This is a genomic window from Micromonospora sp. NPDC004336 (assembly GCF_053602615.1).
In genome coordinates this window covers 1-43340 of the sequence record NZ_JBSGDY010000040.1, presented here as the reverse complement: position 1 = coordinate 43340, position 43340 = coordinate 1, and the positions used below count along the sequence as shown (strand labels likewise).

General features: G+C 74.2%; 45 protein-coding genes and 1 pseudogene. 23 read left to right on the top strand and 23 right to left on the bottom strand.

Annotated features, from left to right (window positions below):
- Positions 1-199, top strand: a 199-nt coding sequence (locus ACWENR_RS11705; RefSeq protein WP_452276957.1) for a hypothetical protein, incomplete at its 5' end; no start/stop codon positions are given.
- Positions 200-221: 22 nt separating this feature from the next.
- Positions 222-629 carry a CoA-binding protein gene (locus ACWENR_RS11700; protein WP_452276956.1) on the top strand — a complete coding sequence of 136 codons (408 nt, stop codon included), beginning with the start codon at positions 222-224 and terminating at the stop codon, positions 627-629.
- A 109-nt stretch (positions 630-738) separates the two neighbouring features.
- On the opposite strand, the gene ACWENR_RS11695 is transcribed toward ACWENR_RS11700, so the two are convergent.
- Positions 739-1935, bottom strand: a complete 1197-nt coding sequence (locus ACWENR_RS11695; RefSeq protein ID WP_452276955.1) for an acyl-CoA dehydrogenase family protein — start codon at positions 1933-1935, stop codon at positions 739-741.
- Positions 1936-2108: 173 nt separating this feature from the next.
- On the opposite strand from ACWENR_RS11695, the gene ACWENR_RS11690 reads away from it, so the two are divergent.
- Positions 2109-2624: a DUF4190 domain-containing protein gene (locus ACWENR_RS11690; protein WP_452276954.1), complete on the top strand. Its 516-nt coding sequence runs from the start codon at positions 2109-2111 to the stop codon at positions 2622-2624.
- Between the two features lie 10 nt (positions 2625-2634).
- Here ACWENR_RS11690 and ACWENR_RS11685 read toward each other — a convergent pair whose 3' ends face one another.
- A complete protein-coding gene (locus ACWENR_RS11685; RefSeq protein WP_452276958.1) occupies positions 2635-3471 on the bottom strand; it encodes an SDR family NAD(P)-dependent oxidoreductase in 837 nt (278 codons plus the stop codon).
- A 189-nt stretch (positions 3472-3660) separates the two neighbouring features.
- Here ACWENR_RS11685 and ACWENR_RS11680 point away from each other — a divergent pair, with 189 nt between their 5' ends.
- Complete coding sequence (locus tag ACWENR_RS11680) at positions 3661-4173, top strand: DUF4190 domain-containing protein (RefSeq protein ID WP_452276953.1); 513 nt, start codon at positions 3661-3663, stop codon at positions 4171-4173.
- 57 nt (positions 4174-4230) lie between these two features.
- Here the strand turns inward: ACWENR_RS11680 and ACWENR_RS11675 are convergent, their stop codons facing one another.
- Positions 4231-5187 (bottom strand): HpcH/HpaI aldolase/citrate lyase family protein, encoded by a 957-nt coding sequence (locus ACWENR_RS11675; protein WP_452276952.1) that lies wholly within the window; start codon positions 5185-5187, stop codon positions 4231-4233.
- Between the two features lie 128 nt (positions 5188-5315).
- Here ACWENR_RS11675 and ACWENR_RS11670 point away from each other — a divergent pair, with 128 nt between their 5' ends.
- Positions 5316-6140 (top strand): SDR family NAD(P)-dependent oxidoreductase, encoded by an 825-nt coding sequence (locus tag ACWENR_RS11670; RefSeq protein ID WP_452276951.1) that lies wholly within the window; start codon positions 5316-5318, stop codon positions 6138-6140.
- Between the two features lie 101 nt (positions 6141-6241).
- Positions 6242-7021 (top strand): GNAT family N-acetyltransferase, encoded by a 780-nt coding sequence (locus tag ACWENR_RS11665; RefSeq protein ID WP_452276950.1) that lies wholly within the window; start codon positions 6242-6244, stop codon positions 7019-7021.
- Positions 7022-7254: 233 nt separating this feature from the next.
- On the opposite strand, the gene ACWENR_RS11660 is transcribed toward ACWENR_RS11665, so the two are convergent.
- Genes ACWENR_RS11660 through ACWENR_RS11650 form a run of 3 tightly spaced genes read right to left on the bottom strand, consistent with a single transcriptional unit; the run spans position 7255 to position 10157 of the window.
- Entirely contained in the window at positions 7255-8637 is a 1383-nt protein-coding gene (locus ACWENR_RS11660) for a hypothetical protein (protein WP_452276949.1), read from the bottom strand.
- Positions 8634-9158, bottom strand: coding sequence for a SigE family RNA polymerase sigma factor (locus tag ACWENR_RS11655; RefSeq protein ID WP_452276948.1), 525 nt, complete (start codon positions 9156-9158; stop codon positions 8634-8636). Before ACWENR_RS11655 ends, ACWENR_RS11660 begins: the two co-directional genes overlap by 4 nt.
- Positions 9159-9212: 54 nt before the next feature.
- A complete protein-coding gene (locus ACWENR_RS11650) occupies positions 9213-10157 on the bottom strand; it encodes a DMT family transporter (protein WP_452276947.1) in 945 nt (314 codons plus the stop codon).
- 106 nt (positions 10158-10263) lie between these two features.
- Here ACWENR_RS11650 and ACWENR_RS11645 point away from each other — a divergent pair, with 106 nt between their 5' ends.
- Complete coding sequence (locus ACWENR_RS11645; RefSeq protein ID WP_452276946.1) at positions 10264-10983, top strand: HAD family hydrolase; 720 nt, start codon at positions 10264-10266, stop codon at positions 10981-10983.
- Between the two features lie 131 nt (positions 10984-11114).
- On the opposite strand, the gene ACWENR_RS11640 is transcribed toward ACWENR_RS11645, so the two are convergent.
- On the bottom strand, positions 11115-11624 hold the full coding sequence (locus ACWENR_RS11640; RefSeq protein WP_452276945.1) for a hypothetical protein: 510 nt from the start codon (positions 11622-11624) through the stop codon (positions 11115-11117).
- Positions 11625-11704: 80 nt separating this feature from the next.
- Positions 11705-12574 carry a PhzF family phenazine biosynthesis protein gene (locus ACWENR_RS11635; RefSeq protein ID WP_452276944.1) on the bottom strand — a complete coding sequence of 290 codons (870 nt, stop codon included), beginning with the start codon at positions 12572-12574 and terminating at the stop codon, positions 11705-11707.
- Between the two features lie 33 nt (positions 12575-12607).
- Here ACWENR_RS11635 and ACWENR_RS11630 point away from each other — a divergent pair, with 33 nt between their 5' ends.
- The 3 genes from ACWENR_RS11630 to ACWENR_RS11620 all read left to right on the top strand — a co-directional run bounded on the left by ACWENR_RS11630 (position 12608) and on the right by ACWENR_RS11620 (position 15806).
- Positions 12608-13891 (top strand): magnesium transporter MgtE N-terminal domain-containing protein, encoded by a 1284-nt coding sequence (locus tag ACWENR_RS11630; protein WP_452276943.1) that lies wholly within the window; start codon positions 12608-12610, stop codon positions 13889-13891.
- Positions 13884-14501, top strand: coding sequence for a DUF1003 domain-containing protein (locus tag ACWENR_RS11625; protein WP_452276942.1), 618 nt, complete (start codon positions 13884-13886; stop codon positions 14499-14501). Before ACWENR_RS11630 ends, ACWENR_RS11625 begins: the two co-directional genes overlap by 8 nt.
- A 156-nt stretch (positions 14502-14657) precedes the next feature.
- Positions 14658-15806, top strand: a complete 1149-nt coding sequence (locus tag ACWENR_RS11620) for an Mrp/NBP35 family ATP-binding protein (protein ID WP_452276941.1) — start codon at positions 14658-14660, stop codon at positions 15804-15806.
- Between the two features lie 150 nt (positions 15807-15956).
- On the opposite strand, the gene ACWENR_RS11615 is transcribed toward ACWENR_RS11620, so the two are convergent.
- Both ACWENR_RS11615 and ACWENR_RS11610 read right to left on the bottom strand, forming a co-directional pair.
- Complete coding sequence (locus tag ACWENR_RS11615; RefSeq protein ID WP_452276940.1) at positions 15957-16379, bottom strand: preprotein translocase subunit TatB; 423 nt, start codon at positions 16377-16379, stop codon at positions 15957-15959.
- A 74-nt stretch (positions 16380-16453) separates the two neighbouring features.
- Positions 16454-17794: a S1C family serine protease gene (locus ACWENR_RS11610; RefSeq protein WP_452276939.1), complete on the bottom strand. Its 1341-nt coding sequence runs from the start codon at positions 17792-17794 to the stop codon at positions 16454-16456.
- A 284-nt stretch (positions 17795-18078) separates the two neighbouring features.
- On the opposite strand from ACWENR_RS11610, the gene ACWENR_RS11605 reads away from it, so the two are divergent.
- Entirely contained in the window at positions 18079-18666 is a 588-nt protein-coding gene (locus tag ACWENR_RS11605; protein ID WP_091107661.1) for an O-methyltransferase, read from the top strand.
- Positions 18667-18705: 39 nt separating this feature from the next.
- Here the strand turns inward: ACWENR_RS11605 and ACWENR_RS11600 are convergent, their stop codons facing one another.
- Positions 18706-20178 (bottom strand): leucyl aminopeptidase family protein, encoded by a 1473-nt coding sequence (locus ACWENR_RS11600; RefSeq protein ID WP_452276938.1) that lies wholly within the window; start codon positions 20176-20178, stop codon positions 18706-18708.
- A gap of 130 nt (positions 20179-20308) precedes the next feature.
- Entirely contained in the window at positions 20309-20476 is a 168-nt protein-coding gene (locus ACWENR_RS11595; RefSeq protein ID WP_007455245.1) for a DUF3117 domain-containing protein, read from the bottom strand.
- Positions 20477-20666: 190 nt separating this feature from the next.
- Between ACWENR_RS11595 and ACWENR_RS11590 the strand changes: the two genes are divergently transcribed.
- Both ACWENR_RS11590 and ACWENR_RS11585 read left to right on the top strand, forming a co-directional pair.
- The gene (locus tag ACWENR_RS11590) at positions 20667-21485 is read left to right on the top strand and encodes a PaaX family transcriptional regulator (protein ID WP_452276937.1); all 819 of its coding nucleotides are present in this window, start codon (positions 20667-20669) and stop codon (positions 21483-21485) included.
- A gap of 2 nt (positions 21486-21487) precedes the next feature.
- Positions 21488-22279: an enoyl-CoA hydratase/isomerase family protein gene (locus ACWENR_RS11585; RefSeq protein ID WP_452276936.1), complete on the top strand. Its 792-nt coding sequence runs from the start codon at positions 21488-21490 to the stop codon at positions 22277-22279.
- A gap of 70 nt (positions 22280-22349) precedes the next feature.
- Here ACWENR_RS11585 and ACWENR_RS11580 read toward each other — a convergent pair whose 3' ends face one another.
- The 4 genes and pseudogenes from ACWENR_RS11580 to ACWENR_RS11565 form a co-directional block, all read right to left on the bottom strand.
- Complete coding sequence (locus ACWENR_RS11580) at positions 22350-22973, bottom strand: hypothetical protein (RefSeq protein ID WP_452276935.1); 624 nt, start codon at positions 22971-22973, stop codon at positions 22350-22352.
- 13 nt (positions 22974-22986) lie between these two features.
- Positions 22987-23568, bottom strand: a complete 582-nt coding sequence (locus ACWENR_RS11575) for a DNA-3-methyladenine glycosylase I (protein ID WP_452276934.1) — start codon at positions 23566-23568, stop codon at positions 22987-22989.
- A 263-nt stretch (positions 23569-23831) separates the two neighbouring features.
- Complete coding sequence (locus tag ACWENR_RS11570) at positions 23832-24329, bottom strand: SRPBCC family protein (RefSeq protein WP_452276933.1); 498 nt, start codon at positions 24327-24329, stop codon at positions 23832-23834.
- A gap of 580 nt (positions 24330-24909) precedes the next feature.
- Positions 24910-25276 (bottom strand): annotated as a pseudogene (locus ACWENR_RS11565) (DivIVA domain-containing protein); the annotation flags it as partial.
- A 440-nt stretch (positions 25277-25716) separates the two neighbouring features.
- On the opposite strand from ACWENR_RS11565, the gene folP reads away from it, so the two are divergent.
- Positions 25717-26586: a dihydropteroate synthase gene (gene folP / locus ACWENR_RS11560; protein WP_350701528.1), complete on the top strand. Its 870-nt coding sequence runs from the start codon at positions 25717-25719 to the stop codon at positions 26584-26586.
- Positions 26587-26601: 15 nt separating this feature from the next.
- Here the strand turns inward: folP and ndhC are convergent, their stop codons facing one another.
- A complete protein-coding gene (ndhC, locus tag ACWENR_RS11555) occupies positions 26602-26979 on the bottom strand; it encodes an NADH-quinone oxidoreductase subunit A (RefSeq protein WP_452276932.1) in 378 nt (125 codons plus the stop codon).
- Between the two features lie 124 nt (positions 26980-27103).
- On the opposite strand from ndhC, the gene ACWENR_RS11550 reads away from it, so the two are divergent.
- From ACWENR_RS11550 to ACWENR_RS11540, 3 genes are all read left to right on the top strand, one after another.
- Positions 27104-28516: a hypothetical protein gene (locus ACWENR_RS11550; RefSeq protein ID WP_452276931.1), complete on the top strand. Its 1413-nt coding sequence runs from the start codon at positions 27104-27106 to the stop codon at positions 28514-28516.
- 284 nt (positions 28517-28800) lie between these two features.
- Entirely contained in the window at positions 28801-30648 is a 1848-nt protein-coding gene (locus ACWENR_RS11545) for a 2-oxoacid:acceptor oxidoreductase subunit alpha (RefSeq protein WP_452276930.1), read from the top strand.
- Positions 30641-31675 (top strand): 2-oxoacid:ferredoxin oxidoreductase subunit beta, encoded by a 1035-nt coding sequence (locus ACWENR_RS11540; RefSeq protein WP_452276929.1) that lies wholly within the window; start codon positions 30641-30643, stop codon positions 31673-31675. Before ACWENR_RS11545 ends, ACWENR_RS11540 begins: the two co-directional genes overlap by 8 nt.
- 94 nt (positions 31676-31769) lie before the next feature.
- On the opposite strand, the gene ACWENR_RS11535 is transcribed toward ACWENR_RS11540, so the two are convergent.
- Positions 31770-33401: a trypsin-like serine protease gene (locus tag ACWENR_RS11535; RefSeq protein WP_452276928.1), complete on the bottom strand. Its 1632-nt coding sequence runs from the start codon at positions 33399-33401 to the stop codon at positions 31770-31772.
- A gap of 469 nt (positions 33402-33870) precedes the next feature.
- Positions 33871-34884: a potassium channel family protein gene (locus ACWENR_RS11530; RefSeq protein WP_452276927.1), complete on the bottom strand. Its 1014-nt coding sequence runs from the start codon at positions 34882-34884 to the stop codon at positions 33871-33873.
- 178 nt (positions 34885-35062) lie between these two features.
- Here ACWENR_RS11530 and ACWENR_RS11525 point away from each other — a divergent pair, with 178 nt between their 5' ends.
- The 4 genes from ACWENR_RS11525 to ACWENR_RS11510 all read left to right on the top strand — a co-directional run bounded on the left by ACWENR_RS11525 (position 35063) and on the right by ACWENR_RS11510 (position 38065).
- Entirely contained in the window at positions 35063-35572 is a 510-nt protein-coding gene (locus ACWENR_RS11525) for a SigE family RNA polymerase sigma factor (RefSeq protein ID WP_452276926.1), read from the top strand.
- Between the two features lie 12 nt (positions 35573-35584).
- Positions 35585-36688: a hypothetical protein gene (locus ACWENR_RS11520; protein WP_452276925.1), complete on the top strand. Its 1104-nt coding sequence runs from the start codon at positions 35585-35587 to the stop codon at positions 36686-36688.
- Between the two features lie 120 nt (positions 36689-36808).
- Positions 36809-37330 (top strand): helix-turn-helix domain-containing protein, encoded by a 522-nt coding sequence (locus ACWENR_RS11515; RefSeq protein WP_452276924.1) that lies wholly within the window; start codon positions 36809-36811, stop codon positions 37328-37330.
- Between the two features lie 135 nt (positions 37331-37465).
- Positions 37466-38065 (top strand): ATP-dependent Clp protease proteolytic subunit, encoded by a 600-nt coding sequence (locus tag ACWENR_RS11510; protein ID WP_452276923.1) that lies wholly within the window; start codon positions 37466-37468, stop codon positions 38063-38065.
- A 342-nt stretch (positions 38066-38407) separates the two neighbouring features.
- Here ACWENR_RS11510 and ACWENR_RS11505 read toward each other — a convergent pair whose 3' ends face one another.
- Together ACWENR_RS11505 and ACWENR_RS11500 are read right to left on the bottom strand one after the other, a co-directional pair.
- Complete coding sequence (locus ACWENR_RS11505; RefSeq protein WP_452276922.1) at positions 38408-39385, bottom strand: zinc-binding dehydrogenase; 978 nt, start codon at positions 39383-39385, stop codon at positions 38408-38410.
- 87 nt (positions 39386-39472) lie between these two features.
- Entirely contained in the window at positions 39473-40210 is a 738-nt protein-coding gene (locus ACWENR_RS11500; protein ID WP_452276921.1) for an RNA polymerase sigma factor, read from the bottom strand.
- A gap of 239 nt (positions 40211-40449) precedes the next feature.
- On the opposite strand from ACWENR_RS11500, the gene ACWENR_RS11495 reads away from it, so the two are divergent.
- Positions 40450-40986: an alpha/beta hydrolase gene (locus tag ACWENR_RS11495; protein ID WP_452276920.1), complete on the top strand. Its 537-nt coding sequence runs from the start codon at positions 40450-40452 to the stop codon at positions 40984-40986.
- Positions 40987-41067: 81 nt separating this feature from the next.
- Here the strand turns inward: ACWENR_RS11495 and ACWENR_RS11490 are convergent, their stop codons facing one another.
- Positions 41068-41634 (bottom strand): hypothetical protein, encoded by a 567-nt coding sequence (locus ACWENR_RS11490; RefSeq protein ID WP_452276919.1) that lies wholly within the window; start codon positions 41632-41634, stop codon positions 41068-41070.
- Between the two features lie 353 nt (positions 41635-41987).
- On the opposite strand from ACWENR_RS11490, the gene ACWENR_RS11485 reads away from it, so the two are divergent.
- Entirely contained in the window at positions 41988-42482 is a 495-nt protein-coding gene (locus tag ACWENR_RS11485; protein WP_452276918.1) for a hypothetical protein, read from the top strand.
- Positions 42483-42530: 48 nt separating this feature from the next.
- Here the strand turns inward: ACWENR_RS11485 and ACWENR_RS11480 are convergent, their stop codons facing one another.
- Positions 42531-42890 (bottom strand): hypothetical protein, encoded by a 360-nt coding sequence (locus ACWENR_RS11480; RefSeq protein WP_452276917.1) that lies wholly within the window; start codon positions 42888-42890, stop codon positions 42531-42533.
- Positions 42891-43340 lie beyond the last annotated feature (450 nt).

The window sequence follows — 43340 nt, the reverse complement described above, 5'->3', positions numbered from 1 at the left end:
GCTAACCGATCTACCGGAGACCTCAACCTTTAGCGATCACCGCCACGCCGGGCCCACCTCACCGCCCAACACGGCCCTTACGAAACACGGGCTAGCCGGGGCCATCCAGCACTACGCAGCGCATCCCGAGCACCGCGCGGCGATCGGCACGTCCGAGGAGCACGCCCGGCTGAGCGGCGCGCTCGCGGGCGGCGGCTGAGCGGCGGGGTTAGAGTCGGCGGGTGCGCTCCGCTCAGCAGATCCTCGCCGACTCCGCCGTGATCGCCGTCGTCGGCGCGTCCCGCGACCCGCGCAAGGCCGCGCACAGCGTGCCGGCGCAGATGCAGCGGTACGGCTGGCGGATCATCCCGGTCAACCCGACGGCCGACGAACTCTTCGGTGAGCGGGTCTACCGGTCCCTGGCCGACATCCCGCACCCGGTCGACCTGGTCGACGTGTTCCGGCCCGCGCAGGACGCCGTCGACGTGGTCCGCGAGGCGGTCGCGATCGGCGCGCCGGCGGTCTGGTTGCAGCTCGGCATCGTCTCGCCGGAGGCGCGCCGCATCGCCACGAAGGCGGGCATCGACTACGTCGAGGACCGCTGCCTGATCGTGGAGCGCGCCGCCGCCGGCCTGACCCGGCTCGGCTGAGCGGGCGCCCGCCGACGCCAGGACGGGCACCCGCGCGAGGGCGCCCCGCCGACGCGAGGGCGCCCCGCCTACGCGAGGACGCCCCGCCTACGCGACGGTGCCCTCAGCCTCAGAGCTTGTATTCCTTGAGCAGGCCGCGGGAGATGATCGTCTTCTGGATCTCCGAGGTGCCCTCGCCGATGAGCAGGAAGGGGGCCTCCCGCATGAGCCGCTCGATCTCGTACTCCTTGGAGTAGCCGTAGCCGCCGTGGATGCGGAACGCCTCCTGGACGACCTCGGCGCAGTATTCCGAGGCAAGCAGCTTGGCCATGCCGGCCTCGACGTCGTTGCGCTGGCCGGCGTCCTTGAGGCGGGCGGCGTTGACCATGAGGGCGTGCGCGGCCTCGATCTTGGTGCCCATCTCGGCGAGCTTGAAGGCGACGGCCTGGTGCCGGGCGAGGGGCTGGCCGAAGGTCTGGCGCTGCTGGGCGTAGGCGACGGCGAGCTCGAAGGCGCGGATGGAGATGCCGCAGGCGCGGGCGGCCACGTTGACCCGGCCGACCTCGATGCCGTCCATCATCTGGTAGAAGCCGCGGCCGACCTTCTCCGCGCCGCCGAGGACGGCGGACTCGTCGACGGTCACGCCGTCGAGCACCATCTCGGTGGTCTCGACGCCCTTGTAGCCCATCTTGTCGATCTTGCCGGGGATGGTGAGGCCGGGGGCGGTCTCGCCGAAGCCGGGCTCCTTCTCCAGCAGGAAGGTGCTCATGTTGCCGTAGACCGAGTCGGCGCCGGTGTCGGTCTTGACCAGGGTCGCCACCACCGAGGAGTACGCCCCGTTGGTCAGCCACATCTTCTGGCCGTTGATGACGAACCGGTCGCCCTCCCGGACGGCCCTGGACTTGATCGCGGAGACGTCGGAGCCGCACTCGGGCTCGGACATCGAGAACGCGCCGCGCACCTCGCCGGTGGCCATCTTCGGCAGCAGCCGGGCCTTCTGCTCGGCGGAGCCGTGCTGGGAGATCAGGTACGCGACGATGAAGTGGGTGTTGACGATGCCCGAGATCGACATCCAGCCCCGGGACAGCTCCTCCACCACGAGGGCGTACGTCAGCAGGGACTCGCCGAGGCCGCCGTACTCCTCGTCGATGGTGAGGCCGAAGAGGCCCATCTCGCGCATCCCGTCGAGGATGTCGGTCGGGTACTCGTCGGCGTGCTCCAGCCGCTGCGCGTGCGGGATGATCTCCTTGTCGGCGAACTCCCGGACGGTTTCCAGGATCGACCGCTGCACATCGGTCAGGCCGGGCGTCTGGGCGAGTCGGGCCATCTCAGCCTCCGGGGGTCGGCGCCTTACTCATGGGTAACTGAACGCTCGGTCAGTATCAGCCGCCCGGCCGGCGAGGCCAAGGTGACCAGTCCACACAACCGCTGTGAAAAGGTTCACCGCTGCGGGTAGCGTCCGGCAAGAGGGACGCGATCCGCCACCGGCAGGAGGAGACCGTGAGCCAGCCACCGCCGCCGGGCCCGCCCGATCCGGACCGGCCGCCGTCGCCGTGGGAGCCCCCGCCGGGCCACGACCCGTCGCGGTCCGAGCCGCCGCCGTCGTGGTCCGAACCGCCGTCGTACGGCCCGCCGTCCCAGGAGCAGCCGGCGTACGGGCAGCCCTCCTACGAGCGGCCCGGCGAACCGCCGCACGGGCAGCAGTGGGGGCACCAGCCCCCGTACACCCCGCAGGTGCCCTACGGGCAGTACGGCCCGCCGGCCGGTCCCCGGCCGGGCGGGGGCACGAACGTGCTGGCCATCCTCTCGCTGGTGCTCGCGTTCGTCTTCGCCCCGGCCGGCATCGTCCTCGGGCACCTGGCCAAGCGGCAGATCCGCACCACGGGCGAGGAGGGCGACCAGCTCGCCACCTGGGGTCTCGTCCTGAGCTACGCCTTCACCGGCCTGGGCCTGCTCGCCTGCTGCGGGTGGATCGCCCTGATCGTCGTCGCCGGCGACGGCGGCACCAACTACTGACGCCGCCGGGTCACCGGTACTGCGCCTCGCGGACGCTGTTGCCGCCGTCCACCACCAGCATCTGCCCGGTGATGTACGACGCGGCCGGCGAGCAGAGGAAGGTGATCGCCGCCGCCACCTCGTCCGGCGTGCCGGGGCGGCCGACCGGCGTGCCGAGGCCCTGCCTGATCTCCGCGACCGTGGAGGCCGCGGTGTGGATGGTGCCCGGCGCGACGGCGTTGACGGTCACCCCGTCGGCGATCATCTCCATCGCCAGCGCCCGGGTCAGCCCCACCACGCCCGCCTTGGCCGCCGCGTACGCCGCCTCGGTCGGCAGCGCGTTGACCGGCCCGGCGGTGGCCGCGAGGTTGACGATCCGGCCCCAGCCCCGCTCGGCCATCCCGCCGATGAAGGCGCGGCTGCACAGGAACGCGGTGGTCAGGTTCCGGTCGATCTCGCCGCGCCACTCGTCGTAGCTGAGCTGGGCGACCGGGCGCAGCACCTCGGGGCTCGCCCGGCTGGCCAGGCCGGCGTTGTTGACCAGCACCTCCACGTCGCCGAGCTGCTCGGTGACCGCGTCGGCGAGCGCCCCGACCTCCGACTCGTCGGTGAGGTCCGCGACGAAGCCGGTCACGCCCAGCTCGCTGGCCCGCTCGTGGATGCGCCGGGTGGTGGAGACGATGGCCACCCGGGCGCCGAGATCGGTGAGCCGGCGGGCCGTCGCGTACCCGATGCCATCCGCGCTGCCCGCGCCCGTGACCAGGGCGACCTTCCCGTCGAGCCGCATCGTCACCGGGTCCGGCAGCGGCGCCGGCTCGTCGACGCCGGCGGGGCCCGCCGGGGCGACGGCGCGGCTGCGCCGGGCCAGCCCGGGACGGCTCGCGTCCCGTCTCGGTCGACTTCCGGAGCGGTCCGCGGCTCGCGCGTCAATCACCATGCCAGGATCCTGCCCGCTCGCCGGGGCCCGGGCAACGCGGCACACCCGGTGGCGAGCCCCCTGCGTGTGGGCCGGCGTGACTACCCTGACGGGCGCACCCGACCCCAACGGAGTAGACGAATGACATACCCCCCGCCCTCCGGCGGCTGGAACGACCCGGCGTGGTCGGGCCAGCAGTCGAGCCCGCCCGCCGACCCGGTGAGCGGTCAACCCATCCCCGCCCAGCCCACCGGCCCGGACCCGTACGCCCCGCCGGACCCGTACGCGGCCGGCGACCCGTACGCCGGCGTGAAGCAGACCTCGGGCCAGCCCGCGGCGGCCGGATATCCGCCGCCGGCCTACCCGATGTACGGCTACGCCGCGCCGCAGCGGACCAACGGCATCGCGATCGCCGCCCTGGTGCTCGCCCTCGTCGGTTTCGCGTCCTGCATCACCGCGCCGGTCGGCGCGATCCTCGGTCACGTCGCGCAGAAGCAGATCCAGCAGACCGGCGAGAGCGGCGAGGGGATGGCGAAGGCCGCCATCATCATCGGCTGGATCCTCACCGGCCTGATCGTGCTGGCCATCCTCTTCTACGTGGCGCTCATCATCTTCGCGATCAGCCAGGCCGACACCAGCGGCAGCAGCTACTGAACGACCGCGCCGCCCCGGCGTGGGCCGGGGCGGCACGGATCGACGGTGCCGGCGGGACTACTGCGCCGGCGGGGTGAAGGACGAGGTCCGGGTCATGCCCGCGGCCCGCCCCTTGGCCGCGACCACGAGGGCCATCTTGCGGGACGCCTCGTCGATCATCTCGTCGCCGAGCATCACGGCGCCGAGCCGGCCGCCCGCCTCGGAGGTGTAGTGCTCGTACGCGTCGAGGATCAGCTCGGCGTGGTCGTAGTCGTCCTGGGCCGGCGAGTAGACCTCGTTCGCGGCGTCGATCTGGCCCGGGTGCAGCACCCACTTGCCGTCGAAGCCGAGCGCCGCCGAGCGCTTGGCCACCTCGCGGAACCCGTCCACGTCGCGGATCTGCAGGAACGGGCCGTCGATGGCCTGCTTGTCGTGCATCCGGGCGGCCATCAGGATCCGCATCAGGATGTAGTGGTAGGGGTCGCCCGGGTAGTCCGGGATGAGGGCGCCCACCACCAGGGACTTCATGTTGATCGAGGCCATGAAGTCGGCCGGACCGAAGATGATCGTCTCGACCCGGGGCGAGGCTGCGGCGATGGAGTCGATGTTGACCAGCCCGGCGGCGTTCTCGATCTGCGCCTCGATGCCGATCCGGCCCACCTCCAGCCCCAGGGTCTTCTCCAGCTGGGTGAGCGTCATGTCGAGCCACTGCACCTGGGCCGCGTTCTGCACCTTCGGCAGCATGACGCAGTCCAGGTTGGCGCCGGCGCCCTCGACCACGTCGATGACGTCCCGGTAGGTCCACGGGGTGGTCAGGTCGTTGACGCGTACGACCCGGGTCTTGCCCGACCAGTCGCCCTCGTTGAGCGCCGCGACGATGTTCTTGCGGGCGTCGGGCTTGGCCAGCGGGGCGACCGCGTCCTCCAGGTCGAGGAAGACCTGGTCGGCGGGGAGACCCTGGGCCTTGCCGAGCATCTTGACGCTGGAGCCGGGTACCGCGAGGCAGGACCGGCGGGGGCGACCTACTGCGGCCATGGATGCGCTCCTTCCAGCGTGCGGCGGGCACGCCGACGCCACCTGACGAGAAATGCGAAGACCTGACGAACCCGGAGGGCTTTGTGACGCCACGGTAACCTCGTGCCGTGACCGGGGTGAATGGACCTGTGGAAGATCTCACTGGGCGCCGGCTGGTGGTGGTGACCGGGGCCAGTTCGGGTATCGGGCTGGCGGCCGCCGTCGACCTGGCGCGCCGCAACGACCAGGTGGTACTCGTCGGCCGGGACCCGGCCCGGCTCCAGGCCGCGGCGGAACAGGTCCGGGAGGCGTCCGGCGAACGGCCCGAGCTGTTCCGGGCCGACTTCGCCGTGCTCGACGACGTGCGCCGGCTGGCCGAGAAGCTGCGGGCCGCGTACGACCGGATCGACGTGCTGGCCAACAACGCCGGCGCGATCGTCCTCCAGCCGCTCACCACCGTCGACGGTTTCGAGCTGTCGATCCAGGCCAACCACCTGGCCCCGTTCCTGCTCAGCAACCTGCTGCGGGACCGGATCGGCCGGATGGTGGTGACCGCCTCCGGCGCGCATCGCAGTGGCGTGCTCGACCCCGACGACCTGAACGCCCCGCTGCGCCGCTACCGCCCGATGCGCGCGTACGGCACCAGCAAGCAGGCGAACATCCTGTTCACCGCCGAGGCGGCCCGGCGCTGGCCGGACGTCCCGGCGTACTGCTTCCATCCGGGGGTGGTGCGCACCCGGTTCGGCAACGACAGCCGGCTGGTCGCCGTGGGCATGCGGATGCTGCCGTTCCGCAGCCCCGAGAAGGGGGCCGAGACGCTGGTGTGGCTCGCCAACCAGGACCCGTCGCGGCTGCGCACCGGCGGCTACTACGCCGACCGGCGGCCCCGCCGACCGCTGCGCAAGGCGGCCGACGCGCAGCTCGCCGCGCGGCTCTGGGGGGCCAGCGCCGAGGCGGTAGGCGTCCCCGCGTAGCCGGCGTCCCGGCTTCCCTGGCGGAGGCGACGTCCCGGCGGAGGTGGCGTCCCGGCTTTGGCGGTGTCGCTCGTGCTCGCCCCGCTGCGATACTTCGCGGCATGACGACGGGGAACGACACCGCCACCGCGTACGAGAACCGGGACGCGGCCGACGCGACGGATGCCGCGCCCGGCCCGGCCGGCGACACGTTGCGCGTGCTCGGCGCGGACCGGGAGCTGGCGGCCCGGATCGACGCCGAGCTGACGGCCTTCAACAACCGGGCGACCGGCGCGGACGACGAGGCCGACCTCTCCGTCCGGGTCACCGGCGCCGACGGCGAGATCGTCGCCGGGCTGACCGGCTGGACGTGGGGCGGTTGCGCCGGGATCAACACGGTCTGGGTCCGCGAGGACCGCCGCTCCGAGGGCTGGGGCGGCCGGCTGCTGCGGGCCGCCGAGGAGGAGGCCCGCCGGCGCGGCTGCACCCAGGTCTCGGTCGCGTCGTTCTCGTTCCAGGCGCCGGAGTTCTACCGCCGCAACGGCTACCAGGACACCGGGCGGCGGGAGGGCATCCCCGGCGGCCACGTCGACCACCAGTTCTGGAAGTCCCTCGTCACCGACCCGGCCGCCGCGGTGCGCGTGGTCGCCGTGGTCGACCTGCCCGAGGCCGAGGCCGGCCGGCGGTACGAGGACGCGGTGCTGGGCCTGCTCGGGCGGCACGGCGGGCGGCTGGAGCGCCGGCTGCGCACCGGCGACGGGCACGCCGAGGTGCACGTGATCCGGTTCGACACCCGCGACGGCTACGACGCCTTCCTGGCGGATCCGGAGCGGCTGGCGCTGCGGGACGCGCTGGGCGACGCCGTGCCCACGGCCCGGGTGCTGGAGGTCCACGAGGTCTGAGGGCGCGGCGGCCGTGCGAGCCGCGGGCGGCGCGCGGGGCCGGACGCGGCCTCATCGGCCCGGCCCGCGCGACGCCGCGCTCATGCCCGCCGTGGGGACCACCTCGTCTCGTCCCAGGTGGACGCCCACCGCACCGGCCCCGGCGCGGACGCCCACCTCACCCGCCCGGCGCGGACGCCCACCTCACCCGCCCGGCGCGGACGCCACCTCACCCACCCGGCGCGGACGCCACCTCACCCGCCCGGCGCGGACGTCACCTCAGCGGCCCGGCGCGCACGTCGCCGCCGCCGTCGGGCGCGCACCAGCCCGACCCCGGCCCCGAAGAGCAGGGTCACGCCGGCCAGCCCGAGGGCGACCAGCCAGGAGGGCGGCGGGCCGAAGTCGGGCTCGCCGGCCGCCCGGACCGCGCCGTCGACCGCGAGGTCGGCGGCGACCGAGAGCTCGGTGACGCCGTCCGGGGTGCGCCACAGCACCTCGGGCGCGGCGGCGCCCCGGCGCAGCAGCACCACCTGCACGGCCGCCGTGCCCGGCTCGTGGTAGGGGCTGACCGCGATGTCGTGCTCTTCCGGGCGATTGACCGCGTCCGGCCCGGGCACGCCCACCAGCGCCACCGCCTCGTCCGCCGACCGCCAGCCGAGCACCTGCAGGAAGGTGGCGGAATCCACCGTCGGGAAGGCGGCGGCGGGCAGCCGGGTCGGGACCACCAGGCGCCAGCTGCGCCGGTAGGTCGGCACCGGGCCCGGGCAGCGCCCGCAGACCGTCCGCAGGAGCACGGCCACCGACTGCCCGTCGGGCAGCCACGCGCCCGGCCCGGCCAGCCCTCCCGGCAGCTTCAGGTAGGGCTCGGCGGTGCCGTCGGCGCCCGCGTCGGCGACCCGGGTCAGCCACACCTCGTTGCGGACCTGGACGGCGAGGGCAGCTCCGTCCCGGGTGACGGCCGCCCGCCCGGGACGCACCCACGCGGTGCCGACGCGGACCCGCAACACGTCGGCCCGGCGCTCCCGGTCGTACAGGCCGACGTGCGGGGTGGCGTAGGTGTTCGGCTCGGTGAAGGTGTCCTCCGCCGCGTAGGCGAGCCGCTTGCCGTCGGGAGCGAAGGCCAGCGGGTGTCCCCGCACGTCGGCGCCGGTGTGCTCGCCGGTGGTCAGGTCGAACAGCCGCCCACCCGCCCAGACGTACCGGCCGTCCGGGGAGAGCAGCGCGTCGAACCCGGGCGAGGCCGGGCCGGCGTCCAACCGGCGGTAGCGGTCGGTCCCGGCGGCCACCACCGCCAGCCGGGTCTCGTGCCAGTCGCTGCGCACCGCCGGGCCGCCGAACAGCGCCGCCGCCGGGCCGGGCGGCGACCCGTCGACCGACGCGGTCAACAGTCCCGGCGCGACCAGGCGGGACGGCAGGCCGGGCGCGTCGACGCGGGAACCCGCGGGAGCCGGCGGGGCGACCGGGCGCAGCGCGTACCCGACGCTGAGGACCAGCACCAGGACGGCGAGCGCGCCGGCCGCGGCGGCCCGCCGCCCCCGGTGCCGGCGCCGCGCGGTGTCGAAGAGGTCCTCCGGCACGGCGGCGGCCGGCACGCCGTCGGCCAGGCCGTGCAACGCCGCGGTGAGTCGATCGGTCATCGGTACACCTCCTGCGGTTTCCGGCCGACCAGCTCGGCCAGTTCGGGGGCGAGGGCGCGCAGCCTGCCGAGGGCGTGCCGCGTCTGGCTCTTGACGGTGCCGAGCCGGCAGCCGAGCAGTTCCGCGGTCTCGGCCTCGCTGCGGTCCTCGTAGTAGCGCAGCACCAGCACGGCCCGCTGCCGGACCGTCAGCCGGTCCAGCGCCGCCCGCAGCGCCAGCCGCAGGTCGACGTCGTCGGGCGCGGCGGCCCGCTCGGGCAGCGCCACGCCCAGGTGCTCGGGTGGGCGGGCCCGCCGCCATCGCCACCAGCTCGCCGCCTGCGTGTAGAGCACCCGGCGCAGGTACGCCCCCGGGTCGTCGAGCCGCTCCCAACGCACGGCCACCCGGGCGAACGCCACCTGCACCAGATCCTCGGCGTGGTGCCGGTCGCCGGTGAGCAGGTAGGCGAACCGGGTCAGCCCGGTCGTCTCTTCGCGGACGAACTCGGCGAAGCCGGCTCGGGCGCGGTCCTCAGCAGTCAACGAACAGCCCTCCTCACCCAGGCAGACGCGGGCAGGGGTGGTCGCGGAGGGAACCTACGGGCCGGCGTCGGCCGGGACGGCGGTGGACGCCGGCGGGACGCGGCGGGCGGCGCCGAGCACGACCACCGCGACGCCGGCCAGCAGCAGCGCCAGGCCGGGCAGGGCGGTGGCCCGGGGCAGCTGGCCGAGCCAGGCCCAGCCGATCAGGGCCGCGCCCGGCGCCTCCAACAGGACCAGCACGCTGATCGTGGTCGCCGAGACGCGGCGCAGCGCGTAGTTGAACATCGAGTGCCCGAGCAGTTGGGCGCCGGCCACGAGGGCGAGCACGGCGGCCCACGTGCCGGTGTCGAAGCCGGTCAGCGGCACCCCGCCGACCAGGCAGACCACCAGCAGGAGCAGGGCGCAGACGCCGTAGCAGATGGTCGTGTACGTCGTGGTGCTGATCGTCGTGCGGGCCCGCTCGCCGAACGCGGTGTAGACCGCCGCGAACATGCCGCCGACCACCGCGAGCAGGTCGCCTGCGAAGGCCCGGCCCGAGACGGCGAAGTCGGCCCCGGTCGCGAGGGCGGCCCCGGCGACCGCCACGCCGATGCCGGCCCACACGGCCAGCGGCAGCCGGCGGCCCTGGCCACGGGCGATCAGCCCCTGCCAGACCGGCTGGGTGGCACCCAGCGCCGTCGCCGCGGCGACCGAGGTGAGCTGGGCGCTCGGCATCCAGGTGGCGAAGTGGGCGGCGAGCGCGACCCCGGACAGGACGCAGTAGAGGCCCTCGCGCCGCCCGGCGCCCACCGTCAGCGACCGGAACTCGGCCCGCCGCCGCCCGAGCGCGTACGGGCCGAGCACCGCGGCCGAGAGCAGGTTGCGCCAGAACGCCACGGCCAGGGCGGGCGCCGCCGCGAAGGCCACCAGCGGGGCGGACGACGAGACGGCCACGACGGCCAGGGCGAGCGCTCCGGTGGTCACCGGGTCGAGGGGCGGGCGGTGCGGTGCGGTGGACACGGGGTGCAATCCTCACACGACGCCGGCCAGCACGGACCGTCAACGCTCGGTTACGATCATGCCTGTCCGCGCCGGCGACCCCTCGACCGCCCGGAGGCGCTCCCCCATGCCCACCTTCCAGGCGGTGCTGTTCGACTTCTTCGGCACGCTGACCCGTTCCGTGCAGCGGGGCGAGGCGCACCGGTCGACCGCCGAGCTGCTCGGATGCCCGCCCGGCACCCTCGTCGACGTGCTCGACCGCACCTTCTACGAGCGGGCCTGCGGGCGGTTCGGCAACGCCGAGGCGACCCTGCGCTGGGTGTGCGAGCAGGTCGGCGTGCGCCCCTCCGACGACGCGGTCCGGTCGGCGGTGGCCTCCCGCCACCGGGCCGTACGCGCCGACACCCGGCTGCGGGACGAGGCCGTGCCCACGCTGGCCGCGCTGCGCCGGCACGGCCTGCGGACGGGGGTGATCAGCGACTGCACGCACGAGCTGCCGGCGTTCCTGCCCCAACTGCCGATCGCCCCGCTGCTCGACGTGCGCGTCTTCTCGGTGCAGGTGGGTCGCTGCAAGCCGGATCCGGCGCTCTACCAGGCGGCGTGCCGGCGGCTCGGCGTGGCCGCCGCGGACTGCCTCTACGTCGGCGACGGCGGCAGCCAGGAGCTGACCGGGGCGGAGCGGGCCGGAATGACCGCGGTGCGGCTGGCCGCGCCGGACCTGGCCGAACACATGGTGTTCAACGCCGACGCGGCGTGGCGCGGGCCGGTGCTGCGCTCGCTCGACGAGGTGGTCGAGCTGGTCGGCCGGGCGGTGGACGCGCCGGTGCCGGCCGGCTGCGGCGCCTGACCCGCGCCCCGGTCCCCACGCGGGCGGGGTCAGCGACGGCGGACGCGGCCAGGCGAGCGGTCGGCGACGGCGCAGGCGGCGAGACGAGCGGTCGGCGACGGCGGCCAGCGGTCAGCGGCGGCGGCCAGCAGTCAGCGGCGGCGGACGCGGTGCAGGCGGAACGGCTTGCGGATCGCCCGGACCACCGGCGCGTCCCGGGGCACCTCCGCGAGCGAGTCGGCGGGCAGTTCGGCCCCGGCGAGCGGGTCGCCGGCCGGCGTCAGCCGGTTCACCGCGCAGCCGTCGGCCGCCCAGCGGGCCACCAGTTCGGCGGTCGGCCCGGGCGCGTTCAGCCGCTTCGCGGCCACCAGCGGGGCGGTGGTCTCCCAGTGCTCGGTGCCGGGCACCAGGCGGCTGACCCGGGCCGGCCAGGTGACGATCCGCCCGCCGTGGTCGCCGCGCAGGGTGACCTGGGCCTCCGTGGCGTCGGCCAGCCCCGGCGCGGACTGCTCGCCCGGGCCGCTGACCACGAAGAGCGCACCCTCCAGCGGCACGCACCAGAGCGCGAGCGCCGGCCCGCCGGGCACGCTCACCCAGGCCACGGCGGCCTTCTTCATCGCCTCGTCGACCAGCGGCGTGCTGGTCCGGTCCGCGTCGGTCACACCGGCATCCTCCCGCACCCGCCCCGGTCCCGTCAGCGCCGCCCGGCTCCCGCCCGCGTCGCGGCGCGGTTCGCGCGGGGTCAGCCGACGAACGGGGGGACCATGATCTCGCCCCGGGCGACCGGCATCACGTCGCCGGCCACGGTGGCGCCGACGGCCTGCCCGCCGGCGGCCGTCACCGTGCAGGCCAGCACGGACGGACGGTTGATCTCGACGCCCTGGTGGACCGTGTACGACGCGCGCCCGTCGGCGGGCAGCAGGCCGCTGGCGACCAGCCACACCCCGAGGCCCAGGGCGGCTGAACCGGTGGCCGGGTCCTCCGGCACGCCGACCCCGGGGACGAAGACCCGGGCGTGCGCGGTTTGCGCGGCGGCGTTCCAGGAGAAGACGCTGACGTGCTCGACTCCGTACCGCTGTGCCGCCGCCGCGTTGACCCGCGCGCGGGCGACCGCGTCCGGACGGACCGGAAGGTACGGGAACTCCAGCCCGCAGCCGGCCACCCGGGGCGCCGGGCCGACGTGGTCGTCCGCGCTGAGCCCCGCCATCTCCAGCAGCGGCTCCGGGCCCAGCTCGGGGCCGAGGGTGGGGACGCCGCCGGTCAGCGTGGCCCCGGTCGCGGTCACCTCGATCGGCAGTACGCCGGCGCCGCACTCCTGGGTGACCTGCCCCGTGCCGAACATGCCCCGGCGGCTCGCGGTCACCGCCGCGCCGACGCTGGGGTGCCCCGCGAAGGGCAACTCGTCGGCGGGGGTGAAGATGCGGGCCCGGTAGGTGGCGCCGACCTGGGTGGGCGGGAGGACGAACACCGTCTCGGAGAGGTTGAACTCACGCGCGAGCGCCTGCATCTGCTCGGTGGCCAGCGCTTCGGCGCCGAACACCACGGCCAGCGGGTTGCCGGCGAACGGGCGGTCGGTGAAGACGTCCACGATCTCGTAGGCCAAGGTCGACATGTTGTTAGACACTAGGCGCTTAGGCTGGTGCCCGTGAGCACGCCGACCCGGATCTACATCGCCCGGCTCGCCGGGGTCGCCGTCTTCGACCCCAACGGCGACCAGGTGGGCCGGGTCCGCGACGCGGTGGCCCGGCTGCGCCCGACGCAGCGCCCGCCCGAGGTGGTCGGGCTGGTCGCGGAGATGCCCATGCGGCGGCGCATCTTCCTCTCCATCAACCGGATCACCTCCATCGACTCGGACGCGATCGTGCTCGGCACCGGGACGCTCAACCTGCGCCGCTTCGAGAAGCGCCCGAACGAGCTGCTCGTGCTCCAGGAGCTGCTCGACCGGCGGGTGCAGGTCGAGCCGGGCGGGCAGGCGGGCTCGGTCGTCGACGTGGCGATGGAGTGCAGCCGGGGCGGCGAGTGGTCGCTGAGCCGGGTGGCCGTACGCGAGCAGACCGGCCGGCTGACCCGCCGGGGCCACCTGCACCAGGTGGAGTGGGAGCGGGTACGCGGGCTCAGCGGCATCGCCGACAGCCGGGGCACCGCCAACCTGCTCGCGGTGCTGGAGGACATGCGCCCCGCCGACCTCGCCAACGCGCTCCAGGACCTTCCCGACGCCCGGCGCAACGAGGTCGCCGCCGCGCTCGACGACGAGCGCCTGGCGGACGTGCTGAGCGAGCTGCCGGAGCACGACCAGGTGGAGATCCTGGCCGCGCTGGACCGGCAGCGGGCCGCCGAGGTGCTGGAGGAGATGGACCCGGACGACGCGGCGGACCTGCTCAGCGAGCTGCCCCCGCCGGAGCAGGACGTGCTGCTCGACCTGATGCAGCCGGACGAGGCCGACCCGGTCCGTCAGCTGCTCAAGTACACGCCGGGCACGGCGGGCAGCGTGATGACCTCCGAGCCGGTCATCCTGCCGCCGGACGCCACGGTCGCCGAGGCCCTGGCACGGATCCGGGAGCCGCAGCTCTCCCCCGCGATCGCCGCGCAGGTCTTCGTGTCCCGGGCGCCGATGACCACGCCGACGGGCCGCTACCTCGGCATGGTGCACTTCCAGCGGCTGCTCCGCGAGCCGCCGGCCGACCTGCTCGGCGGGGTGGTGGTCAACGACATCGACCCGCTGCGGGCGGCCACCCCGCTGCCGGAGATCACCCGCCGGATGGCCACGTACGACCTGGTCGCCATGCCGGTGGTCGACCGCAACAACCGGCTGGTCGGCGCGGTCACGGTCGACGACGTGCTGGACCACCTGCTGCCCCGCGACTGGCGGGACCGGGACGCCGGCACGAGCCCGGGCGCCGCCGAGCCGGTGGGCGGCGCGGATGGCTGACCAGCGGCGGGCGCAGCGGCTCGACCAGCCGCGCGAGCCCCGGGGCGTCAAGCTGCCCCGGTTCGACCCGGAGGCGTTCGGGCGGTGGTCCGAGGGGATCGCCCGGGGAATGGGCACGGCGAACTTCATCGTCTACATGACGGTCGTGATCGCGCTGTGGTTCGGCTGGAACACCCTGGCCCCGGCGCACCTGCGCTTCGACCCGTACACCTTCACGTTCCTGACCCTGGTGCTGTCCCTGCAGGCCAGCTACGCGGCCCCGCTGATCCTGCTGGCGCAGAACCGGCAGGCGGACCGGGACCGGGTCTCCCTGGAGGAGGACCGCCGGCGGGCCACCATGCAGAAGGCCGACACGGAGTATCTGGCCCGGGAGATCGCCGCGCTGCGCAACGCGATGGGCGAGGTGGCCACGCGGGACTTCCTCCGTTCGGAGCTGGCCCGGCTGGCCGAGGAGCTGGACGAGGCCAGCCACCGCCGGCAGCGGCTGGAGCGCCGCCAGCAGGAGCGGACGGCGCAGCAGGAGACGGGCGGGGAGGGCCTGGACGAGCCCCGCGACGACCTGGACGGCGACTGGTCCATGGACGGCCGGCCGGAGGCCCGGGACGTGTGAAACGCCGCTCGCCCCAAGGGGCCGGGTGAGCGGCGTTCGCCTCGATCGTCCCACTTCGTGCCGTAGGTCGTCCACCCCCAACCGCGGTCATCGATTCGCTCACACCGGGCCCCGCAGGCGGCGGTGCGGCGTCGGCGCCGACGTAGCATTGCGGGCATGTCAGCACCCGTCAGCACCGTCTCCGACGCGATCCAGGCCGCGCTGGCCACCGTCAACGACCCGGAGATCCGCCGGCCCATCACCGAGCTGGGCATGGTCCGCTCCGCCGAGGTCGGCGACGACGGCGTCGTACGGGTCGAGCTGTTGCTCACCGTCGCCGGCTGTCCGCTGAAGGACAAGCTCCGCTCGGACATCACCGCCGCGGTCGGCGCGGTGCCCGGGGTGACCGGCGTGGAGATCGAGTTCGGCGTGATGAGCCCCGAGCAGCGCCAGGAGCTCCAGTCGAAGCTGCGCGGCGGCGGCGCCTCCCAGGAACCGGTCATCCCGTTCGCCCAGCCGGGCTCGCGCACCCGCGTCTACGCGGTCGCCAGCGGCAAGGGCGGCGTCGGCAAGTCCAGCGTGACGGTCAACCTGGCCGCCGCCCTGGCCGCCCGCGGGCTCTCCGTCGGCGTGGTCGACGCCGACATCTACGGCCACTCGGTGCCCCGGATGCTCGGCGCGGACGGCCGCCCGACCCGCGTCGAGGACATGATCATGCCGCCGCAGTCGCACGGCGTGAAGGTCATCTCGATCGGCATGTTCACCGCCGGCAACGCCGCCGTGGTGTGGCGCGGCCCGATGCTGCACCGGGCGTTGCAGCAGTTCCTCGCCGACGTCTACTGGGGCGACCTGGACGTGCTCCTGCTCGACCTGCCGCCGGGCACCGGCGACGTGGCCATCTCGCTGGCCCAGCTGCTGCCCAACTCCGAGATCCTGGTCGTCACGACGCCGCAGGCCGCCGCCGCCGAGGTGGCGGAGCGGGCCGGCGCGATCGCCCTGCAGACCCACCAGCGCGTCGTCGGCGTCATCGAGAACATGTCCTGGCTGGAGCTGCCGGACGGTTCCCGGATGGAGGTCTTCGGCGCCGGCGGCGGCCAGACGGTCGCCGAGTCGCTGACCAAGACCATCGGCGCCCAGGTGCCGCTGCTCGGGCAGGTTCCGCTCGACACCCGCGTCCGCGAGGCCGGCGACGAGGGCACCCCGATCGTGCTGGCCGAGCCGGAGTCGCCGGCCGCGAAGGCGCTGGGCCAGGTCGCCGACCGGCTCGCCCTGCGGCGGGAGTCGCTGCTCGGCAAGCCGCTCGGCCTCAAGCCCAGCGGCCGCTGACCGTCCGCCGGCCGCTGCCGGCGCTGTCGCCACCCGACCGGGGGCGGCGTTCCCCCGGGAGCGCCGCCCCCGTCGTCGCTGCGAAGCCGTACGGGCCCCGCTCCGCGCGGAGAGGGGCCGGGCGCGGGTGCCGTGGAGCGGGCCGAGGGCTCAGGTGGCGTCGTCGTAGCTGACGCGCGGGGCGGGGGCCGGCGCGCTGCCGGTGGCGGTGGCCGGGCGGGTGCCCTTCGACCGCAGGTCAGCGGCGGAGGCGACGTCCTTCAGCTCGTTGTGCACGCCGGTGACGTCCGCGCGGAGGTTGTCGTAGACGCCCTGCAGCGGCTTCCGGATCGCCTGCTCGTCCTCCTCGCTGAGCAGGTGCTTGCGGATGAACGCCTTCGGGTGCAGATCCTCCAGCTGGATGTCGGTGCCCAGCTCCCGGCTCAGGTCGGTGGTGGCGCTGCGGGCCATCGTGCGCAGGTTGCGCACCATGCGCAGGCCGTCGCTGATCACGGCGGGCAGCCGGTCACCGAAGATCAGCAGCGCCAGGAGCAGCAGCGCACCGATCTCCCACCAGTTCAGGTTGTCGAACACTGCGCGGGCCTCCTCTCGGCGTCAGAGCAAGACTACGCACGTCGGGTGCCGCGCGGGGAGGGGGTGAACGGCCGTCACTTGGCGTCTGCGGCCAGCGTCACGGAGGCGTTCTGCTTGTTGGAGCCCCGGCGGTACTCGACCGTCACCACCGATCCCGGCGCGAACTTGCGCACCAGGGCGATCAGGTCGGTCGGCTCCGTCATCGGCCGACCGTTGAGCTTCAGGATCACGTCGCCGGCCCGCAGCCCCGCACCGGCCGCCGGCCCGGACGGCTCGACGGCCGCCAGGCGTACGCCGGCCCCGCCGGTGCCCGCGCCCTGCCCGCCGACCTGGGCGCCGATCACCGTGCGCCGGGCCTTGCCGGTGCCGATGATGTCCTGCGTGATCCGCTTGGCCTGGTTGATCGGGATGGCGAAGGCCAGGCCGATGTTGCCCGCCTCCTGGCCGTCCGAGACCAGCGACTTGATCGTCGAGTTGACGCCGATCACCCGGCCGGCGCCGTCGACCAGCGGGCCGCCGGAGTTGCCGTGGTTGACCGCCGCGTCGGTCTGGATCGCCGCGTAGTAGCGCGTGGGGCCGCCCGGCTCGCCGGCCTGCATCGTCCGGTCCAGCGCGCTGACGATGCCGGCGGTGACCGTGTTGGCCAGCGAGAGCGGCGAGCCGATGGCCAGCACGGGGTCGCCGACGGCCAGCGCCTCGGAGTCGCCGAACTCCACCGGGCGCAGGCCCGTCCGGGAGACCTTGATCACCGCGATGTCGGACTCCGGGTCCTGCCCGACGACGGTGGCCGGGGCGGTGCTGCCGTCGTTGAAGACCACCGACGCCTTCCCGCCGGTCGTCCCCGCCAGCACGTGGTCGTTGGTGATCACGTGGCCGTCGGCGCTCGCGATGAAGCCGGACCCCTCGCTCGTGCCGCCGAGGCTGGGCACGCGGACGGTCACCACGCTTGGCAGCACCCGCTCGGCCACCCCGGCGAGCGACTCGGGCCGCCGCTGGGCCAGGCCGGGCGCCTGCGGGTCCGCGCCGAGCACCGTGCCGGCCGCGGCGCCGCCGCGCACCGCGAAGGCGTACCCGAGCGCGCCGCCGAGGCTGCCCGCGAGCAGCGCGGTGATCAGCGGGATGAGCAGCAGCTGCCGCAGCGTCGGCCGGCGCGGGGCGTCCGGGTCGGTGACCGGCTCCGGCTCGGTGCCGGGGATCGGGGCGGCCGGCAGCACCACGGCGGCCGGCGCCGCCGGGTCGCGCCACGGGTCGGCGAGCGCGTCGGACCACCAGGGCGATGTCGTGCCACCGGCGGCGCCCTGCGGCGCCGGCGGCGACCCCACCGGCGGGTGTCCGGGCCCCGGCGGTCGCGCCGGTCCCGGTATCCCCCCGGGCTGGCGCCAGTCCCAGCCGTCGGTCACGTCGGTGCCTCCCACTCCGTCCCCGGATCCCGCGCTCCACGGACCGGGCGAAGGACTCGCACGGTCGCGATCGACGGAATACCGCTTCCAGGATTACACGGATGCCGCGTACTGAGTCACCGGTTGCCGGCCGTGATCGTCAGGTGGCGGACGCGCGGCTGCGCGCGTCCGGCGTCGCCTCTAGGCTCACAGTGCCCACCCGCCCCCGCACCACTCGCGCCGCCCGGAGGTGTGTCATCGCCACGGTCGCCGGTTCCGGCACCTCGACGGCCCAGGCACTGCAGTTCGCCGAGTCGTACGTGACCGAGGATCTCGTGCTGCGCACCGCCCGCAGCCTGGCCCGGGAGGTCGGCCTCGACGCCGTGACGCCCGGCGCCGGGGCGGCGCTGCGGCTGCTCGCCGCCGCCGGCAGCGCCCGCGCCGTCGTGGAGATCGGCACCGGCACCGGCGTCAGCGGCGTCTGGCTGCTGCGCGGCATGCGCGCCGACGGCGTCCTCACCACCATCGACGTGGAGGTGGAGCACCAGCGGATCGCCCGCCGGATCTTCGCCGAGGCGGGCTTCGCCGCCGGCCGGACCCGGATCATCACCGGCCGGGCGCTGGACGTGCTGCCCCGCCTCGCCGACGGCGCGTACGACCTGGTCTTCGTGGACGCCGAGTCGACCGGGTTCGCCGCCTGCGTCGACGCGGCGCTGCGGCTGCTGCGACCGGGCGGCGTGCTGGCGCTCAACGGCATGCTCGCCGACGGCCGGATCGGCGACCCCGCCGCCCGGGACGTCGAGACGGTCACCATCCGGGAGACGATCAAGGCGATCCGGGAGTCGGAACACTGGACCCCGGCGCTGCTGCCGGTCGGCCACGGGCTGCTCGCCGCCGTCAAGTGCTGAACCGCCGCCGGCCCGTCGGGGGCCGGCGGCGTCCGGCGGTCAACCGAGCGTGCCCAGCCAGCGCAGCAGCGAGCGTACGCCCCAGCCGGTCGCGCCCCTGGTCAGCTCCGCGTCGTCGCCCTCGGCCCAGGACGGCGCGGACATGTCCACGTGCAGCCACCGGTCGCGCAGCTCGCCGGTGAACTCGCGCAGGAACAGGGCGGCCATCACCGAGCCGGCGCCCCGGTCCGGCGAGCTGTGCAGGTCGGCCAGGTCGCTGCCGAGGTGCTCGGCGTAGTCGGCGGGCAGCGGCATCCGCCAGGCGGCCTCGCCGGCGGCGGCGATCGCGGCCAGCACGTCGGCGGCGAGGGCGTCGTTCTCGCTGTAGAGCGCGCCCGTGCGCTTGCCCAGCGCGACCGCGTTCGCCCCGGTCAGCGTCGCCAGGTCGACCAGCAGGTCGGGCTTGAGCTCGGCGACGGCGTAGGCGAGCGCGTCGGCGAGGACGAGCCGCCCCTCGGCGTCGGAGTTGGTCGTCTCGCTGGTCGTGCCGCCGTAGTGGCGCACGACGTCGCCGGGGCGGAACGCCGAGCCGCTGAGCATGTTCTCCGCCAGCGGCGCGAGCGTGGTGACCCGCACGGGCAGGCGCAGCGCCGCCGCGCCGAGGGTGGCCGCGACCACCGCCGCCGCGCCGGCCATGTCCTTGCGCATCAGCTTCATCGCCGGCACCGGCTTGATCGAGATGCCGCCCGTGTCGAACGTGATGCCCTTGCCCACCAGCACCACGTGCGTACGCGCGCCGGCCGGCCGCCAGTCCAGCTCGACCAGGCGCGGGGCGCTGGCCGAGCCGCCGCCGACCGCCAGGATGCCGCCGAAGCCCTCCTCGGCCAGTTCCGCCGCGCCGCGTACCCGCAGGTGCAGGTCCGGCACGTCCACGTCGGCCACGTTGGCGGCGACCTGACCGGCGAACCACTCCGGGTTCTTGATCGAGGCCGGGGCGTTGGTGAGGTCGCGGGCGAGCCGGGTCATCCGGGCCGTCGTACGGGCCGTCTCGACGGCTCCGGCGTGCGCGTCCGGGTCGGCCACCACCACGTCGACCCCGGCGAGCGCGGCGGCGGCGCCGGCATCGGTCAGCCGGTACCGGTACGACGCCAGCAGCAGCCCCTCGACCAGCCCGCGAACCGCCGCGGGGGTGACGCCGGCCGGCGCGACCAACGTGACGCGCGTCTCATCGCGGGCGGCCCGGGCCAGCGCCGCGCCCGCCGTCCGCCAGGCCGCCTCGTCGCCGTCGCCGATCCCGAGCAGCAGCAGTCGGGCGGGCTCGCGCCCGGGCCGCAACTGCGCGTGGACCTCACCGGGCCGCCCGGTCGAGCGGGTCGCCGGGACCAGCGCGGCGGCCTCCTCGGCCACGCCGTCGGGCAGCGCCACGTCGGTCGGGGCCGGGCGGGCCGGGGCGTCGTCGGCCGGGCCCGGCCGGACGGGCAGCACCAGGGTGTCGGGCCGCTCGGGCTCGACGAGCAGACGGATGGCGAGCACGCGGAGCCGTACCTCCAGAGAAGCTCGCGGAGCGGGCTCCGCGGAAGAATGAAGACCCTGAGCCACCGGCGCGGGCCGGTGGCTCAGGGGTTGACGAAACGCCCGCGCTGGCGCGCGGACCGCTCCTCGGTCAGCCGGCGGCCGCCTTGAGCGCGTCACCGAGCGCGTTGGCCTCGTCGGGAGTCATCTCGACGACGAGCCGGCCACCGCCCTCCAGCGGGACCCGCATGACGATGCCCCGGCCCTCCTTGGTGACTTCCAGCGGACCGTCGCCCGTCCGCGGCTTCATCGCCGCCATGTTGTCTCCCCTCAGACCTACACCAGGGTCGGTGGGTTGCCCCACAGCCACTTCGTCTTGACCACCCGCAACCTACGCGGGGGTGTCGACCAACGATTTTCCCTGATGAACACCGCCGGACCCAAACCGAAGCAGCATTGATGTAACAGCATCTAGCTTATCCTGAGAAGGCCTGTCACAATGTGCGGTCATGCAGGCACGGTCGGCACTCTTCGACCTGTACGGCGACCACCTCCGGGCGAGGGGTGGCCGGGCACCGGTCGCCGCCCTGGTCAGGCTGCTCGCGCCGCTCGGGATCGCCCCGCCCGCCGTGCGTACGGCGGTCTCCCGGATGGTCCGCCAGGGATGGCTGGACCCGTGCCGGCTCACCTCCGGGCCGGGATATTCGATCACACCGAAAGCCGCCCGCCGGCTCGACGAGGCGGCGGCCCGGATCTACCGGACCGGCCGGATCACCTGGGACGGCCGGTTCGATCTCCTGGTACTGGAGGCGCCCGCCTCGCGGCGGGACCGCCAACGCCTCGCCGCCAACCTGACCTTCCTCGGCTACGGCGCCCTCGACGAGTGCACCTGGGTGGCCACCCGCCCCGGCGAGGACGTGGACGTGCTGCTCGACGAGGCGGACGTGCGCTACGAGCGGTTCACCGCCGCCCACACCTCCGGCACCCCCGGCGCGATGGGCGTCGTCCGCCGCGCCTGGGACCTGACCGAGATCGGCCAGGCGTACGAGCAGTTCGTCGCCGAGCAGCGGCCGCTGCTGGCCGGCGTCACCGTGCGCAGCCCGGACGAGGAGGCGTACGCCGCCCGGTTCCGGCTCGTGCACGCGTGGCGTACCTTCCTGTTCCGGGACCCGCAGTTGCCACCCGCGCTGCTCCCCGAGCGCTGGCCCGGCACCGCCGCGGCCAGCTTCTTCGACCGGCACGCGGCCCGGCTGCGTCCGGCCGCCGACCGGTACGTCGAGCAGTGCCTCGACGCCGGCAACCGCATCGCCCGACAGAAGGGTCGTTAGAAGTGACCGAGCCGCTGCTCGTCGACCGCACCGACGCCGTCGTCACCCTGACGCTGAACCGCCCGACGGCGATGAACGCGCTCGACGTGGCGCTCAAGGAGGCGCTGCGGGACACCCTGGCCGAGCTGGAGACCGACCGCTCCTGCCGGGCGGTGGTGCTCGCCGGCGCCGGCGGCTCGTTCAGCGCCGGCCAGGACCTGCGCGAGCACGTCAAGACGCTGGAGTCGACCGACGGCAACCCGCTGGAGACCGTCCGGGCGCACTACAACCCGATCGCCGCGCGGCTGGCCAACCTGCCCAAGCCGGTGGTCGCGGCGGTGCGGGGGATGGCCGCCGGGGCGGGCGCCTCGCTGGCCTTCCTGGCCGACATCCGCATCGGCGGGCCGTCGACCAGCTTCCTGATGGCGTTCGCCAAGGTGGGGCTGGCCGCCGACACCGGCGCCTCCTGGACGCTGCCCCGGCTGGTCGGCCACGCCAAGGCGGTCGAGCTGCTGATGCTGGCCGAGCCGGTACGCGCGAAGGAGGCCTGCCAGCTCGGGTTGCTCAACCGGGTGACGGAGGACGACGAGCAGGTACTGCCGACCGCGCAGGAGCTGGCCGCCCGGCTGGCCGCCGGCCCCACCGTCGCGTACGGGGCGATCAAGCGGCAGCTCTCCATCGCCGACGCGGGCACCCTGGCCGACGCCCTGGCCGCCGAGGCGCAGGCGCAGGCGATCTGTGGCGGCACCGAGGACCACCGCGCCGCCACGGCCGCCTTCGTCAACAAGCAGAAGCCGGTCTTCGAGGGCCGCTGAGGCCGGTCGCCGGTCGCCGACCCTGGCCCTGGCCCGGGCGTCGTGGCTTCGACGACGCCCGGGGGCGGGGTCAGTCGTCCTCCTCCGGGTCCTGGTTGGCCTCCGCGCCGAGCACGAACGCCTGCATGGCCAGCTCGTCGCCGGAGGGCGAGACGAAGGCGGGCAGCTCGCGCGGCCCCAGCTCCTGCACGTACGCCCAGAACAGCCGGACCGCCTCGGCCGGCGACCCGGCCTCGATCGGCAGGTCGAGGCTCACCAGCCAGGACCGCCGTTGCGGTGGCGGACCGAGCCGGTCGGCCAGCTCCCGGAACACCGCCGGATCGAGCGCGGTCACCGGGCCGTCGAGCGCCACCGTCTCGGCCGGCACCGGCTCGTCGAAGGCCCGCCGCGTGTAGGTCACCACGAGCGGCGCCTCGACCCGCTCGGACAGCGGATCGTCCGGATCCTCCCGGTCCTGGCGGCTGGCCGCGGCGACCCGGCCCAGCGCCACCAGCCGGGGCGGCTCGTCGGCCAACACCGCCACCCGGTCGCCGGGACGGGGGCGGGCGGCGTCGGCCAGGCCGGTCAGCTCGATCGTGTCGTGGTGGACGAGCCGCTCGGCCTCGTAGCGCCCGCTGGGCAGCAGCACGGCCCAGGCGCCCGTGCCGTCGGTGTGGGGCGCCCCGTCCACCCGGTGCGCGGTGTCGGTGGTCATGACCCCCATCCCATCACGCCGCCACGGCCGCCACGACGTGGCAGCCCGCAAGGTGGTCGTCGACCATCCCGGTGGCCTGCATCAGCGCGTAGGCCGTCGTCGGGCCGACGAACCGGAAGCCCCGCTTCTTGAGCGCCTTGGCCAGCGCGGTGGACTCGGGGGTCAGCGCGGGCACGTCGGCGAACGACGTGGGCCGGGCCGGCCGGGGCGGCGGGGCGAAGGACCAGAGCAGCGCGGAGAGCCCCTCGGGCAGCTCCAGCGCCGCCCGGGCGTTGGCGATCGCCGCCTCGATCTTGGCCCGGTTACGGACGATGCCGGCGTCGGCGAGCAGCCGCGCCACGTCGGCCTCGTCGTAGCCGGCCACGGTCTCGATCCGGAACTCGTCGAAGGCCAGCCGGAACGCCGGACGTTTGCGGAGGATGGTCAGCCAGGAGAGCCCCGACTGGAACGCCTCCAGCGTGATCCGTTCGTAGAGCGCGTCGTCGCCGTGCAGGGGTCGGCCCCACTCGGTGTCGTGGTAGGCGGCATAGTCGGGGGTGCTGGCCCCCCAGCCGCAGCGCGGCAGCCCGTCGGCGCCGATCACCAGGTCAGTCACGCGTCCACGCTAGGGCACGGGCCCGACAGGGCCGTCGCCCCCGGCCGCCCCCACGGGCCGGTACGCGCATGCCTGTCCGCCCGGAGTCGATGACATTGGGCCCTCTCGGCCCGCGCGACACCCCGATGTCAGGAATGCCGAGTCGATCAAGCGAATCGCCCCCGCGACCGGGGCAGCCGGCCCTGCCCGACCAGCCGGGTTCAGGGCAGCCGGCCCCGCCCGCGCCCGCGATCAGGGCAACCGGCCCCGTCCGCGCCGAACGATCAGGGCAGCCGGCCCTGCTCGACCAGCCGGGCGAACTTCCGCAACGCCCGGGTCAGGCTGAACTTGGACCCCGGCCAGAGCACCGGCCAGGCCAACCGCCCGGCCGGGCCGCCGGGAAGGTGGAACCACTCGTGCCAGACCACCTGGGTGCGGTCCCGCGCCAGCGGGGTGCAGCGCAGCACGCCGGGACCGCGCAGCAGCTTCCCGCAGTGCACCACGCCGACCTCGTAGGGCGCGTCCACCCGGACCACCCGCATCTCGTCGCGCAGCACGGCGGGGCCGAGCGCGGTGACCGCCTCGACGAGGCTGCCCTCCCCGCCGTCGCCCTCGACCACCCGCAGGGTGGTGAAGGGGATCCATTCCGACTGCCGCTCCCAGGCGGTCAGCGCCGCGAAGACGCGCTCCGCCGGCGCGTCGACGATCACCGTGGCGGTGACCTCACCCGCGCCGGGCTGCGCCGCCTCGCGCAGGTCCTCGCCGCCCTCCGGTCCGGTCACGCCGGCTCCGACCGGACCACCGGTCCCTGCCGCCCGGTGTCGCCCGACGGCGCCGTCACCTCGTCGCCCGGGGCGGACGCGCCCCCGCTCCGGGGGTCGCGCGGCTCCGGCCCGACAGACCGCTCCCCGCCCGCCCGGTGGGCCGGCTCCACGCCGCCGTCGCCGCCCGTCGCGAGGCCGGTCGCGTCGGCCGGGCGGACCACGGGCACGTCCTCGGCGCGGGCCACGGTCGCGTCGGCCGGGCGGACCACGGTCGCGTCCTCGGACCGGGCTGCGGGCGCGGCGCCGGGACTGGTCGCGGCCGCGTCGTCGGCGTCAAGCACGGGCGCGTCCTCGGAGTCGGTCGCGGACGCCGCGCCGGCGCCAACCACGGGCGCGGCGCCGGGGCGGGCGTCGACACCGGGCGGCGTCGCGCCGGCCGTCGACGATCCGGCGTCCGGCCCGGCGAACGCGGGGACCGGCTCGACCACCAGGTCGGAGACGCCGGCCGCACCCGGCCGGCCGGACCCGACCGGCGCCGCCGCGTGCGTCGCGGCCTCGACCGGCACCGTCCCGCGCGGCTCCGCCGACGGCCCGGCGGCGGTCGCCCCGGCCGCCTGCTCGCGGGCGCGGCGCAGGGCGTCCGCGTCCGCCGTCCGCCCCTCGCGCAGCGCGGCGACCTCGGCCTCCAGCACGCCGATGAGCTCGGACTTGTAGCCGATGTCGTAGGCCGCCCGGCGCATCGCCTGGTCGACCTGGTCCATCCGGTAGCCGCGCAGCGCGGTGTCGAACCGGACGTCGCCCACGTCGGCCTCGCGCAGCGGGCGGGCGCCAGGCAGCGGGACGGCGCGCCCGTCCGGTTCGGCCGGCACCAGGCCGGGATCCCGGCCGGTGACCAGCACCGTCACCCCGAACACCACGGCCGCGACGGTCAGCGCCACGACGAGCAGGAGCAGTACCCGATCCATGCACAGATCGTGGCACGTCGAACGGACCGGAGCGACCCCCACCACCCATCGACCCACCGGGTGTCCGCCGGGCCACGGCCGCCCCGGCGCCCCGACCGGCACGCGCAGCGGACCGGCGGACGGACGAAATCCCGTGAAAGTCCCTGCCGTACGGGCGGACGAAGGGCCGGGCCTCGGCTGTCACGGACAGCTGGACGTCGGCGCCGTTCCTGGACATGGGCGGTGACCGGTCGGGCGGTCCGGACGGGCCTGACGGCAGCGGGGCGGCCGGGGCGTGCCCGGCGGGCCGGGGCGGCTCGGACGGACCCGGCAGCGGCGGGGGCGACCGGGGTGACACGGCGGTACGACCGACCGGCCGGGCCCGGCGGGGGCGGACCGACTAGCGTCGTGATCGGCCGGCGGCGGGCACGGGTCGACGGCGCGGACCTTCAGGAGGCGGTATGGCCGGGGCGCTTCGGCTCGGTGGGCGCACGTTCGGCCCGGGCGAGCTGGTGGTGATGGCGATCGTCAACCGGACGCCGGACTCGTTCTTCGACCGGGGCGCGACCTTCGCCCAGGACAGCGCGCTGCGGGCGGTGGAGCGGGCGGTCGAGGAGGGCGCCGAGATCATCGACATCGGCGGGGTCAAGGCCGGCCCGGGCGCCGAGGTCGACGTGGCCGAGGAGATCCGGCGCACCGTGGCGACCATCGCCGCCGTCCGGGCCGCCTTCCCCGACGTGGTGATCTCGATCGACACCTGGCGGGCCGAGGTCGCGGTGGAGGCGGTGGCCGCGGGCGCCGACCTGCTCAACGACACCTGGTCGGGCGCCGATCCGGCCCTGGCCCGGGTGGCGGCGGAGACCGGGGCCGGGCTGGTCTGCTCGCACGCCGGGGGCCTGGCGCCACGGACCCGGCCGCACCGGGCGGCCTTCCCCGACGTGGTGGCGGACGTGGTCGCGACGGTGACCGGGCTCGCGGAGCGGGCGGTCGGGCTGGGGGTACGGGCCGACGGCATCCTGATCGACCCGGCGCACGACTTCGGCAAGAACACCCGCCACTCCCTGGAGATCACCCGCCGTCTCGACGAGCTCACCGGCACCGGCTGGCCGCTGCTGGTCGCCCTGTCGAACAAGGACTTCGTCGGGGAGACGCTGGACCTGCCGGTGGCCGAGCGGCTGGAGGGGACGCTGGCGGCCACCGCCGTCTCCGCCTGGCTGGGCGCCCGGGTGTTCCGGGCACACCAGGTGCGCCCCACCCGCCGGGTGCTCGACATGGTCGCCTCCATCCGCGGCGACCGCCCGCCCGCCGCGACCCGACGCGGCCTGGCCTGACCGGTCCCGGCCGGGTCAGGTCCAGCGGAGGATGTTCTTCCGCCAGGCGTAGAGGATGCCCAGCGCCAGCACCGCGACGAAGACCGCCATCTCCACGACCGTCACCATGCCGAACCCCGGCCGGTCGAAGACCACGGCCCAGGGGAAGAGGAAGACCGACTCCACGGCGAACAACACGTAGAGATACGCGTACACGTAGTAACGGATCTGCATCTGTGCCCAGTCCGCGCCGACCGGATCGAGGCCGCACTCGTAGCTGGTGCGCTTGCCGAAGGGATCGGCCGGACGGGCGGGACGTAACACCCGGTTGGCCGAGAACGCAGTAACGAAGAAGAGGACGCTGGCGAGCAGCAGCAGCCCGAGCGTCGCGTACGAGCCCAGGTAACCGGTCACGGTCGATCAGCCTACCGCCCCGCGCGGCCGGCCGAGCGTTACGGATTTGTTTCCGGCGGGACTAGTGCCACCAAGCAACATTTGCCGAATATTGGAACCCTCACTCATCGTCACCGGAGGACAGATGGCCCGCGTGGACGTACGGCCCGGCCGACGGGCGCGTGACCGGCGCGCCGTGCCCCTGCTGGCGATCTCGCTCGCGGCCGGGCTGACGGTCGCCGCGGTGCCGGGCTGGGCGACGGCGGCCCCCACCGCCGCCCGGATCGCCACCGCCGCCACCGAGCCGGTCGGCGAGCCCGGCGGGGAGCCACCGACGGCCGACCCGACGGACACCGGCCCGGTCCCCAGCGAGGCGCCGTCGACCGCGTCGCCGCCGCCGGAGACCACGCCACCGGCCGCGACGACCGAGCCGGCGCCGACGACCACGACCCCCCAGGCGCCGGGGCCCACCGCCTCCCCGACCGCCAGCACGCCGCCCCCGGCCCCGTCGGCGCCGCCGGTCCGACCGTCCGCGCCCGCTCCGGGCAGCCCGTCGGCGCCCGCGGCCGGGGTCCGCGTCACCACCGACGACATCACCCTGACCGCCGCGTACTGGAACGCGCCGAGCACGCTCACCACGCTGCGGGTGACCGTCACCAACACCGGCGCCTCCCCCGCCCGGATCCGGCTCGCCTACACGCTCCCGGCCGGCCTGACCGACGCCGGCACCGCGGGCTGCGCGGACGCCGGCGGCGGGGAGCACCGCTGCGGCGAGTGGACGAGCGGGCCCGGCGACCGGTTCAGCACCCTGCTGCGGGTACGCGTGGCCGGCGACGCCTGGCGGAAGATGCCGCTCAGCGGCTCGGTCCGGGTCACCGCGACCGTCCCCGGCACCGCGCCGGTCGGCGACAACGAGGGCTTCGCCGTGCTCTTCCCGCCCGGCCCGCCGGTGCCCGGGATCAGGCTGGCGGCCGACGAGGTCACCTTCGACATCAGCGGCGGGGCGAGCGGGCTCGACGTACGCCTGGGCAACACCGGCCGGGTGGACGCCGAAGGCCGCGTCGAGGTGGTCCTGCCGGCCGGGGTGACCGTGCCGGCGCCCCCGGCCGGCTGCACCGCCGTCGATCCGACGCGCACCCGCTGCGACCTGGGCACCGTCCCCGCCGGCCGCACCGCCGGCCTGCGCCTGCCGGTCGCCGCGACCCCCGAGGCCCAGCGGCAGGCCCCGCTGGCCGGCGCGGTGACCGGCCAGCTCGACCCGCGCAGCGGTCGCACCCGGCAGGTGCAGATGAGCTTCCGGATCACCGCGGCCGCCGCCCTGGCCACCCCGGTGGTGTCGCCGCCGGCGCCGACCGGCTCGCAGGGCGTGCTGGCCGCCGACGCCCCGGCCCTGCGCGAGGGCGGGGGGAGCAGCTCCGTACGGCGGACGGCGATCACCCTGATCGGGGTGTCCACGCTGCTGGTGGTGCTGGCCCTCGCGCTGGCCACCACCTCCCTGCGGCGGCGGACGGGCGCCCCGCTGGCCGAGCGGACGCCGGGGCCCACGCCGGCGGAGTGACCGGGACTCGCCGGCGGGCCCGGTGATCTGGATTACGGCGGGCGGGCGGAAACACCGCAAATCGGTGTGGAACTCCGCCCGAACCTGTCCCACAGGGCGGCCTACGAGAAAGCTGGGAGGGCGATCCGACGTAGGCTCTCAGGTGAGGAACTACGGCGGACCGGGCCTGCCCCGAGCAGGTCTGGTGCAGCGGTGCGTCAAGGAGGTCACGTGGCCGGGCTAGGCGAGGTCACCATCATGTTCAGCCGCCCGCGCGACCGCGCACAGCGAAGCGAGGTACAGGCGTGACCAAGCAGATCCGTCAACTGGACCGGGTGGTCATCCGGTTCGCCGGCGACTCCGGCGACGGCATGCAGCTCACCGGCGACCGGTTCACCTCGGAGACCGCGCAGCTGGGCAACGACATCTCCACCCTGCCCAACTTCCCGGCGGAGATCCGGGCGCCCGCCGGCACCCTGCCGGGCGTGTCGAGTTTCCAGGTGCACTTCGCCGACTACGACATCCTGACCCCCGGCGACTCGCCGAACGTGCTGGTCGCGATGAACCCGGCGGCGCTCAAGGCCAACCTCGCCGACCTGCCGCGCGGGGCGGACATCATCGTCAACACCGACGAGTTCACCAAGCGCAACCTGGCCAAGGTCGGCTACCAGGCCAACCCGCTGGAGGACGACTCCCTCGCCGGCTACGTCGTGCACCCGGTGGCGCTGACGTCCATGACCGTGGGCGCGCTGGCCGAGCACGACGTGTCCAAGAAGGACGCCGAACGGGCCAAGAACATGTTCGCCCTCGGCCTGCTCTCCTGGATGTACAACCGGCCCTACGAGTCGACGCTGCGCTTCCTGGAGCGCAAGTTCGCCGCCCGCCCGGAGCTGGTCGCGGCGAACGTCGCGGCGTTCCGCGCCGGCTGGAACTTCGGCGAGACGACCGAGGACTTCGCCGTCCGCTACGAGATCAAGCCGGCGAAGATGCAGCCGGGCACCTACCGCAACATCACCGGCAACGCGGCCCTGTCGCTCGGCCTGGTGGCGGCCGGCGTGCGCTCCGGGCTGCCGGTCTTCCTGGGCGCCTACCCGATCACCCCGGCCTCGGACATCCTGCACGAGCTGAGCAAGCACAAGCGCTTCGGCGTGCTCACCATGCAGGCCGAGGACGAGATCGCGGCGGTGGGCGCGGCGCTGGGCGCGTCGTACGGCGGCTCGCTCGGCGTCACCACCACCAGCGGCCCCGGCGTGGCGCTCAAGAGCGAGACCATCTCCCTCGCGGTGGCGCTGGAGCTGCCGCTGGTCATCGTCGACGTGCAGCGGGCCGGCCCCTCGACGGGCATGCCCACCAAGACCGAGCAGGCCGACCTCAACATGGCGCTCTACGGCCGCCACGGCGAGGCCCCGGTCGCGGTGATCGCGCCGAAGTCGCCGGCGGACTGCTTCCACGCGGCCCTGGAGGCGGCCCGGATCGCGCTGACCTACCGCACGCCGGTCATCCTGCTGTCCGACAACTACGTCGCCAACGGCTCCGAGCCGTGGCTGCTGCCCGACGTCGACTCGCTGCCCGACCTGCGGGTCGAGTTCGCCACGAAGCCCAACGGCGACGACGGCACCACGTTCCTGCCCTACCTGCGCGACCCGGAGACCCTCGCGCGGCCGTGGGCCGTGCCGGGCACCGCCGGGCTGGAGCACCGCATCGGCGGCCTGGAGAAGGCCGACAAGACCGGCGACATCTCGTACGACCCGGCGAACCACGACTTCATGGTGCGCACCCGGGCGGCCCGGATCGAGACGATCCCGGTGCCGGACGTCGAGGTCGAGGACCCGGACGGCGACGCCCGGGTGCTGGTGCTCGGCTGGGGCTCGACGTACGGGCCGATCGGCGCGGCGTGCCGGGGCCTGCGCCAGCGCGGTCACGCCATCGCCCAGGCGCACCTGCGGCACCTGGCCCCGATGCCGGCCAACCTCGGTGAGGTGCTGCGCTCCTACGACCGGGTGGTCATCCCCGAGATGAACCTCGGCCAGCTCGCCCACGTGATCCGGGCAAAATACCTGGTCGATGCGATCGGCTACAACCAGGTCCGCGGTCTGCCGTTCACCGCCGCCGAGCTGGAGACGACGCTGGAAGAGGTCCTGAAGAATGTCTGAGCCCGTCGCCCTCAAGCTCACCGCCAAGGACTTCAAGTCCGACCAGGAGGTGCGCTGGTGCCCCGGCTGCGGTGACTACGCGATCCTCGCCGCCATCCAGCAGTTCATGCCGGAGCTGAACATCCCGCGCGAGCGGATCGTCTTCGTCTCCGGCATCGGCTGCTCGTCCCGCTTCCCGTACTACATGAACACCTACGGGATGCACTCGATCCACGGCCGCGCCCCGGCGATCGCCACCGGCCTGTCGGCCAGCCGCCCCGACCTGTCGGTCTGGGTGGTCACCGGCGACGGCGACGCCCTCTCCATCGGCGGCAACCACCTGATCCACGCGCTGCGCCGCAACGTCAACCTGAAGATCCTGCTGTTCAACAACCGGATCTACGGCCTGACCAAGGGCCAGTACTCGCCGACCTCCGAGGTCGGGAAGGTCACGAAGTCGACGCCGGCCGGCTCGGCCGACGCCCCGTTCAACCCGCTCTCGCTCGCCCTCGGCGCCGAGGCCACCTTCGTGGGGCGCACCATCGACTCCGACCGCAAGCACCTCCAGTCGGTGCTGCGGGCGGCGGCGGAGCACCAGGGCTCGGCGTTCGTGGAGATCTACCAGAACTGCAACATCTTCAACGACGGCGCGTTCGACCAGCTCAAGGAGCCGGCCACCCGCGACGACTTCCTGATCCGGCTCGAGCACGGGCAACCGATCACGTTCGGCAAGGACGGGCAGTTCTGCGTCGTGCACCCGCCCGGCGGGTTCGGCCTGGAGGTCCGGGAGACCGCGTCGGTCCGCCCGGACGAGATCGTCGTGCACGACGCGACGGTCACCGACCCGGCGTACGCCTTCGCGCTGTCCCGGCTGCCCGGCCTCGACCTGCGCAACACGCCGATCGGCGTGTTCCGCTCGGTGGAGCGGCCCTCCTACGACAGCGTGGTGCAGGGGCAGCTCGACGCGGCCCGGGCGACGGTGACCGAGACCCCCGAGCAGCAGCTCGCCGGTCTCCTCGCCAGCGGGGACACCTGGACCATCCTCTAGCCGGCGTACCGGCGGCCCACGCCGGACGTACGGAGAAGGGCCCGCAACCGGTAGCCGGTTGCGGGCCCTTCCGTCACGGCGGGAGCCGACCCGATCAGAAGATCAGGTTGAACGAACCCCAGCCGCTGGAGACCACCTTGCCGCTCGCGTCGATCCACTGGCCCTTGCCGTTGGTCGTGTAGAGCCGCATCTGGTTGTTGCTGTTGACGCCCAGCATGTCCATCATGTTGTCGCCGCTCCAGTCGCCCGGCGTCATGATGTGCTTGAAGCCGCCCCAGCCGCTGCCGATCTGGGTGCCGGCCGGGTTGGTCCAGGCGCCCTTGCCGTCGGACTGGTACATCTTGAGGACACCGGTCGAGGTGCGGCCGATGATCACCTCAAGCCCGTCGCCCTTCCAGGCGCCCGGCGTGAGGAACAGGTTGAACCCGTTCCAGCCGGTGCCGATCCGGGTGCCCGACGGGTTCTCCCAGCCGCCCGCACCGTTGCTGGTGTAGCGGACGAGGTCGCCGTTGGACTTGCGGACCAGCAGGCTCGGGCGGTTGTTGCCCATCCAGTTGTTCGTCACCATGAGCGCGGTGAAGCCCGCCCAGCCGGTGCCGATCAGCTTGCCGCCGCCGACGAAGTTGCCCTGGCCGTCGGTGTTGTAGATGTACAGCTCGCCGGTGGTCTTCATCGCCATGATGGACGGCCGCTTGTCGCCGTTCCAGTTGTAGACGCGGAAGACCCGCTTGAAGCTGCCCCAGCCCGAGTTGAGCTGGCGCGACATGTAGAAGCCGCCGTACCCGTCGTTGCTGAACCCGCTGCCGTAGTAGAGCCTCAGGTTGCCCCCGCTGTCCCGGGCGATCAGGTCGGTGCGACCGTCACCGGTCCAGTCGGCGTTGACCAGCGGCGGGCGGGTCAGGTCGGCCTTCACCGTGTTGACGTAGTTGTTCAGCCGCACGTAGAAGCCCGGTGCCTCGCCACACGTGTAGCCCCAGCTGGTGACGCCGACCTGCTTGCCGGCGACCAGGATGGGTCCGCCGGAGTCGCCGTTGCAGGTGTCGCTCGCCGGTGCCCCGGGCAGGCCCGCCCCGGCGCAGAACATCTCGGCGCTGTAGTACTGCCCCGGAACGTTGCAGTACGAGTCGGACTGCATCGGCACCGTGGACTTGCGCAGCCGGCTGTCCGGGTAGTCGTCCTTCGGGCCGGTCTTGCCGTAACCGGCGATGACCGCGGAGGTGCCGGCGGCGTACGGCGTCTGGTCGCCCTGGTTGCCCAGGCTGACCGGCGTGTACTCGGCGGGCAGGTCCTGCTTGAGGGTGATCACCGAGACGTCGTTGCGGATCGGCGCCTCCGGGTCGTCGTACTGCTGCGCCAGGTTCCAGTTCGGGTGGGTCCAGTTGGAGGCCACCTCCGCCACGTACCCGCTGCCGCCGACGATGTTGCCGTTGCTGTCGACGAGCTGGTCGTTACCGGCGATGACCCGGGTGGCGCCCGGCATGCCGGTGACGCAGTGCGCCGCCGTCAGCACCTTGTTGGGGGCGATGATGGTGCCCGTGCACCAGCCCCAGAAGTAGTCGCCGTCGATCCGCAGCGTCGTGACGATACCGACGATGTAGGGGAACTCCGACGCGCTGGCGAACTCCCCCTTCACGATGCGGGGCGACGGACCGGTGCCGGTCTGGAACCGCGGTCCCTTGGCGCCCGGCGAGGGCAGCTCCAGCTTGCCCTTCTGCAGGTTCGGCATCCTGTCCAGGTTCCTGGGCCCGGACTCGCTGGCCGCGTCGTACACGCCGCCCCCGGCAGGGGCGGCCTGAGCGACGGTAGCGGGTGCGACGAAGGCCGCACCGGCGAGGGCGAGGCCGACGACGCCGGCCGACCAACGCCGTCTGGCTCCTGCGGATGTTGCCACTTCAGCCACTGATTGGTTTCCCGTCGTTCGATTAACGAGGCGCTCGGAACGGCTCGGCGGAATTCGCTCGACCGGACGGAGGGACGATCGACGCGCGGGGCGTCAGCCCACGCGCAGGAAAGATGCGGCCCCCGTCGTGCCTGTGCCAATGACGGCGTGTCGACTGCGGTCGATGACGCCCACCGGCAATTCCAAGCCGCCAAACGGTAGCAGGCGGCTCGTCTGCGAAAAAGATCCGCAAAGATGATTCTTCGTCAGCCCAAAGGGCCGGGACCGCAGGCCCGGCGGGGTGACTGTGGGCCGGTCAGGGCGTGGCGGTCGTCTGGGGACGGTCGTCGCGGACGTGGACCAGCATGTCGCCGGTCTCGATGACCGCGCCGGCCTTGTCGGCCAGCGTGACCACCTTGCCCCGGCGGACCAGGGCGATGACCAGCGAGTCCAGCTCCCGCGGGGAGCGGCCCACCTCGGCGCGTTCGGCGGAGCGCATCGCCAGCGCCATGCCCTGGCCCGGGGTGAGCAGGTCCTCCACGACGTCGATCAGCGGCGGCGCCGAGGTGGACAGCCCCAGCAGCCGGCCGGCGGTGGCCGAGGAGACGATCACGTGGTGGGCGCCGCTCTGCTTGAGCAGCGGGGCGTTCTCCGCCTCCCGGGCGGCGGCGATGATCCGCACCTGCCCGGCGGTGAGCTGCCGTACGGTCAGCGCCACCAGGACCGAGGCGTCGTCGCTGTCGGTCGCGATGATCACCGCCTTGGCGTTGCGTACGTGCGCCTCGTTGAGCACCGACGACCGCGTCGCGGACCCCTCGATCGCCACCAGCCCGGCCGAGGTGGCCTGCCGCAACGCCGGGCCGCTGCGCTCCACCACGACGATGCGGGACTTGTCGAGCCCGTTCTCCAGCAGGGCGGAGACCGCGCTGCGGCCCTTCGTGCCGTAGCCGCAGATGATGACGTGGTCCTTCACGGCTCTCCTCCACCGCGACAGGCGGCGCCCGGTGCGGTACTGCTCGGTCAGCACTTCCAGGGTGGTGCCGACCAGAATGATCAGGAAGATGACCCGGGCCGGCGTGATGTAGACGACGTTGATCAGCCGGGCGGTCTGGCTGACCGGGGTGACGTCGCCGTAGCCGGTGGTCGACAGGGTGACCACCGCGTAGTAGAAGCAGTCGAGGAGGGTCATCCCGTCCTCGTTGACGTCGCGGTAGCCGTCCCGGTCGAGATAGACCACGGCGACGGTGGCGAAGACCAGGCCGATGGCGGCGGCCAGCCGGAGGCTCAGCGCGCTCAGCGGCCCCCGTCGCTGCGCGGGAAAGTGGATCACCTGAGGACCTGCCCCGCCTCCGTCGTCGCCTGCACGACCACAACATAGCGGCCCGGGCGGATTCCGCACGACGAGGTCGCCGACCCGGGCAACCTGTCGGGCGACCGGACCCGACTACCGGGTGACAGACGCGGACCGACCCGGTCGAGGCCGGGGCAGACGGAGGGGGTCATCCCTCGTGAGACCACGCGGCGGGCCAACCGGGGCCGACGCCGAATACACCGACTACGTCCGAGCCGGGATGACGCGGTGGCGACGGACGGCCTACCTCATGTGCGGCGACTGGGACCGCGGCGACGACATCCTGCAGCGGGTGCTCACGGAGCTCTACCGCAACTGGGCCCGGGCGCGACGGGCGGACAACCTGGACGCGCTGGTCCGGACCATGTTGGTGCGGCGGCTGATCGACGAGCGGCGGCTGCGCTGGGCCCGGGTGGTGCTGGGCCACGCGCTGCCCGAGCGGGCGGCGGGCGGGGCCGACCCGACCGACCGGATCACCCTCGTGGGGGCGCTGCGCCGGCTCCCGCCGCGGCAGCGGGCGGTGCTCGTGCTCCGCTACTTCCAGGACCTCGGCGTCGACGAGACCGCCCGGACTCTGGGCTGCTCGCCCGGCACCGTCAAGAGCCAGGCGGCCAAGGGCCTGGCCACGCTGCGCGCCCTGCTCACGCCCACCCTGACCGGCAACTGAGAGGAGCACCAGATGCTGGACGAGCGCCAGGTCGCCGACCTGATGCGGCACGAGATCGACGCGGAGCCGCCCTCGGGCGTACTCGACATCGACCGGGCGATGCGCACCGGCCGGCGGCAGCGCCGGGCGGCGCGGGCCGCGGGCGGGGCGCTGCTGGCCGGCGCGCTGGTCGCCGGCGCGGCGGTCGCGCCGGGCCTGCTGGCGACGGAGCGCCCGCCCGCCGCCCAGCCCGCAGGGCCGGCGGCCGGCGGCCCCACGGGCCTCCCGGCCGCGCTGACCACGGTCGACCCGCAGCGGGTGTACGTCCGCTTCGGCTGGCTGCCGGCGGGGACGAACCGCCTCTCCTACCATGCCGGTCTGCTCCAGACCGGTCCCGGCGTGCTGCTCGGCGCCGACTCGCGGCGGGACACGCGGGAGAACTGGCGCGGCGTGTCGGTCCGCCTCTACCCGAAGGGGGCGCAGCCGCTGGCGCCGCAGCGGGACGACGGCACCACGGCGTCGGTCACCGGCACCGACGCGGGTCCCGAACTGAACGGCGGGCCGAGCAGTTGGACGGTCTACTCGCCGGCGACCGGGCCGGAGGCGGTGCTGCGGTGGCGGTACGCCCCGGACGGCTGGGCGGAGGTGCGCGTCGTCGGCACCGAGGGGGAGGCGCGCGACACCGCGACCCGGGTGGCGCGGGCGCTCCGGTTCGGCGACGACCCGGTGCCGATGCCCGCCACCGTCGGGGGCGTCCCCGATGGCCTGCGGCTGTTGGAGGTGAGCGTCTCCGAGTCGGTCACCGGGCCGCACACCTGGTACGCGGGCACGACCTGGACGGCGGAGCCGGCCACCGCCGAGCCGGGGCGGCAGCGGGCGCGCACCCTCAGCGTCGGCTTCTCCCGTGCCGGCGGGGCCGTGCCGGGCGCCCGGGAACTCCCCGCCCCGAACACCACGGTCGACGGGCGCCGGGCGTACCGGCAGGGCGACCGGTCGCTGCTGGTCTACGACGTGGACGGGGTGGACGTGTCGATCGAGCACGCCGGGGTGCTGCCCGCCGGCGGCACCGGGGCGTTGTTCGGGACGGTCCGGCCGCGTCCCGGCGTCTCCGGCTGGCACACCCACCTGCGCGGGTGACCGACCCGCCCGGGGCACGGGACCGTCGGGTCGACGTGCCCCGGGCCGGGCGGTCCCCGGGGCGGGAACAGGGCATGATGAGGGGGTGTCCCCGACGGCGACCACGAGAGTGAGGCCCGCATGTCGTTGCTGCGACGAGTGATCGGCGGGGTGCTGCGCCGGCTCCGCCTGCGGCAGGGTCGCACGCTGCGCGAGGTGGCCGAGGCCGCCGGGGTGTCCGTGCCCTATCTGTCCGAGGTCGAACGCGGCCGCAAGGAGGCCTCCTCGGAGGTGCTCGCGGCGATCTGCCGGGCGCTCGGCATCCACCTGTCCGACCTGCTCGAGGAGGCGCGCGACGACCTGCGCCGGGTCGAGCCGCGCATTCCGGCCGCGCCCCGGGCGGGCCTGGCCCACGCCGGGTCGGATCCGGCCGTCGAGCGGGTCGGGCTGGAGCGGGCGGACGTCGCCCGTGCCGAGCCGGTCACCCGGGTCGGCCTGCGGACCGGCGGGCCGCTGCTCCACCTGGCGCCGGGGGCCGGCGGGCCGACCGTCCGGGTCGGGCGTCCCGCCTCCGCCGGGCGCGCCCGCCCCGGGCCGCGTACCGTCGCCGCGCTCGGCTGCGGACGCTGCCGGTCGGGCCGACGGCGGCCGGTGGTCGTCTAGGTCGGCCGCTTTCCGCCCTGGGCGGATCTGCCCCCGGCAGAATCACTACGGCGACGCGCCGCGCACCGGGCAGTCTGAAGGGGCCGGTCCCCCGGGCGTCTCCGGTCGCCCGCCGGCACTGCGGGAGGGCACGCGATGATCCCTACGGGCGTACGCATGTTGGACGGCGGGCATCCGTCCTTCGACGACCAGGTCTTCAACCGGCTGCTCAAGGAACGGATCATCTTCCTCGGCACCGAGGTGACCGACGAATCGGCGAACCAGATCTGTGCCCAGATCCTGCTGCTCGCCGCGGAGGACGCGGAGCGGGACATCTTCCTCTACATCAACTCGCCGGGCGGCTCGGTGAGCGCGGGAATGGCCGTCTACGACACGATGCGCTACGTCAAGAACGACGTGGCCACCCTGGCGCTCGGCTTTGCCGGCTCGATGGGGCAGTTCCTGCTCTGCGCCGGGGCCGCCGGCAAGCGCTACGCGCTGCCACACTCGCGGATCATGATGCACCAGCCGTCCGGCGGGATGGGTGGCACGGCCGCGGACATCACCATCCAGGCCGAGAACATGCTGCACGTCAAGCGGACCATGCAGGAGCTGATCGCCCAGCACAGCGGGCGCGCCCTGGACGAGATCCAGCGGGACTGGGACCGCGACCGGTGGTTCACCGCCGAGCAGGCGCGCGAGTACGGCCTGATCGACAAGGTGCTCGCGAGGGCGGAGCAGCTTCCGGCGAGCTGACGCGCGACCGGCGGCGGTGGCGACGACCGGTCGGCCTCGGGGGGCGGCCGGTCCGCCCGGCCCCGTCGGGGTGACCGCCGGCCCTGCGGTGCCCACCGGGGCCTGAGCCGGTGGCGGTCCCACCCGGGCGGCGGCCGGCGACGATCCCCGTCGGCCGTCGGCGCGGGCTCCTTCGGTGTGCGCCTGAAGCGGCACCGGCATCGGACGCGCCCCCTCGATCCGCGTCCGATCCCCGGTACGCACGGCGGCTGCCGACGCCACCGATACGCGGAGCCTATTCCCGGCGATGGGAATCCGCGCGGGCTGCGCGCGCAGCGTCCGGCGCGCCGTCGGCAGTCGGCGTCACCGTTCGACGGTCAGCACCACCTTGCCCAGCGCCCGACGCCCCTCCAGGTCGGCGTGCGCCGCAGCGGCGTCGGCCAGCGGATACGTCGTGACCAACGGCCGCCACCAGCCCTTCCCGGCCAGCTCGATCGACCGGGCGGCGAGCGCCGGGATGCCGCCGGGCAGGGCGCGCAGCCGCTGCACCAGCCAGCCGACGGTCAGGCCGCCCCCGATCACGTCGTCGGTCGCGATCCGGGTCGCCTCGCCGGCCGACCAGCCGAACATCATGAACCGGCCGCCCGGCTTCATCAGCTCCAGGGCCGACCGGCCCACCGCGCCGCCGACCCCGTCGTAGACGAGGCTCAGGCCGCCGACCCGCTCGCGCACCCGGTCGGCCCAGTCCGGGAGCCCGTAGTCCACGACCAGGTCCGCGCCGAGGTCGCGCAGCTTCGCCGTCCGGTCGGCTCCCCGCGCCGCCGCCACCACCGTGGCGCCGGTCGTCCGCGCGGCCTGGACCAGCAGCCAGCCCAGCCCGCCGGCCGCCGACGGCACGAAGACGACGTCGTCCGCCGACGGCGGCTCCAGGTCGAAGACCCCGAGCGCGGTCCGTCCCGTGCCGACCGCCGCCACCGCCTCGGCACAGCTCAGGCCCTGCGGTACGGCGTAGAGCGACTCGACCGCCGTGACCGCCTGCTCGGCGTACCCGCCCGGCACCATGCCCAGGTGGGCGACGACCCGCCTGCCGAGCCACGACTCGTCGACGCCGGCACCCAGGTCGTCGACGACGCCCGCGACCTCCCGCCCCGGGATGGTGGGCAGCTCGGGCGGCGGCGTCGGGCCGCCGGCCTCGCCCCGCCGCAGGCTCGTGTCGAGCAGGTGCACGCCGCTCGCCGACACCGCGATCCGGACCTGGCCGGGGCCGGGCGACAGGTCGGGCACCTCGCCGAGGACGAGGTTCTCAGGGGGACCGAATTCGTGAAGCTGAATCGCACGCATGCCCCCATCCGACTACCTGAACCTCACTTGAGGTCAAACCTGCCGGCGGGTGGCCCGGGTCACTGCGGGAGCGACGGAACCACCGGGTCAGGGGCGTACGGGGCGGTGCGCCGCGGGGGTCACCAGTTGGGCGGCGACGTCGGCGCAGATCGACGCGCCGTATTCGAGGCCCCGCCTGTCGGGATAGCGCGTCTGCACCGCCAGGACCCACCTGTCGCTGATGGCGAGGCAGTCCCGGTGGGCGCGGCGAAGTCGGGGCCGGTCGGACCGGAGGTGTTGGCGAATCTGGCGAACGCGGCGGGGGCCAGCAGGACGCCACCGGCCAGGATCGTCATCACCGCGAACACCAGTGCCAGACGTGGACGCATGGGAGCGACCTCCAGTGGTGTGGGGTAGGACAGCAGCCGGACCACCCGGGCGGGCCGCGCCGGGGCGGCCCGCCCGGGTGGTCCGCGAGGTCAGCCGGTCTGACCGACCTTGTCGACGACCGTGCGACGCCTCACTCGTCGTGGGGACGCACGCCTGCCGCAGCCGGTACTCGCGCTCCTCCTCGCGGCGGTGCTGGCTGACGAGGTTGGTCGCGATTCCGTACAGCCACGGCCGGGCGTCCGGGTAGGCGGTGTCGTACCGCTCCCGGCGCCGGAACGCCACCAGGAACGTCTCGGCGGCCAGGTCGTCGGCGATCCCCGCACCGAGCCGCCGCGCGAGATAGCGGTGGATGTGCGGCGCGTGCCGGTCGAAGATCCCGGCGAAGCTCTCCGGCTCCCGGACGGACCGCTCGATGACTTCCGCGTCCGTCATCGTGCCGATGTCGACAGTTGTCATTCGTCTTGGACGTTTCATGCACGACCTTCCGCACAGCGCCGGTGAGCCTTCACCTGTCATCCGCACGCCGCCGAGAAAGGGTTCACGGGCCGACGCCGGCGGAAGGAGTCGGCCGGTGCCGGTGGCGCCGGACCTGGCCGGGCTGCCGCTCGGCGTTCGGAAGGACGGGCGGCCGGCGGGGCGGACCGCCGCCTGCGGGCAGGCGCGACCGACGCGGTACGCCTTGGTAGGGTCACCGCATGGCTGACGCGGTCGTGATTCCCGGCGCCAGGTTCGGACCGGGCGCTCCCCTGCTGATGTACGCCGGCGACGTGGCGGAGCAGCGGGGCGCGACGGTGCACCGGCACTCGTGGTCCCAGAAGTTCCCGGCTCCCGACGAGCCCGCGATCGAGGGCTGGGTCGGCGGCCAGGTGGTTCCGCTGATCGACGCCGTGGGTGGCCGCCCGCTGGTGATCGCCAAGTCGCTCGGCACGAACGCGGCGGCGGTCGCCGCCGAGAGGTCCCTGCCCGCCGTGTGGCTCACGCCCCTGCTCACCCTGCCCTGGGTGGCCGATGCCTTGAGTCGTGCGACCGCACCGTGCCTGCTCGTGGGTGGCACCGCCGACCGGGTGTGGGACGGTGACCTCGCCCGCCGGCTGTCGCCCCACGTGCTGGAGGTCGACGGCGCCGACCACGGCATGTACGTTCCCGGTCCGCTCACGGATTCGATCGCGGTGCTCGGCCGGGTCGTCGTTGCCGTGGAGGAGTTCCTCGACGCGATCGGCTGGCCAGGCTAGGACCGGCCCCGCGATCGCCGAGACCCGGGAGGCGGCGGATGTGCGCCGCCAGGCCGACGCAGCCGTCGGGCCGCGCGCAGATCACGCCTCCGCGAGCTCTCGCAGATAGTCGGCCAGTTCGGGGACGGTCGCGAGCACCGACGGAGCGACGCTCGCGTGGATCAGATCGGCCTCCTCGTCACCCCGCTGACCGTCGAGAATGACGACGACGAAGGTGGTCGGCAGCAGCTCGTGGATGCCGCCCCGGCGGGCCGTCGCGGTCATCGCCCGGCACACCCGGGCCATGGCGTGATCGTGTGCCGCCTCGAGCGTCTCCGCCGCCGCCGCGTCCAGGTCGGCATCGGCGCCGACGGACCCGAGGAACTCCTCGCTCAGGCGGCGATACCACGGCCGCATCGCGTCGCTCGCCGCGTCCAGGACGTCCCACCGCCACTCCGACGGCGCGAACCGCGTCGAGAATCCGTCCTCCTGGCGCACCTCGGCCTCGCTGTTGACGGCGAGGGCCGGCGGAAGGATCTGCATGCCGTCGCTGTAGAACAGGTGGAAGGCCGCGGCGTACAACCGCTCGTCCGGATACGCCGCGGCGAGGTCGGACAGACTGCGACATCCGCTGTCGTGCCACGCCGCCTCGAAGGTGTCCCAGTCCACCGACGCACGCTACCGCGAGCCGGCCAGCGAGGCGAGCGGACGCCATCTCGACCGGGAGTGGCAAGGACACCGCTCGGCGACGGCAGCTGCAATCGTCTGCGACAAGGCTCAGCGACGGTTACGAGATCGGCTGGCCGCCCAGACTCCGCCAGTGATCGCCGCAGCGGTCGGCAAGAGGCAGCAAAGGGTCAGGACCAACAGATGCCACGGTCTGATTCCTCCCATGGCGGCAGCGTACGCACCGCCCCCAACACCCCCCCGCCCGAAGCGGAGCACGACTCCGCCGACAGCCGGAACCGTGCGTCCGTTGACAAGGCCCACATCGACGAGGCGGCCCGTGCCAGGATCGCGACGTGCTCCGATCCGTCGAGGTCTCGACCGTCCTCAGCCTCAGCTCGAACTCCCACGACCTCCACTGGCGCGGTCGACTCGAGCTGAGCCTCGACTGCTTCGTGTGCCAACGCACCGGCCGCACGCTGCTGCTCGAGGTAGGAGCGGATCGAGCGGTCTGCACAGGTGACGACAATTTCGGTCAGCACTACTGCGCCGCGCGCATCGCTGCCTTCGACCACAGCAGTCAGGCTGATCAGACCAGTCTGCGTGTGGTGGTGGACTACTGGTGGGCGCCCTTCCACGATGCCAAGCGGGATGAGCCTGCCGCCGCCCTCACCCGGGCCCCCTGGGTCCGGCACCACCTCGGCTACTGCTGCCCCCAGACGGGGAAGTCGGGTGAGTTCACGACCCAGACCAATATCGTCCGGCCCGCGTCCAAGTCCTGCCAGCACTGCTCGGCGCCGCTCACGGTTAGTCGGGATGCGCCACAACTCCGGCTGCTGACCGAGCGATGACCAGGACGGCGAGCGATGCGGACGGCACGCCCAAACTGACGGCCGGCGCTACCCCTCGGCCGGCAAGTCGTGAAACCACCGCCGGGACGACGCGGGCGCCAGCAACAGGCCGACGACGACTGACGCACCAACGATCTGCAGCAGCCCTGACGCATCAGCCTGGGCGATCGCGTAGACGCCGTAGACAGCGCTAAATGTCGAGAGAACGGTTGCCCAGAACCGGGCCCGCCCGCTCCCACGCCACAGGCCGTAGGCCAACGCCAGGAGAAGAACCGCCCCTATCAACCCGGTGGCCAGGGCGGGACCACCCGCAAAGATCATCGTCGCCGGAAGCACGGCTCCCACGAGCAGAATCACCGAGGCGGCGGCAACCGGCACAGGAACCCGTCGCCGGCTCTGCTCGATCATCGGCTCATGGTAGGCAGGGTTCGCCCCGCCCACCAGCCCGCTTCGACCGGGCGCCGAGTCGCATGCCAACGGAGCACCTGACCCGCCTGGTTAGAACCAACAGCGTCAGGAGCTGGCAGTGCCGGCATTCCGCACAGTCGCTCCGGTGCGCCTGTGCCGTCGACGGCTGAGGTCGTTCAGCGCCTGGCAGCGCCCGAGGACGGCCGCAGGCTGCCCGCAGGGTAAGCCGCAGGCGCGTTGCGCCGCGCTGGTCATGCCTGGCAGCCGCCACGAGATCGAGGACACCTACGCCCTGCCCTGAGATCGCAGGGGGGCATACCAGGGGGGATGCGTCCTACGCTGCGTTCCGGTGATCATCGTCGTGCCGCGAGTGCGCGGCCCACGCCTCGGCGCATCCGTCTCGATGCGCCAGGAAGGCGCTGCAAGCGAAGCACCTCATGAGGCGTCAGC

Bases quoted from the DNA above. Each gene is read 5' to 3' on its own strand.
- ACWENR_RS11695 (WP_452276955.1), bottom strand. From the start codon at position 1,935: ATGGCCCGACTCGCCCAGACGCCCGGCCTGACCGATGTGCAGCGGTCG.
- ACWENR_RS11680 (WP_452276953.1), top strand. From the start codon at position 3,661: ATGACATACCCCCCGCCCTCCGGCGGCTGGAACGACCCGGCGTGGTCG.
- ACWENR_RS11675 (WP_452276952.1), bottom strand. From the start codon at position 5,187: ATGGCCGCAGTAGGTCGCCCCCGCCGGTCCTGCCTCGCGGTACCCGGC.
- ACWENR_RS11665 (WP_452276950.1), top strand. From the start codon at position 6,242: ATGACGACGGGGAACGACACCGCCACCGCGTACGAGAACCGGGACGCG.
- ACWENR_RS11660 (WP_452276949.1), bottom strand. From the start codon at position 8,637: ATGACCGATCGACTCACCGCGGCGTTGCACGGCCTGGCCGACGGCGTG.
- ACWENR_RS11645 (WP_452276946.1), top strand. From the start codon at position 10,264: ATGCCCACCTTCCAGGCGGTGCTGTTCGACTTCTTCGGCACGCTGACC.
- ACWENR_RS11635 (WP_452276944.1), bottom strand. From the start codon at position 12,574: ATGTCGACCTTGGCCTACGAGATCGTGGACGTCTTCACCGACCGCCCG.
- ACWENR_RS11625 (WP_452276942.1), top strand. From the start codon at position 13,884: ATGGCTGACCAGCGGCGGGCGCAGCGGCTCGACCAGCCGCGCGAGCCC.
- ACWENR_RS11620 (WP_452276941.1), top strand. From the start codon at position 14,658: ATGTCAGCACCCGTCAGCACCGTCTCCGACGCGATCCAGGCCGCGCTG.
- ACWENR_RS11595 (WP_007455245.1), bottom strand. From the start codon at position 20,476: ATGGCGGCGATGAAGCCGCGGACGGGCGACGGTCCGCTGGAAGTCACC.
- ACWENR_RS11590 (WP_452276937.1), top strand. From the start codon at position 20,667: ATGCAGGCACGGTCGGCACTCTTCGACCTGTACGGCGACCACCTCCGG.
- ACWENR_RS11580 (WP_452276935.1), bottom strand. From the start codon at position 22,973: ATGACCACCGACACCGCGCACCGGGTGGACGGGGCGCCCCACACCGAC.
- folP (WP_350701528.1), top strand. From the start codon at position 25,717: ATGGCCGGGGCGCTTCGGCTCGGTGGGCGCACGTTCGGCCCGGGCGAG.
- ACWENR_RS11550 (WP_452276931.1), top strand. From the start codon at position 27,104: ATGGCCCGCGTGGACGTACGGCCCGGCCGACGGGCGCGTGACCGGCGC.
- ACWENR_RS11540 (WP_452276929.1), top strand. From the start codon at position 30,641: ATGTCTGAGCCCGTCGCCCTCAAGCTCACCGCCAAGGACTTCAAGTCC.
- ACWENR_RS11535 (WP_452276928.1), bottom strand. From the start codon at position 33,401: ATGCCGAACCTGCAGAAGGGCAAGCTGGAGCTGCCCTCGCCGGGCGCC.
- ACWENR_RS11520 (WP_452276925.1), top strand. From the start codon at position 35,585: ATGCTGGACGAGCGCCAGGTCGCCGACCTGATGCGGCACGAGATCGAC.
- ACWENR_RS11515 (WP_452276924.1), top strand. From the start codon at position 36,809: ATGTCGTTGCTGCGACGAGTGATCGGCGGGGTGCTGCGCCGGCTCCGC.
- ACWENR_RS11510 (WP_452276923.1), top strand. From the start codon at position 37,466: ATGATCCCTACGGGCGTACGCATGTTGGACGGCGGGCATCCGTCCTTC.
- ACWENR_RS11505 (WP_452276922.1), bottom strand. From the start codon at position 39,385: ATGCGTGCGATTCAGCTTCACGAATTCGGTCCCCCTGAGAACCTCGTC.
- ACWENR_RS11500 (WP_452276921.1), bottom strand. From the start codon at position 40,210: ATGACAACTGTCGACATCGGCACGATGACGGACGCGGAAGTCATCGAG.
- ACWENR_RS11495 (WP_452276920.1), top strand. From the start codon at position 40,450: ATGGCTGACGCGGTCGTGATTCCCGGCGCCAGGTTCGGACCGGGCGCT.
- ACWENR_RS11480 (WP_452276917.1), bottom strand. From the start codon at position 42,890: ATGATCGAGCAGAGCCGGCGACGGGTTCCTGTGCCGGTTGCCGCCGCC.